54 protein-coding genes (2 of these 54 only partly in view) are annotated in these 56,871 nt (G+C 65.7%); 25 read left to right on the top strand and 29 right to left on the bottom strand.

Translation table 11 applies throughout. The features are described from left to right. Both V6N07_RS16900 and V6N07_RS16895 read right to left on the bottom strand, forming a co-directional pair. Nucleotides 1-479 carry the 5' portion of a flagellar hook capping FlgD N-terminal domain-containing protein gene (locus V6N07_RS16900; RefSeq protein WP_371157938.1) on the bottom strand. 181 nt of this gene lie to the left of the window's left edge, so the window shows 479 of its 660 coding nt (coding positions 1-479); the start codon lies at nt 477-479; its stop codon lies beyond the left edge, outside the window. A gap of 12 nt (nt 480-491) precedes the next feature. After that, nucleotides 492-2,090, bottom strand: a complete 1,599-nt coding sequence (locus V6N07_RS16895; RefSeq protein ID WP_371157936.1) for a flagellar hook-length control protein FliK — start codon at nt 2,088-2,090, stop codon at nt 492-494. 1,187 nt (nt 2,091-3,277) lie between these two features. Between V6N07_RS16895 and V6N07_RS16890 the strand changes: the two genes are divergently transcribed. Next, nucleotides 3,278-3,556 (top strand): rod-binding protein, encoded by a 279-nt coding sequence (locus V6N07_RS16890; RefSeq protein ID WP_371157934.1) that lies wholly within the window; start codon nt 3,278-3,280, stop codon nt 3,554-3,556. A 19-nt stretch (nt 3,557-3,575) separates the two neighbouring features. On the opposite strand, the gene V6N07_RS16885 is transcribed toward V6N07_RS16890, so the two are convergent. Together V6N07_RS16885 and V6N07_RS16880 are read right to left on the bottom strand one after the other, a co-directional pair. Continuing rightward, the gene (locus V6N07_RS16885; RefSeq protein WP_371157932.1) at nt 3,576-4,160 is read right to left on the bottom strand and encodes a lytic transglycosylase; all 585 of its coding nucleotides are present in this window, start codon (nt 4,158-4,160) and stop codon (nt 3,576-3,578) included. Between the two features lie 71 nt (nt 4,161-4,231). Continuing rightward, nucleotides 4,232-5,113 (bottom strand): AEC family transporter, encoded by an 882-nt coding sequence (locus V6N07_RS16880; RefSeq protein WP_371157930.1) that lies wholly within the window; start codon nt 5,111-5,113, stop codon nt 4,232-4,234. 85 nt (nt 5,114-5,198) lie between these two features. Here V6N07_RS16880 and hspQ point away from each other — a divergent pair, with 85 nt between their 5' ends. Together hspQ and V6N07_RS16870 are read left to right on the top strand one after the other, a co-directional pair. After that, nucleotides 5,199-5,525 (top strand): heat shock protein HspQ, encoded by a 327-nt coding sequence (hspQ, locus tag V6N07_RS16875; protein WP_371157928.1) that lies wholly within the window; start codon nt 5,199-5,201, stop codon nt 5,523-5,525. A 107-nt stretch (nt 5,526-5,632) separates the two neighbouring features. Further along, a complete protein-coding gene (locus V6N07_RS16870; RefSeq protein WP_371157926.1) occupies nt 5,633-7,711 on the top strand; it encodes an ATP-binding protein in 2,079 nt (692 codons plus the stop codon). Between the two features lie 8 nt (nt 7,712-7,719). Here the strand turns inward: V6N07_RS16870 and V6N07_RS16865 are convergent, their stop codons facing one another. Continuing rightward, a complete protein-coding gene (locus V6N07_RS16865) occupies nt 7,720-8,700 on the bottom strand; it encodes an asparaginase (RefSeq protein ID WP_371157924.1) in 981 nt (326 codons plus the stop codon). Between the two features lie 159 nt (nt 8,701-8,859). Here V6N07_RS16865 and V6N07_RS16860 point away from each other — a divergent pair, with 159 nt between their 5' ends. Together V6N07_RS16860 and rlmN are read left to right on the top strand one after the other, a co-directional pair. Then, complete coding sequence (locus tag V6N07_RS16860; protein WP_371157922.1) at nt 8,860-9,381, top strand: invasion associated locus B family protein; 522 nt, start codon at nt 8,860-8,862, stop codon at nt 9,379-9,381. A gap of 84 nt (nt 9,382-9,465) precedes the next feature. Then, on the top strand, nt 9,466-10,644 hold the full coding sequence (rlmN, locus tag V6N07_RS16855; protein WP_371157920.1) for a 23S rRNA (adenine(2503)-C(2))-methyltransferase RlmN: 1,179 nt from the start codon (nt 9,466-9,468) through the stop codon (nt 10,642-10,644). 239 nt (nt 10,645-10,883) lie between these two features. Here rlmN and V6N07_RS16850 read toward each other — a convergent pair whose 3' ends face one another. Both V6N07_RS16850 and serB read right to left on the bottom strand, forming a co-directional pair. Continuing rightward, a complete protein-coding gene (locus V6N07_RS16850; protein ID WP_371157968.1) occupies nt 10,884-11,606 on the bottom strand; it encodes a TSUP family transporter in 723 nt (240 codons plus the stop codon). A 26-nt stretch (nt 11,607-11,632) separates the two neighbouring features. Further along, nucleotides 11,633-12,505, bottom strand: a complete 873-nt coding sequence (serB, locus tag V6N07_RS16845; protein ID WP_371157918.1) for a phosphoserine phosphatase SerB — start codon at nt 12,503-12,505, stop codon at nt 11,633-11,635. Nucleotides 12,506-12,656: 151 nt separating this feature from the next. Here serB and V6N07_RS16840 point away from each other — a divergent pair, with 151 nt between their 5' ends. From V6N07_RS16840 to bktB, 3 genes are all read left to right on the top strand, one after another. Beyond that, entirely contained in the window at nt 12,657-13,799 is a 1,143-nt protein-coding gene (locus V6N07_RS16840; RefSeq protein WP_371157916.1) for a phosphoserine transaminase, read from the top strand. A gap of 75 nt (nt 13,800-13,874) precedes the next feature. Beyond that, nucleotides 13,875-15,467, top strand: coding sequence for a phosphoglycerate dehydrogenase (serA, locus tag V6N07_RS16835; protein ID WP_371157914.1), 1,593 nt, complete (start codon nt 13,875-13,877; stop codon nt 15,465-15,467). A 120-nt stretch (nt 15,468-15,587) separates the two neighbouring features. Then, nucleotides 15,588-16,763: a beta-ketothiolase BktB gene (gene bktB / locus V6N07_RS16830; protein ID WP_371157912.1), complete on the top strand. Its 1,176-nt coding sequence runs from the start codon at nt 15,588-15,590 to the stop codon at nt 16,761-16,763. A gap of 27 nt (nt 16,764-16,790) precedes the next feature. On the opposite strand, the gene ggt is transcribed toward bktB, so the two are convergent. From ggt to V6N07_RS16815, 3 genes are all read right to left on the bottom strand, one after another. After that, complete coding sequence (ggt, locus tag V6N07_RS16825; RefSeq protein ID WP_371157910.1) at nt 16,791-18,368, bottom strand: gamma-glutamyltransferase; 1,578 nt, start codon at nt 18,366-18,368, stop codon at nt 16,791-16,793. Between the two features lie 322 nt (nt 18,369-18,690). After that, nucleotides 18,691-19,140, bottom strand: coding sequence for an ATP-binding protein (locus V6N07_RS16820; protein WP_371157908.1), 450 nt, complete (start codon nt 19,138-19,140; stop codon nt 18,691-18,693). After that, on the bottom strand, nt 19,140-19,481 hold the full coding sequence (locus tag V6N07_RS16815; protein ID WP_371157906.1) for an STAS domain-containing protein: 342 nt from the start codon (nt 19,479-19,481) through the stop codon (nt 19,140-19,142). The genes V6N07_RS16820 and V6N07_RS16815 overlap by 1 nt, the downstream gene beginning before the upstream one ends. Nucleotides 19,482-19,583: 102 nt before the next feature. Between V6N07_RS16815 and V6N07_RS16810 the strand changes: the two genes are divergently transcribed. The 6 genes from V6N07_RS16810 (at nt 19,584) to V6N07_RS16785 (ending at nt 25,417) form a co-directional block, all read left to right on the top strand. Then, nucleotides 19,584-20,762 (top strand): acetyl-CoA C-acyltransferase, encoded by a 1,179-nt coding sequence (locus tag V6N07_RS16810; RefSeq protein WP_371157904.1) that lies wholly within the window; start codon nt 19,584-19,586, stop codon nt 20,760-20,762. A 2-nt stretch (nt 20,763-20,764) separates the two neighbouring features. Next, entirely contained in the window at nt 20,765-21,229 is a 465-nt protein-coding gene (locus V6N07_RS16805; protein WP_371157902.1) for a GAF domain-containing protein, read from the top strand. Next, nucleotides 21,226-21,690 carry an MOSC domain-containing protein gene (locus V6N07_RS16800; RefSeq protein ID WP_371157900.1) on the top strand — a complete coding sequence of 155 codons (465 nt, stop codon included), beginning with the start codon at nt 21,226-21,228 and terminating at the stop codon, nt 21,688-21,690. Before V6N07_RS16805 ends, V6N07_RS16800 begins: the two co-directional genes overlap by 4 nt. 8 nt (nt 21,691-21,698) lie before the next feature. After that, entirely contained in the window at nt 21,699-22,178 is a 480-nt protein-coding gene (locus V6N07_RS16795; protein WP_371157898.1) for an N-acetyltransferase family protein, read from the top strand. Nucleotides 22,179-22,280: 102 nt separating this feature from the next. Then, a complete protein-coding gene (pheT, locus tag V6N07_RS16790) occupies nt 22,281-24,674 on the top strand; it encodes a phenylalanine--tRNA ligase subunit beta (protein WP_371157897.1) in 2,394 nt (797 codons plus the stop codon). 83 nt (nt 24,675-24,757) lie between these two features. Further along, entirely contained in the window at nt 24,758-25,417 is a 660-nt protein-coding gene (locus V6N07_RS16785; protein WP_371157966.1) for a MarC family protein, read from the top strand. 26 nt (nt 25,418-25,443) lie between these two features. Here V6N07_RS16785 and V6N07_RS16780 read toward each other — a convergent pair whose 3' ends face one another. The 16 genes from V6N07_RS16780 to V6N07_RS16705 all read right to left on the bottom strand — a co-directional run bounded on the left by V6N07_RS16780 (nt 25,444) and on the right by V6N07_RS16705 (nt 40,433). Next, the gene (locus tag V6N07_RS16780) at nt 25,444-26,484 is read right to left on the bottom strand and encodes a succinylglutamate desuccinylase/aspartoacylase family protein (RefSeq protein ID WP_371157895.1); all 1,041 of its coding nucleotides are present in this window, start codon (nt 26,482-26,484) and stop codon (nt 25,444-25,446) included. Further along, nucleotides 26,484-27,389 (bottom strand): 30S ribosomal protein S6--L-glutamate ligase, encoded by a 906-nt coding sequence (rimK, locus tag V6N07_RS16775; RefSeq protein ID WP_371157893.1) that lies wholly within the window; start codon nt 27,387-27,389, stop codon nt 26,484-26,486. Before rimK ends, V6N07_RS16780 begins: the two co-directional genes overlap by 1 nt. Continuing rightward, complete coding sequence (locus tag V6N07_RS16770) at nt 27,386-27,859, bottom strand: ATP-dependent zinc protease (RefSeq protein ID WP_371157892.1); 474 nt, start codon at nt 27,857-27,859, stop codon at nt 27,386-27,388. Before V6N07_RS16770 ends, rimK begins: the two co-directional genes overlap by 4 nt. A gap of 119 nt (nt 27,860-27,978) precedes the next feature. Beyond that, nucleotides 27,979-29,190 (bottom strand): phenylacetate--CoA ligase family protein, encoded by a 1,212-nt coding sequence (locus V6N07_RS16765; RefSeq protein WP_371157964.1) that lies wholly within the window; start codon nt 29,188-29,190, stop codon nt 27,979-27,981. After that, nucleotides 29,184-30,179, bottom strand: coding sequence for a phosphatase domain-containing protein (locus tag V6N07_RS16760; protein ID WP_371157890.1), 996 nt, complete (start codon nt 30,177-30,179; stop codon nt 29,184-29,186). The genes V6N07_RS16765 and V6N07_RS16760 overlap by 7 nt, the downstream gene beginning before the upstream one ends. Before the next feature lie 127 nt (nt 30,180-30,306). Beyond that, the gene (gene thpR / locus V6N07_RS16755; RefSeq protein ID WP_371157888.1) at nt 30,307-30,852 is read right to left on the bottom strand and encodes an RNA 2',3'-cyclic phosphodiesterase; all 546 of its coding nucleotides are present in this window, start codon (nt 30,850-30,852) and stop codon (nt 30,307-30,309) included. Further along, the gene (locus V6N07_RS16750; RefSeq protein WP_371157886.1) at nt 30,849-31,310 is read right to left on the bottom strand and encodes a VOC family protein; all 462 of its coding nucleotides are present in this window, start codon (nt 31,308-31,310) and stop codon (nt 30,849-30,851) included. The genes thpR and V6N07_RS16750 overlap by 4 nt, the downstream gene beginning before the upstream one ends. Beyond that, nucleotides 31,307-32,158: an ABC transporter ATP-binding protein gene (locus V6N07_RS16745; RefSeq protein ID WP_371157884.1), complete on the bottom strand. Its 852-nt coding sequence runs from the start codon at nt 32,156-32,158 to the stop codon at nt 31,307-31,309. The genes V6N07_RS16750 and V6N07_RS16745 overlap by 4 nt, the downstream gene beginning before the upstream one ends. A 318-nt stretch (nt 32,159-32,476) precedes the next feature. Continuing rightward, complete coding sequence (locus V6N07_RS16740; protein ID WP_371157882.1) at nt 32,477-33,754, bottom strand: ABC transporter substrate-binding protein; 1,278 nt, start codon at nt 33,752-33,754, stop codon at nt 32,477-32,479. A gap of 76 nt (nt 33,755-33,830) precedes the next feature. Beyond that, nucleotides 33,831-34,907, bottom strand: a complete 1,077-nt coding sequence (locus tag V6N07_RS16735) for a branched-chain amino acid ABC transporter permease (RefSeq protein WP_371157881.1) — start codon at nt 34,905-34,907, stop codon at nt 33,831-33,833. A gap of 169 nt (nt 34,908-35,076) precedes the next feature. Continuing rightward, nucleotides 35,077-35,427 (bottom strand): hypothetical protein, encoded by a 351-nt coding sequence (locus V6N07_RS16730; RefSeq protein WP_371157879.1) that lies wholly within the window; start codon nt 35,425-35,427, stop codon nt 35,077-35,079. Nucleotides 35,428-35,567: 140 nt separating this feature from the next. Further along, complete coding sequence (locus tag V6N07_RS16725; RefSeq protein ID WP_371157877.1) at nt 35,568-36,566, bottom strand: branched-chain amino acid ABC transporter permease; 999 nt, start codon at nt 36,564-36,566, stop codon at nt 35,568-35,570. Between the two features lie 101 nt (nt 36,567-36,667). Further along, nucleotides 36,668-37,024, bottom strand: coding sequence for a hypothetical protein (locus V6N07_RS16720; RefSeq protein WP_371157875.1), 357 nt, complete (start codon nt 37,022-37,024; stop codon nt 36,668-36,670). 118 nt (nt 37,025-37,142) lie between these two features. Then, nucleotides 37,143-37,955 carry an ABC transporter ATP-binding protein gene (locus V6N07_RS16715; RefSeq protein ID WP_371157873.1) on the bottom strand — a complete coding sequence of 271 codons (813 nt, stop codon included), beginning with the start codon at nt 37,953-37,955 and terminating at the stop codon, nt 37,143-37,145. 43 nt (nt 37,956-37,998) lie between these two features. Then, nucleotides 37,999-38,439, bottom strand: a complete 441-nt coding sequence (locus V6N07_RS16710; protein WP_371157872.1) for a hypothetical protein — start codon at nt 38,437-38,439, stop codon at nt 37,999-38,001. Nucleotides 38,440-38,480: 41 nt separating this feature from the next. Beyond that, nucleotides 38,481-40,433: an AMP-binding protein gene (locus V6N07_RS16705; protein WP_371157870.1), complete on the bottom strand. Its 1,953-nt coding sequence runs from the start codon at nt 40,431-40,433 to the stop codon at nt 38,481-38,483. A 210-nt stretch (nt 40,434-40,643) separates the two neighbouring features. Between V6N07_RS16705 and V6N07_RS16700 the strand changes: the two genes are divergently transcribed. Both V6N07_RS16700 and V6N07_RS16695 read left to right on the top strand, forming a co-directional pair. After that, entirely contained in the window at nt 40,644-42,584 is a 1,941-nt protein-coding gene (locus V6N07_RS16700; protein WP_371157868.1) for a PAS-domain containing protein, read from the top strand. Nucleotides 42,585-42,621: 37 nt separating this feature from the next. Further along, nucleotides 42,622-43,347 carry a response regulator transcription factor gene (locus tag V6N07_RS16695; protein ID WP_371157866.1) on the top strand — a complete coding sequence of 242 codons (726 nt, stop codon included), beginning with the start codon at nt 42,622-42,624 and terminating at the stop codon, nt 43,345-43,347. Here V6N07_RS16695 and V6N07_RS16690 read toward each other — a convergent pair. Then, nucleotides 43,314-44,141: a class II glutamine amidotransferase gene (locus V6N07_RS16690; protein ID WP_371157865.1), complete on the bottom strand. Its 828-nt coding sequence runs from the start codon at nt 44,139-44,141 to the stop codon at nt 43,314-43,316. The genes V6N07_RS16695 and V6N07_RS16690 overlap by 34 nt on opposite strands. A gap of 16 nt (nt 44,142-44,157) precedes the next feature. Further along, nucleotides 44,158-44,376: a DUF6356 family protein gene (locus V6N07_RS16685; protein WP_371157864.1), complete on the bottom strand. Its 219-nt coding sequence runs from the start codon at nt 44,374-44,376 to the stop codon at nt 44,158-44,160. Between the two features lie 106 nt (nt 44,377-44,482). Here V6N07_RS16685 and V6N07_RS16680 point away from each other — a divergent pair, with 106 nt between their 5' ends. Continuing rightward, entirely contained in the window at nt 44,483-44,944 is a 462-nt protein-coding gene (locus tag V6N07_RS16680) for an Lrp/AsnC family transcriptional regulator (RefSeq protein WP_371157862.1), read from the top strand. Nucleotides 44,945-45,004: 60 nt separating this feature from the next. On the opposite strand, the gene dnaE is transcribed toward V6N07_RS16680, so the two are convergent. Further along, entirely contained in the window at nt 45,005-48,523 is a 3,519-nt protein-coding gene (gene dnaE, locus V6N07_RS16675; RefSeq protein ID WP_371157860.1) for a DNA polymerase III subunit alpha, read from the bottom strand. Nucleotides 48,524-48,700: 177 nt separating this feature from the next. Between dnaE and V6N07_RS16670 the strand changes: the two genes are divergently transcribed. From V6N07_RS16670 to V6N07_RS16635, 8 genes are all read left to right on the top strand, one after another. Continuing rightward, nucleotides 48,701-49,018: a multidrug efflux SMR transporter gene (locus tag V6N07_RS16670; protein WP_371157858.1), complete on the top strand. Its 318-nt coding sequence runs from the start codon at nt 48,701-48,703 to the stop codon at nt 49,016-49,018. Between the two features lie 110 nt (nt 49,019-49,128). Beyond that, entirely contained in the window at nt 49,129-50,547 is a 1,419-nt protein-coding gene (xdhA, locus tag V6N07_RS16665; RefSeq protein WP_371157856.1) for a xanthine dehydrogenase small subunit, read from the top strand. Further along, nucleotides 50,544-52,856: a xanthine dehydrogenase molybdopterin binding subunit gene (gene xdhB, locus V6N07_RS16660; RefSeq protein ID WP_371157854.1), complete on the top strand. Its 2,313-nt coding sequence runs from the start codon at nt 50,544-50,546 to the stop codon at nt 52,854-52,856. Before xdhA ends, xdhB begins: the two co-directional genes overlap by 4 nt. Beyond that, a complete protein-coding gene (gene xdhC, locus V6N07_RS16655) occupies nt 52,853-53,740 on the top strand; it encodes a xanthine dehydrogenase accessory protein XdhC (RefSeq protein WP_371157852.1) in 888 nt (295 codons plus the stop codon). Before xdhB ends, xdhC begins: the two co-directional genes overlap by 4 nt. Further along, a complete protein-coding gene (locus tag V6N07_RS16650) occupies nt 53,737-55,251 on the top strand; it encodes an ABC transporter ATP-binding protein (RefSeq protein WP_371157850.1) in 1,515 nt (504 codons plus the stop codon). The genes xdhC and V6N07_RS16650 overlap by 4 nt, the downstream gene beginning before the upstream one ends. Before the next feature lie 51 nt (nt 55,252-55,302). Further along, nucleotides 55,303-56,385 carry an ABC transporter permease gene (locus V6N07_RS16645; RefSeq protein ID WP_371157848.1) on the top strand — a complete coding sequence of 361 codons (1,083 nt, stop codon included), beginning with the start codon at nt 55,303-55,305 and terminating at the stop codon, nt 56,383-56,385. After that, nucleotides 56,382-56,690 (top strand): hypothetical protein, encoded by a 309-nt coding sequence (locus V6N07_RS16640; RefSeq protein WP_371157847.1) that lies wholly within the window; start codon nt 56,382-56,384, stop codon nt 56,688-56,690. The genes V6N07_RS16645 and V6N07_RS16640 overlap by 4 nt, the downstream gene beginning before the upstream one ends. Next, nucleotides 56,690-56,871: the beginning of an ABC transporter permease gene (locus V6N07_RS16635; RefSeq protein ID WP_371157845.1), read on the top strand. 748 nt of this gene lie beyond the right edge of the window; 182 of the gene's 930 nt are visible here — the first part of the coding sequence; the start codon lies at nt 56,690-56,692; its stop codon lies beyond the right edge, outside the window. The genes V6N07_RS16640 and V6N07_RS16635 overlap by 1 nt, the downstream gene beginning before the upstream one ends.

The raw sequence follows: 56,871 nt of genomic DNA, 5'->3' as shown, positions 1-56,871 counted from the left end.
TCCGGCAGGACCTGTCCCGTCCCGTCCCCTCCGGCCCAGTCGAGGCCCGTCGTCGTGGGCGCAATCGGGCGGCGCATGACTTCGGTTCCGCTGGCGTCCGTGACGACCATCTCTGCCCGGTCGGCCACGGCCGGAATATCGAATTGCAGCGGTGTGGACGTTCCGTCCACGACGACGGGACCACTGTGGCGGACATCCATCCCGATCCACGCGGCAGCGACCGCCATGTCCTGACGACCCAGCGTGGCGGTCATCTCCGCCAAAAGCTCATTGGTGCGGACGGATTGTTCTACGTTGGAAAACTGCGCAAGCTGTGCGGCATATTCAGTCCCGTCCGCAGGTTCCAACGGGTCCTGATTCTCGATCTGGGCAGTCAGCAACTTGAGAAAGGTGTCGAGGTCCGAACTGAGCGATACGCGCGCCTGCGCCTCGGTGGAGGCGGCAGGCGTGATTGCTTGCGTGGTAGAAGCGATGTCCATCGGGCAGTCTCCTTAAAAGCGAATGTCGAGGCGGGTGCCGTCCGAAACCGGTCGAATCGGCGTCTCATCAGGTTTTTCGGCATCTGTTCCGTCACTTATCAGGCCATCGGGGCGGTATTCGCCCCGCGTCTCGTGCCCGGACGGTCCCCCGTCCGATGAGATGTCGACGCTGTTCAGGGTCACACCTTCGGATTGCAAGGAACGGTGGAACCCTTCGACATGGCGCCGGATCAGGTCCAGCGTTTCCGGACGTTCGGCGGTGATCTGAACATGCAGGCCCTTGTCCCCACTTTGCAGGACCATCTTCAGGCGGCCCAGTTCCGGCGGGGACAGTTCGATTTCGGTTTTGGCCTCACCCGGTGCGCTACGCTGACCCGCAACCTGTGCATCGTTGTTGGCGATTTGTCGCGCGAGCGATTGAATGCGATCCCGAAGCACAGCCTCCAGCTCCGGCACGGGCACGGGTGATGCCGATATTGGGGGCCTGATTATGTCGCGCGATCCGCTGTCTGAAACGGTTCCGACCGCTGCTTGTACAGTGGGCTCGCCCTCGCGGTGGGTCATGGGGACATCCGGCGTAGCGGCTGGAATGTCCGTCGCTCCACTCGCAATCGACCGGCTGTTGGCCGGTGAATGTCGTGATACATCAGGCGGCACGCCGACGATCGCAGATTGGGGAGACGGATGCGACGCGGCACTATCAGCAGCAGATCCCCCCGATGCGTTCCAAGATGATGCGGCATCTGCAAACACGGATCCCGGCATCGTCGATGGCCCTGATGGCGCAGCGCTCGCCTCTATCGGATTCGCCCGGACCTTCATGGTGGTCTGGCTGTCCAAAGGCGATTGTCGCGCGGATGGCGCCGTCGGCAAAGGATTCGGCGTCCTTATGGTCGGTGCGGCGACGTCCGGACTGCCTCCTGCGGAAGCATCGAAGACGCCTTCCGGTCGGGGACGGTCAACCGTTCCCGCAACGGGTGCCTGTTCGACCATGTCTGTTGCAGGGTTGGCGGCTGTCCTTGTGGCGGAGGTGTTGAACGCTTCCGCCTCGGGGGCGGCGTGTGCACTTTTCGGCTGTTCGATTGTGAGCAGAGATCGCGACGGTATGTGCATGGATGGCTGCACGCCTGGTGATAGCGGGTGACGACCGGTTTCCGCGTGCCCAACTTGCGCGGCCTTTGTGCCTGCAATGGCTGCCGCTTCGGTCAGGCCGGGGGCTGCCCACGTCGATGTAGGGGCCGAAGACGCAACTTTGTCGGCAACATTCTCGATGCCGCGAACTGACTGCCGAGCAGCCCCTGCCGAAGCATCGACGGACGCGGTCACGGTAGGGGCCGCGCGGTCTGACGTGACAAGACTGTCCTGCGGGCTTGATGCTGACGGACTCTGTCGACGAAATGGCGGTGTCGAAGGCGTGGACGAGGCGGCTGCCGCCCCCGCGTCGATCCGGCCTTCACTGCCGTCCATCGAGAAGGCCGTCTGAGCGGAAGCAACAGCACCCATCGCGTCATGCGATGGCAGAACCAAGGTCGCGGGCGGGGAATTCGATGCGCCTGTCACGGCTTGCATTGGGATCGGGGAAGGCGGTTCGACGGTGGTGTCGCCGGCCATCGCGTGGACGACCGGCGTACCCTGGCGCGAAGCATGTGTCAGGGGAATGGGCGAAGTGTCCCGCACCTGCAACGGAACGCTTGGCCCTGAAACGGGACGCAGTGTGTCGAGTGAATGCGGCAGCGCCGGGGGCGTTGTCGGGGCCAAAGGCGGTTCCGAGGGTTTCCCGGAATAGCTAGGCGTTGGTGGCATCGCGCCCCGCTGCTCGATCGGAGGCCGCAGCGCGGCCTTCTCGGAATCGGAAGTCCTGAGCATCGGGTGGGTTTGTCCCGCAAGGGGGGGGGAGTCCGGCAAGGTCGCGGCCGACAGCGATACTTGCTGCTTGGTTCCACGGTCCGGAAGGTCGTGATTGGGCCACAGGTGTTCGGCCTGTGTTGCACGAACGGCTTTGGGGTCTGTTGCCCCTTGCGTGTCACGGGGGCTGACGACGGTTGCCCTGAAGTCGTCACCTCGGGGGGCGGCGAATATCTGTCCGCCGCCCGCTTGCGGTGCGGAATCCGCATGCCGATCCCATTCGCGGGATCTGGTTGGGGGCGCAAGGTCATCGCGCGGCATCCGAACATGACCTGCTGACACATCCTGTGCATGCGGATGTACCGCATCGTCGCGAGACTCCGGCGACGCCGAGGGGGGGAGTAATGCGGCATGCGTGTTTTCCCCCAAACGCTCCGTCCGTTTGGCCGTTGCGATCGCGACACCTCCATCATGCTCAAACGTGCCGATTGCCTGATCATCGATAGCGGTGCCTACATCCGATGTTGTCAAAGGGGGGGGATGCGTATCCTCCGCATTCGCGGTCCCGTCAGTGGGGAGGGCAACGTCCTCGTCACCGCTGACAGGTTTCGCCGAGGGCGCTGGTTTCGAGGGAGGTTGTTTGCCTGCATCGGTCGCGGGGCCATTCGCGGACGCCCCCGGTGCGCGGCCACCGGATTCGCGCATTCCTTCTGGCCGCAAGCGGGACAGGGCATTTCGAAAATCCTGCGTGGCTTCATCCAGCCCCGGTTGTGCCGTTCTGCCGCCGGGTTGGTGGCCTGCGGTGGCCTGCCCTTCTGGCAGCATGGGTAGATTGAACATCCGGTTTCCCCGACAAGGCGTGTGAGGCACCACATACGCGTCGTCCCGTTACGAAACCCTTTACCCGGCCTGCGCTATTCCCGTTTTGACACCGACCTCAGGAGGCATGACCCATGAACATATCGCAGGCATCCGCATTCAAGCCCGTCGCGCCGCCGCCCGACGACACCCCGCGCGAGGCAGCGCTGCGAGAGCAGGCCACCAAGCTTGAGGGATTGATGTTCGCGCAGCTTCTGCAGGCCGCCGACACGGGGAAATCCTCGCCCCTCGGCGGTGCACCGTCGCAGTTCGACAGCTTTCTGCGCCAGACGCAGGCCGACGCCGTGGCCGGCAGCGGACAGACGGGCTTGGCCGAGGCGATCTACCGATCGATGCGGCGCACGCTGGGCTGATGTCAGGGTGCCGCGCCGATCAGCGGCAACTTGCCAGCTGCTGCTGGTACATTGCTGCGCGGGCCTCGATCTCACCGGAAATGCGCATCAACCATGGCTTCGCCAAGTATGTGCCGCGCCTGTAACCGGTGCGCCCATCGTGATAGGCAAGATATTGGTTGCGGGCATCGGACAGGGATATCCCCAGCGACCGGTTGGTGCCGGCCATGTACCAGCCCATGAAATCAGTCGCATCGCGGATGTTGTCACGCCGCGCGCGCCGCTTGTTCTGATCGGCGAGATATTCTTTCCAGGTTCCATCCAGCGCCTGCGAATAGCCGAACGCGCTGCTCTGCCGTCCGACGGGAATGACCCCGAGGGAATACCGCAGCGGGGTGCGGGCATCCGCGATGAACTTCGATTCCTGATAGATCGTCGCCATCTGGACGTGCACGGGCACGCCCCAATTGCGTTCTGCGGCGCGGAACGCGCGCAGGTATCCCGGCCTCTGATCGAGAATGGAACAGGCGTTGTCGAGGTTGCGCGGGGCGCTGCCGGAGCCGCTACCACTGCCGCCACAGGCGGCAAGAAGCAGCAGACAGGCGATCTGCAAGAGACGTTTCATTAAGACTGCTCGGCTGTTTTTTACCGTTATCCCATCACCGTAGCCCAGTCGCGACGATTCGGCCAATCACATCAGACGAAAGCGGCAAGGATGAGCGGCAGGGCCACAACCGACATGGCGGTCGAGACGACGACGAGGCCCGCAACCGGCGAAGCCTCCGCCCCGTAGCGTACGGCCAGAAGGTAGGAGGAGACCGCCACCGGTGTAGCCAGTTGCACCACGAGAACGCCCAGCGTCGTATCGTCCAGCCCGAAGTACAGACCGACTGCAAGGCCTAGGCCCGCGCAGATCACGATTTTTGCCACCGACAGAAGCGACATCCGCGCGATCCCGGTCGGCTGCATCCGCGCGACCGCAACGCCAAGCGTCAGCAGCATGAGCGGGATTCCCATCTGTCCGACCAGCCCGAGCGCATTCATCGCCACCTCCGGCACCGTCCACCCCTGCCACAGGACCAGCGCGCCCAGAAGGGTTGCGGCAACCATCGGTTCCCGCAGCGCGCGCAAGGGATTGCCGCCTCCCGCCACGGCCCAGACGCCGATGGTAAACTGCAGAATGGCGGTGACCGAAAAAACGACGACCGCATAGCCCAGCCCCGTCTCGCCAAAGGCGAACAAGGCCAGGGGCAGGCCGAGATTGCCGGTGTTTCCGAACACCAGTGGCGCCCAGAACGTTCGCAGGTCCAGGGACATGACCCGACACAATGCCCAGAAAACCAGGAACAGGGCCGCATAGGTCGACAACGTCGCAAGTGTCAGGCGCCCGGCGGCGCCTGCGTCGATATCGCCCTGCGCAAGGGCCACGAACACGAGGCATGGCACGGCGAGGTTCATCGCAAGCCGCGAGACGAAAGCCGTGTCGTAATCGTGGCCCAACTGGACCCACGCGAAGCCGATGCTTGCCAGCAGGAACACCGGTGCCACGATCGTGAGAACTGTAAAGGCGAGAGTCACAGTATGTTTCCGCCGATTCGAAAGTGCGCCGATTTACAAGACGTCTTTCGCCGGTCTAGGAACGGACAGGGGAAAGGGCAACGATATGCTCCAGCACGAAGCGAAATACGCACTCGGTGAAGTGGTCCGTCACAAGAAACATCCGTTCAGGGGTGTCATTTTCGATGTCGACCCGGAATTTTCGAACACCGAGGAATGGTATGATGCCATTCCCAAGGACGCCCGGCCCCGGCGGGACCAGCCATTCTATCATCTGCTCGCCGAGAACGAGGAAAGCTACTATGTGGCTTACGTTTCCGAGCAGAACCTGATGCTCGACAGTTCGGGCGACCCGGTGACACATCCGGATCTGGGCGATCTGTTCGGGGCATTCGACGGGCGGTCCTATCCGCTGCAGTTCGACCTGAACTGACCCTTTTCGGCACCGTTCTGCGGTGGCGTTAACCTGACCTTCACCTCGCTCTGCGACATCGGCCCTGCCCGGGAACCGGGCACGGATGCGCCGGGGTGATGGCAGACATGGACGGATCTCCGCCCGAAAATCTATACCATCAGGAACGGCGCAGACGGCTTGCGGCTGAACGTACGCTCGAACGCACACGTCATGAGCTGAGCCGCGCGCATTCCGCCCTCGTGGCAAATGCGGACCGTCTCTCGCTCCGCTATCTGTCGGAGCGGGAGACGAACCTGCGCCTGTCGGACCGACAAAAACAGGTGCTGGAGCAGCGCAAGGAAGCCGCCGACAAGGCCGATCGCGCCCGCCGCCGCCTCTGGCATGCGTTGGAGGCGATGCGCGACGGCTTTGCCCTGTTCGACAGCTCGGCACGTCTTGTCGCGGCGAATTCTGTCTACCTGTCGCTGTTCGATGCTGCGTCCGAGATCGGGCCGGGTGCCACGGCCGAGGAATTGTTCACCGTTGCGGCGGAGGAGGGGGCCTTTGCCATCGACGACGACGATCCCGATGCCTGGGTGGCCGCGCAGCTTGCCCGCTGGTCCGTTGACACGATCGCGCCGCAGGTTCTGCAGACATTCGACGGACGCGTCATCCGGTTTCAGGATCGCCGCGCCCCGGATGGCGATATCGTCAGCCTTGTCATCGACATTTCCGAGGATCGCGCGCGCGAGGATAGCCTTGCCGCCGCGCGCGATGCGGCCGAAGAGGTCGCGCAGGCAAAACAGGCGTTCCTTGCGCGGATGAGCCATGAGATGCGGACCCCGATGAATGGGGTGCTCGGGTTGGCCGAACTGCTGTGCGCGCAGGACATCGACGCCGAATCGCACAGCTATGCCAAGACCATCCGCGATTCCGCCGAGGCGCTGCTGTTGATCGTGAACGACACGCTGGATGTATCCCGGCTGGAGGCGGATCGCGTGACCTTCCGCCATGAGGCGTTCGATCTGGAGGCACTGCTCTGCGATTGCCTGCGTCTTGCGGCGGCGGGCAAGCTGGCCGAGGGGGTCGAAGTCGCGCTGGACTATCCCCTCGATGCGCCCGTCATGGTCGTGGGCGACCCGGGCCGTGTCCGGCAGATCGTGATGAACCTTGTCGGGAACGCCCTCAAGTTCACGGAGGCTGGCCATGTCGTCGTCCGCGCCCGCTTTGCCCACCTTGGCGCCGACGCTGCGGTGACCATCGATGTCGAGGATACGGGCCCCGGCATTCCATCCGATATGCGCACGGCCATTTTCGAGGCCTTTTCCCAAGTCGACGACGGGCGCGCCCAAAAGGAGGGTACGGGCCTCGGTCTCACGATCTCCAAGGGGCTGGCGGAACGGATGGGGGGCGATATCGCGGTCGTCGATACCGATGAGGTGGGCGCCTGTTTCCGGCTGACCATGCGGTTGGGGCTGGATCAGGAATGGCCCGGACCCGCCGCGATTGGCGGCATCGTCGCCATTCCGCCCGATTCCGGCATTCAGGGTGATGTCATGGCGGCGCGATTGCAGGCGGCAGGTATCTCGGTCACCCGTTCGCTGCGCGGGGCGCTTGTCCTTCTGCCGTCAGGCACACGGCCCCTGCCGGAGTTGCCGGCAGGGGTGCCTTATGTCGTCCTCGGCGCACGATCCGACGTGCCCGAGGCAATTTTTGCGGGCGCACGGGCCTGCCTGACGCTGCCGGTGACCGGATCGGACCTGCGCGCGGCGTTGCAGCCTGCGCCGGGCGATACCCTGCAGGCACCCGCGGCGCCGTTGCCGACGGATGCGGCCAAGGGCGCCCCCCGTATTCTGATCGCAGACGACAATGCGACGAACCGTTTTCTGCTCGAAAGGATGCTCGCGCAGGAAGCCTACGTCCTCGACGTGGCGAAGGACGGAGCCGAGGCGGTCGCGGCCTATCGCAGAACGCGACCGGACCTTGTCCTCATGGATATTTCAATGCCGGTGCTGGATGGATTCGAAGCGGCCGCCGCCATCGCGGCCCTTGAAGCGGAGCGTCGCGGCACGCCGGCACCGATCATCGCCCTGACGGCGCACACGGGCGAAGAAATCGGCGCGCGCCTGACCGAGGCCGGGTTCGCCGCGCATCAGACCAAACCGGTACGAAAGGATGATCTGCTTACGGCGATGGCCCTCGCCTTGGCACCGCGCACCGATTGACGGCGGGGCTACAGGGTGACGGCCATATGACCCACCACGAGACCGCGCGCATTGCACATCGGGCCATGTGTCAGGTCCTTCACCACGGGGGCGTCGGCGGGCAGGGCGCCGACATGCACGAGCAGTGCCGCGATCAGGGCTTCGGAGGCGCGGGTGGTCCCATCACTGATCTTGAGGGCGATGCCGCGATCCAGTTCCGGCAGGATCGCGATGTAGACGCCTTCCGCGCCGGTCTTGACCACGCCCGCACCGCCCATCGCCTGCATCAGGCGGGTATCGGCCCCCCCGGCGCCCGAGACGAGGTCCGGGTGGGAAGCCATCGCCTTTACGAGGCGGGCCATGGCATCGGACCGCGTGTCGCCGCCGGCGCGTGCCCTTGCGAAGCGTCCCATCGCCCCGGCGAAGGCGTCCAGCCGCGTGGCGTGGTTCGGGGCCGAGCAGCCGTCGATACAGAAATAGGGGCTGTCGACGCCCGTCACCTCTTCCAGCGCGGCAAGCGCACCTTTCTGAACGGGATGATCGGGTTCGATATACTCCGGCCCCGCGCCCAGATGCCGCGCCACGGTCACGAAACCGCAATGCTTGCCCGAACAATTGTTGTGCAGCTGACAGGGGCTCTCGCCGGACCGGATCAGGTCGGCGGCGGCCTCGGGGCCGAATGGTGCGTGGGATCCGCACCGCAAGTCATCCTCCGAGGCGCCAAGGTCGGCCAGCCATTCGGCGGCCAGCTCGGTATGGATCGCCTGTCCGCGATGGGACGCGCAGGCAAAGGCAAGGTGCCGATCCGTCAGGCTGCGGCCAGCACCGCTTTCCAGCAAGGGCAGGGCCTGGATCATCTTGGCCGATGACCGGGGGTACAGGACGCGCTCCGCGTCGCCCCAGGCTTCGATCACTTGTCCCGATCCGTCGCAGATAACCGCCTGACCACGGTGCGCGGACTCCAGATGGTCACCGCGAATGATCTGTACCAGGTCCGTGTCTGTGGCCATGCCGTCCCCCTCTGCGCGAAATTCCGCCGCACGGGGTTTCGACCCCGACGCGGCTGCGCTATCATCGTCGTGCAGTTTTGGGAACCTCGGGGCCCGGTGCGATCCGGGGCAACCGGGCATGTCCGGCAACCCGACGACAGCAGAGGCAGTAAGTAAAAGATGATCCCCAAGGCAATCGGCTTTGTCCTTCTGTCCGCCGCGCTGGCTTTGCCCGCGGTCGCACAGGAAAGTTCCAATCGCGTAAACACCGAAACCGACTGGTCCGTGTTCGTCGAAGACAACCCGACCCAGTGCTGGATCGTGTCCGCACCGAAATCCATCCGCAACACCCGCGACGGGCGTGAAGTGGCCGCGCGTCGCGGCGATATCCGCTTGTTCGTCAGCTACTGGCCCGGCGACGGCAAGGAAGGGGAGGTGTCGGCAACCGGCGGCTACCCCTATGCTGACGGCTCGACCGTGGTGATCGAGATCGGGTCGGACCGGTTCGAGATGTTCACCGACGGCGAATTGGCCTGGGCCGCATCCCCGACCGACGATCAGCGCATCATCGCGGCGATGAAGCGTGGCGCACAGGCCGTTGTCACCGGCCGGTCGGGACGCGGCACCCAGACCGAGGATTCCTTCAGTCTTCTGGGGTTCACCGCTGCCGTCAGCGATGCCGAGGCGCGCTGCGCAGGTTGATACGCCGCCCTTTGCGTTTTGTCTCAGGCGTCCCTATATGGGGCGCCTGTTTCGTTTCCCGCCCGCAACCCTCCGGAGGCCGCCATGAAAGCGCCCGTCACCCCAGACGTTCTGACCGTGCCCCGCAAGGAGGGCCCCGGCGCGCGCCCGAACCTGATCGGGATGACACGCGACGGGCTGCGCGCCGCCCTGATCGCGGTGGGAACGCCCGAGAAACAGGCGAAGATGCGGGTCAACCAGGTGTGGCAGTGGCTGTATCACTGGGGGGTGCGTGATTTCGCGCAGATGACGAATCTCGCCAAGGATTTCCGCGCCCTGCTGGCCGACAACTTCGTTATCGAACTGCCCGAGGTCGTCACCCGGCAACTGTCGGAGGACGGCACCCGCAAATACCTCGTGCGGATCGCGGGCGGCCATGAGGTCGAGGTCGTCTACATCCCCGAAGAAGGCCGCGGCACGTTGTGCGTGTCCAGCCAGGTCGGCTGCACCTTGACCTGTTCGTTCTGTCATACCGGCACGCAGAAGCTTGTCCGCAATCTGACGCCCGCCGAAATCGTCGGGCAGGTCATGCTGGCCCGTGATGATCTGGAGGAATGGCCGGAACAGGGCACGGGCACCGGCGACAAGGGGCCTCGCCTGCTGTCGAACATCGTCCTGATGGGCATGGGCGAGCCGTTGTACAATTTCGAGAACGTCCGCGACGCGATGAAGATCGTGATGGATGGCGAGGGCATTGCGCTGGGCCGCCGGCGCATCACCCTGTCGACCAGCGGCGTGGTGCCGGAGATCGCGCGCACCGCGCAGGAGATCGGCTGCCTGCTTGCCGTCTCGTTCCACGCGACAACGGACGCGGTCCGTGATGTGCTGGTGCCGATCAACAAGCGCTGGAACATCGAGGCTCTGCTGGAGGCTCTCCGCGAGTATCCGAAGGTGTCCAATTCGGAGCGCATCACCTTCGAATATGTGATGCTGAACGGCGTGAACGACACGGACGAGGATGCGCACCGTCTGGTCGCGTTGCTGGAGGGAATCCCGGCAAAGGTGAACCTGATCCCGTTCAACGAATGGCCCGGCGCGCCTTACACGCGGTCGTCGAACAATCGCATTCGGGCCTTTGCGACCATTCTGATGGAGGCGGGCTATGCCTCGCCCATTCGGACGCCGCGTGGCGAGGACATCATGGCCGCGTGCGGTCAGTTGAAGTCCGCGACGGAACGATCGCGAAAATCGCGCGCACAGATCGCGGCCGAAGCCGGTCTCTAAGCGAAGGGGGGCGAGGGGGCCAGCCCCCTCGTGCTCCCCCGTCCAAGGGGGGCGCGCCCCCTTGGAAATCCCTCGACGCCTCTATGGCCAGAGGAGCGGGGTCGGTGATCAGCGTTTGCGCGTTTTGCCGCGAAGAACGGTCAGGACGAATTGGAATGCATCGATCTCGGCCATGGTCAAACCTCGGATGGCGTGCGTGCCGTCCCTCTAGGCCCGCCGCATTGCAGCAATGTGACAGTTCAGAGCCAGTTCCATGTCAGTCGCAGCGCCATGGCCACCGTCACGAATACGAGCACGGGTTTGATCAATACGGATCCGCGACGCGTCGCCAGTCGGGCGCCGATCTGCGCGCCTGCAAAACCGGACAGGCCCATGGCAAGCCCGGCCAGCCACCACGGCTGTGCGATGAAAGCGAAGGTCAGCAGGCCACCGGCATTCGACGCAAGGTTCAGAAGCTTCGATTGCGCGGTGGCGCGCAGGACGCCGTTGCCCGCCAGCAGGACGAACCCGAGCATGTAGAACGAGCCCGCCCCGGGCCCGAGGAGCCCGTCGTAGAACCCGACGAACGGCACAAGCGTCGCGGCGAACAGGGGCGGGGCGATCCGCCGGGGCCTGTCGCGGTCGTCGAGGCCCGGTTTGAACGCGACGAAAAGAGCGACGGCCACCAACAGGACCGGCAGGCCGAGGCGCAGCGTATCGACGGGCAACAGGGTAACGCACAGGGCCCCGCCGACGGAGGCCGCGAACGCGATCAATGCCATCGGCCATTGGGCCGCGACGTCTATCAGACCCGCCCGCGCATAAGCGAGGGCCGCGGAGGCGGGGGAAAAGATGCCCTGAACCTTGTTGGTCGCGATAGCGGTCACAGGGTCCGCGCCTGCCAGAACCAGCGCGGGGACCGTGATCAGCCCGCCGCCGCCTGCCATGCTGTCGATGAACCCCGCCAGCAGGGCGGCCATCATCAGCAGGGTGATCAGTTCGGGGTCGATCACGCGAAGTCGGTATCGGCATAGCCCTGCAGATACAGCAGGGAAGTAAGGTCGCCGTGATTGATGCGCAGCCCGGCCTCGGCCTGCACGGCGGGCTTGGCGTGCAGGGCGACCCCCATCCCTGCAAGGGTCAGCATGCCTAGGTCATTGGCGCCGTCGCCTACGGCCAGAACATCATCCGATGCGATGCCCATGGCTTGCGTGATCTGTTGCAGTGCGTCGACCTTGGCCTGCCGCCCGAGGATCGGCATCCCGGGCTCCCCGGTCAGCTTGCCGTCTTCGATCAATAGAATATTGGCGCGATGTTCATCGAATCCGAGGCGTTCGGCAATAACGGACGTGAAGGCCGTGAACCCGCCCGACACCAGTGCAGCGCGCGCGCCATGGGCCTTCATCGTAGTGACCAGCGTGCGGCCACCGGGCATCAGGGTGATGCGATCTGCAATGACGCGGTCGATCACGGAGGCATCCAGCCCTGCCAGCAGGCCAACCCGTTCGCGCAGGGCGCCATCGAAGTCGATTTCTCCGTTCATGGCGCGCGCGGTGATGGCAGCGACGCGGTCGCCCACCCCCGCCTCTGCCGCCAGTTCGTCGATGCATTCCTGCTGGATCATCGTGCTGTCCATATCGGCCAGCAGCAGGCGTTTGCGACGGCCCATGTCGGGCACGACGTTCAAATCGACGCCCATTGCGTCCAGTTCGTCCTGCGTCGTTCGCAACGTATCGGGTAGACGGTCCAGTCCGAATTCGGCCGCGACGCCGGGGGACAACCACTGCGCATCGCCGCCACCCCAGCCGTTGCGCAAAGCCTCGACCAGCGTTTGTTCGATGGTGGGGCGATCGGGCGACGCGGTCAGGACGCAGGTATACATCGGTTTCCTATCGGCAACGGGTGCCGCGCTTTCGGCGGCGTCTGGCGTGGCCTAGCGCCGTTTGCGCCCTTGCGCGACCCCCAGATGTGCAATAGCGACGGCGGCGGGACACCCCTCCCCAACGAGGGGCGCAATATCTGCAAGGATAGCCATGACCGATACGACCTCCGCTGGCGCAATGCCCGCGACGAAGCCCGTGAACCCGCGTTTTTCCTCGGGTCCCTGCGCAAAACACCCCGGATACACTGTCGCCTCTCTGGCCGATGCCCCGCTGGGCCGATCGCACCGCGCTGCCATCGGCAAGTCGAAGCTGGCCGCGGCCATCGACCGCACCCGCGCCTTGCTGGGCGTGCCGGACGATTACCGCATCGGGATCGTGCCGGCCTCCGACACCGGCGCCTACGAGATGGCGATGTGGACGATGCTGGGCGCGCGCCCGGTCACCATGCTGGCGTGGGAAAGCTTTGGTGCGGGCTGGGTCACGGACGTGGTCAAGCAGCTTAAACTGGACGCAGACGTGCGCACCGCCGACTACGGCGCGCTGCCGTCGCTGGAGATCGATGCCGACCGCGACATTTGCTTCACCTGGAACGGCACGACCTCGGGCGTGCGCGTGCCGAACGCCGACTGGATCGCGGATGACCGCGCGGGCCTGACGCTGTGCGATGCCACCTCTGCCGCCTTCGCGATGGACCTGCCGTGGGACAAGCTGGATGTGACGACCTTCTCCTGGCAGAAGGTGCTGGGCGGCGAGGGCGCGCATGGCGTCATCATCCTGTCGCCCCGTGCGGTCGAACGCCTCGAAAGCTATACCCCCGCATGGCCGCTGCCCAAGATCTTCCGCCTGACCAAGGGTGGCAAGCTGATCGAGGGGATCTTCCGGGGCGAGACGATCAACACGCCCTCCATGCTGTGCGTCGAGGATTACCTCGTGACGCTGGACTGGGCCGAAACCTTGGGTCTGTCTGGCCTGATCGACCGGGCCACCCGTTCGGCGACGCATATCTGGGACTTCTGCGAATCCCGCGACTGGATCGCGAACCTTGCCGACGATCCGGCCACCCGGTCGACCACGTCCGTCTGTCTCAAGTTCGTAGGCGACCTGCCCGAAGGGTTCGCCAAGCGCGTCGCCAAACGGCTGGAGGCGGAGGGCGTGGCCCTCGACATCGCGTCCTATCGCGACGCGCCCGCCGGTCTGCGGATCTGGTGCGGCTCGACCGTGGAGCCCGAAGATATCGCGGCGCTGATGCCATGGCTCGACTGGGCCTATCACGCGGAGCTGGCGGCGGGCTGACGGCCCGCCCCGACCTACCCCAAATTGTACAAAAGCCCCGCGGGGCTTCCCCCAGATTGTGAAAAGGAGCCTGACATGGCCCCCAAAGTCCTCATTTCCGACAGCCTGTCGGACGCCGCCGTCCAGATCTTCCGCGACCGTGGAATCGACGTCACCTTCGAGCCGAAACTCGGCAAGGACAAGGACGCCCTGCTGGCGCGGATCCACGAGTTCGACGGCCTCGCCATCCGGTCCGCCACCAAGGTGACCGAAAAGCTGCTGGAGGCGGCGACCAACCTCAAGGTGGTCGGCCGCGCGGGCATTGGCACCGACAATGTCGACAAGCCCGCAGCCAGCAAGAAGGGCGTGATCGTGATGAACACGCCCTACGGCAACATGATCACCACCGCCGAACATGCCATCGCGATGATGTTCGCCGTCGCCCGCCAGATCCCCGAGGCGAATGCCTCGACCCACGCTGGCAAATGGGAAAAGTCCCGTTTCATGGGCGTGGAACTGGCTGGCAAGACGCTGGGCGTGATCGGTGCGGGCAACATCGGTGGCATCGTCTGCGACCGGGCGCGCGGCCTCAAGATGAAGGTCGTGGCCTATGATCCATTCCTGTCGGAAGAGCGCGCGACCGAGCTGCACATCGAAAAGGTCGACCTCGACACGCTGCTGGGGCGCGCCGATTTCATCACGCTGCACGTCCCCCTGACGGATCAAACGCGCAACATCCTGTCGGGAGAGAACATCGCCAAGCTGAAGCCGGGCGTGCGCATCGTCAACTGCGCCCGCGGTGGCCTTGTGGATGAGGCCGCGCTGGCCGAGGCGTTGAAGTCCGGCCACGTTGCAGGCGCCGCATTCGACGTCTTTGCCGAAGAGCCCGCGACAGATTCGCCGCTGTTCAACCTGCCGAACGTCGTTGTCACGCCGCACCTCGGCGCGGCCACGTCCGAGGCACAGGAGAACGTCGCCCTGCAAGTGGCCGAGCAGATGTCCGACTACCTGTTGACCGGCGCCGTCAGCAACGCGCTCAACATGCCATCGGTCACCGCGGAAGAGGCGAAGGTCATGGGCCCCTGGCTCAAGCTGGCCGACCACCTCGGTGCGTTCGTGGGGCAGATGACGGATGAGCCGATCGAAGCGATCGAGATCGTCTACAACGGTTCGGTTTCGGCCATGAACCTCGACGCGCTGAACTGCTCGGCCATTGCAGGCGTGATGAAGGCGACCAATCCGGACGTGAACATGGTTTCCGCGCCCGTGATCGCCCGCGAACGCGGTGTCGAGATCAGCACGACCCGCCAGGACAAGTCCGGCGTGTTCGATGGCTATGTCAAACTGGTCGTCAAGACGGCCACCCGCGAACGGTCCGTTGCGGGCACGGTGTTCACCGATGGCAAGCCGCGCTTCATCCAGATCAAGGGCATCAACATCGATGCCGAGATCGGGGCGCACATGCTCTATACCACCAACAAGGACACGCCGGGCATCATCGGTACGCTGGGCCAGACGCTGGGCGAGAATGGCGTGAACATCGCGAACTTCACGCTTGGTCGCTCTGATCGCGGTCAGGATGCGATCGCGCTGCTGTATCTCGACGAACAGCCGCCTGCCGCCGTTCTCGAAAAGCTGCGGGTGACGAACCTGTTCCAGAACATCGCACCTTTGCGGTTCGACGTCTGACGGGGGCGGGACGCCACGTCCCGCTTTCCCTTGCCTCGTTCCTCTGGCCATAAATACCTCGGGGGTCCGGGGGCTGGCCCCCGGCGTCCCGGCCCCCGTTTCAACGCGGGGGCCTTCTTCATGTCCGATATCGTCATCCTTTCCGGCGTGCGCAGCGCCATCGGTACCTTCGGCGGCAGCCTTGCGGGGACGGCGCCCATCGATCTTGCGACCGTCGTGTCCAAAGCCGCGATCGAACGCGCCGGGGTCGCGGCCGAACGTATCGGCACGACCGTTTTCGGCCATGTCATAAACACCGAACCGCGCGACATGTATCTCAGCCGGGCTGCGGCGATCGGGGCCGGCGTGCCCGACACCGTCCCCGCGATGAACGTCAACCGGCTGTGCGGATCCGGTGTGCAGGCTGTCGTTTCGGGCGTTCAGGCCTTGATGTTGGGTGACACCGACATGGCTCTGGTCGGCGGGGCCGAATGCATGTCCCGGTCGCCCTATGCCTTGCCGGGCACGCGGTGGGGCACGCGAATGGGGGATGCGGGGGTGGTCGACATGATGCTCGGCGCGCTGACCTGTCCGTTCGGAACCGGTCATATGGGGATCACGGCGGAAAACGTCGCCGCCGCCCATGGCATCACGCGCGAGGAACAGGACGCCTTCGCCCTGCAATCACAGGAACGGGCCGCCCATGCCATTAGGGCCGGCGTCTTTGCCGAACAGATCGTGCCTGTGCCGCTGGTCAGCAAGCGACAGACCGTGATGTTCGACGCGGACGAACATCCGAAAGCCACGACCCCCGAGGCGCTCGCCTCGCTGCGTCCGGCGTTTCAGCGCGATGGGTCCGTGACGGCCGGAAATGCCTCCGGCATCAATGACGGCGCCGCGGCGCTGGTGCTTGCACGGGCCGATGCGGCCGAGACCGCGGGCCTGTCCCCGCGCGCACGCATCCTCGGGTATGCCCACGCGGGTGTCGCCCCGGACGTGATGGGATTGGGGCCGATCCCCGCCTGTCGGCGTCTGTTCGACCGGATCGGCCTTGGCGCGGACGATTTCGACGTCATCGAATCGAACGAGGCTTTTGCGGCTCAGGCCCTGGCCGTCAGCCGCGAACTGGGCTTCGACCCGGAGCGTGTCAATCCGGATGGCGGTGCCATCGCGCTGGGCCATCCGGTTGGGGCGACCGGCGCGATCCTCGTGGTCAAGGCGCTGCACGGTCTCGAGCGGTCGGGCGGACGTCGCGCCCTGATCACGATGTGTATCGGCGGCGGTCAGGGCATTGCCCTTGCGATCGAGCGGGTCTGACCCCGCCCGCCACTGCCGAGACAATCATCAATACCCGAGGGCGCAGCCATCCTTGCGAGGGTCGGACGCGCCTTCGAGGTATCCCGCCGGATCGATGCGAATAGCCTGGGCGCCACCGATGGGCGTGTCGGGCACGACAACCGTGTGCCCCATCGCATAGAGATCGGCGCGGACGCTGTCCGAATAGCCGCGCTCCACCCGCAGTTCGCCATCCTGCGTAAAGGCGCGGGGCGCGTCGATGGCCGACTGCACATCCATTCCGTAGTCCAGCATGTTCGACAGCATGCGGACATGACCCGTTGGCTGATAGGCCCCGCCCATCACGCCGAAGGGCATGGTCACGCGTCCCCCCTCGCGCAGCATGGCGGGAATGATCGTGTGCATCGGACGCTTTCCGCCCCCGAATTCGTTCGGATGCCAGCGGTCGAGGGTAAAGCCGGCGCCGCGATTCTGCATCAGGATGCCGAATCTGTCGGAGGCGATCCCGGATCCGAAGTCATGGAAGATCGAATAGATCAGCGACACCGCCATTCCATCCCCGTCCACGACGGTGATGTAAACGGTATCCTTGTGCACGGCCTCGGTCAGCGGTGCCGCGGCCGCCATGGCCCGCTTAGGGTTGATCAGATCCGCCAGTTTCGCCGCGACCGCCGGGTCGAGCATACGGTCCAGCGCGGTCATGTGGTCGGCATCGGCAAGGAAACGGTTGCGTGCATCCATGGCCAGTTTCGTGGCCTCCGCCTCCAGATGGATGCGACGCGCGCCAAGCGGATCCAGCGAGGCCAGATCGAACTGCGCCAGGATGTTGGCCATGAGGATCGCGGTGGCCCCCTGTCCGTTTGGCGGATGCTCGATCAGGTCGACACCCTTGTAGGTGCCGCTTACCGGTTCCAGCCAGTCGCAGGCGCAGGCGGCAAAATCCTCCGCCGCATGCACCCCGCCGGCCTTGCGGAGCGAGGCGATCATGTCCTCGGCCACCTCACCTGCATAGAACCCGTCGCGCCCTTCGGCTGCGATGCGGCGCAGGACCTCTGCCTGTCCCGGCAGGGCAAACCGGTCACCGAACCCATAGGGGGCGCCATTCTTCAGATAGGCGGCATGCGCGCTCTCGGTCAGGACATCGGCGGATTGGGACCAGTCGAAGGCCACGCGGGGTGCGACAGGCACGCCTGCCTCGAAATACGGAATGACCGGGCCCAGGGTGTCGGCGATGCCAAGCTTTCCGTGCCGTTCCGACAAGGCGCAGAATGCATCGACCGCGCCGGGGATCGTGACCGAGTGGATCGACCGCAAGGGAATCGAGGTCAAGCCCTGCGCCCGCAGGCTTTGGGCCCGCGCGTCCGCCGGGGCCCGCCCGGACCCATTCAGGGCGATCACGTCTTCGGACCCGGCGGGTTTGAGCAGGACGAAGCAATCCCCGCCCAATCCGGTCATCGCCGGTTCGCACAGCTCGAGCATGACCGCCCCGGCAATCGCCGCGTCGGCGGCGTTGCCGCCACGCGCCATCGTATCGACCGCAATGCGCGCGGCCAGAGGGTGCGAGGTGGCTGCCATTCCGTTGGTGGCAAGCACGGGGGATCGGCCAGGCAGGTGAAGATCGCGCATCTGAAAGCTCCGTCAATTTGGTCCGCAGGCTAGGGCGGCCAGCGTCGGTGTCTAGCGCAAAGCGGCCCAAAGGGAGCCATCTTCATATCCGCAGGCTGCACCCGCGCCGAAGGATCGAACGGCGGGGACCGATCCGCCTGATGTCGGCCCAAGCCATGTGCCGTTGGCGTGCTGCGGACCGGGGGGCATCTGCCAGAGTTGCGCAGTGATCCGTGTCGGATGATCCTCAGATCCGGCGAACGGCCGAGTCAGGCCAGCATGACGGACCAATTGTCTGCGACGTGCCGACGCCTGGAACCGGCGCCTGCCGGGATCCGTCCGCTCATGCAATCTGGAGCGAAAAGCTCAGCCGATTATGCCCGTTGGCCCGCTCATACATCATGTCATCGGTCAGGGAATGAACGATGAACCAGCCGAAGCCGCTTTCCGGCAGGTCTGCGACATCCGTCGCGATATCGGGCATGGACCCCATGCTGAGCAATCCCGGTGGCAGCGGGGTGCCATTGTCCCATGTCTCGATCGAAATGGCGCCATTCAGCCGGCTGATGCGACATTCGATCCAGCCATCCGGGACGCCGGTGAAAGCATGCTCCACGATGTTGTTGAGCACTTCGGCGAGGACGATCAGCACGTCGTCCATTCCCTCCGTCTCGGTCGGGTCCGCGCACCCCAGAGCCTCGACCGCCCGCAGCTGGCTGCGCACTTCCTCGGAGGTGCCCCGGAACCTGCGACGCAGCAACGGGCCATCCGCACAGCAAGGCGTAGCTGCCATCATGCGGCATCCTGCCCGGCGGCGGCCCAGGGCAATCTGTCGTGCATCACGAAGACGGTATCCATCCGGGTCAGTTTCAGGACCTTGGTGACGATCGCGCCGCAACGCGCCAGTTCCAGTCGCCGCCCCTGACCCAGCATTTTCATGCTGGCCACGAGGGCGCCGAGGCCGCTGCTGTCGAGAAAGCCTACCTGCTCCATGTCCAACAGGATACGGCCGTCATGGTCGGCCACCGCGCTGCGCATCTGTTCCTTGAAGGCAAGCGCACCTGCGGCATCCAACCTTTGAACCTGAAGCGTAAGGGCCAGTATATCGCCCCGTTTTTCACGCGTGATCTGCATGACTGTCCTGCCCATCATTGGTGTTCGGGCATAGCGTCGCTGGTGCTTTGCCCCGTGCTTTGGCAAGCTAGGCCCAGTTTCTTACGAAAGGGTAACCGAGGCATGGAAAAGGTTGTCATCACCGGTGCGCGCCGCACGCCGATGGGCGGGTTCCAGGGGGCGCTGGGTGCGGCCACGGCGGCCGAACTGGGCGGTGCTGCGATTGCATCTGCCCTGACGGACGCGGGGCTGGACCCGTCGCGCGTGGACGAGGTCCTGATGGGGTGCGTCCTTCCCGCGGGCCAGGGACAGGCCCCCGCGCGTCAGGCCGGTTTTGCCGCGGGATTGCCCAAGGATGTGCCCGCCACGACCCTGAACAAGATGTGCGGATCGGGCATGAAGGCCGCGATGATCGCGCATGACCAGATCGCGCTGGGACAGACCGGTGTGATCGTTGCCGGTGGCATGGAGTCGATGACCAACGCGCCCTATCTGTTGCCGGGGATGCGCGGCGGGGCCCGGCTGGGCCATGGGGCGGCGGTCGATCACATGTTCCTCGACGGGTTGGAGGATGCCTACGACAAGGGGCGCCTGATGGGGACCTTCGCCGAGGATTGCGCCGAGGCCTATCAGTTCACGCGCGAAGCACAGGATGAATATGCCTTGCGGTCCCTGTCACGCGCGCAGCAGGCCATCGCGTCCGGCGGGTTCGACGCGGAGGTTGCGGCCTTCACCGTCACCGGGCGGCGCGTGGACACCACGGTCGCACAGGACGAACAGCCGGGCACGGCCCGGCCCGACAAGATCCCGCACCTGAAACCTGCGTTCCGCAAGGATGGCACGGTGACGGCGGCCAATTCGTCCTCCATCAGCGATGGGGCGGCGGCGCTGATCCTCGCTTCGGGTTCGGTCGCCGAGGCAGAGGGACTGCCGGTGCGCGCCCATATCCTCGGCCATGCCTCCCACGCGCAGGAGCCGGGCCTGTTCACCACCGCCCCCGTGCCCGCCGCGCGCAAGTTGTTGGACCGGCTGGGCTGGTCGGTCGAAGACGTCGACCTGTGGGAAGTGAACGAGGCGTTCGCCGTCGTGCCCATGGCCTTCATGCACGAGATGGGCCTGTCCCCCGACGTGGTGAACGTCAACGGCGGGGCCTGTGCGCTGGGCCATCCGATCGGGGCGTCGGGCGCGCGGATTATGGTGACCCTGTTGCATGCGCTGGAGGCACGAGGCCTCAGGCGCGGCATCGCGGCGATCTGCATCGGCGGCGGCGAAGGCACGGCCATCGCGATCGAAAGGGCGTGATCATGACGACGAACAACCGCTTGGATTACGACGCACTATCCGGAACCGTCGCCGCCCTTACCGAAGGGGAGGACGACACGGTCTCCCTGATGGCGACTGTCGCCTGCGAGGTTCACCATGCCGACGATCGTTTCGACTGGACCGGGTTCTACCGTGTCGTGGCGCCCGAACTGCTCAAGATCGGGCCATATCAGGGCGGGCATGGATGTCTGGTAATCCCGTTCTCGCGCGGGGTCTGCGGCGCGGCGGCGCGCACAGGGCAGGTCCAGCTTGTCCCGGATGTCGAGGCCTTTCCCGGCCATATCGCCTGCGCGTCCTCCACCCGGTCCGAACTGGTCCTGCCGGTGTTCGATGCATCGGGGGCCGTGATCGCGGTGTTCGACATCGACAGCAACCAACCCGACGCCTTCACCCAAGCGGACGCCGACCATCTTTCGCGCATACTGGCTGGGGTCTTCTCCAGATGAGCTATCTGCGGGACTTGATGCAGACACATGCGCGCACCGGGCGTCTCGATTGGATCGGGCTGCGTCCTGCCCGTCGCGAGGACATGTCGGAGGTCGGGGATGCCATGGTGAGCGAGGGCGGCTTGAACGGCGACCACGGGCGACCCGGCAAGCGGGCCGTCACCCTGATCCAGGCTGAACATCTGCCGGTGATCGCCGCGCTTTGCGACGGCGAGGTCACCCCCGCCGCACTGCGCCGGAACCTGCTGGTTTCCGGCGTCAACCTTGCGGCCCTGCGGGGACGGAACATCAGGATCGGGGATGCGCGCCTGACGCTTACCGGTCCGTGCGCGCCCTGTTCGCGGATGGAGGAAACGCTTGGGACCGGCGGTTATTCCGCCGTGCGCCATCACGGCGGATGGTGCGCCAGTGTCGAAGAGCCCGGCCGCATCGCGCTTGGCGATGACGTGGTGCCCCTGTGACCGACGACATGCGCGTGGCCACATCCGCCGACCGCCCCGCCATTGTCGCGCTTCACCTTGCGTCGTGGCAATCGACCTACGGGATCGAACTGTCGGACGCGGTGCTGCGCGATGTCCTGCCGGGCTACCTGTCGGACAAATGGGCTGCCCGATCATTCGGGTCGGATCAGATCACCCTGCTTGCCTTCGATGGCGACAGGCTGGCCGGGTTCGTCTGTGCCCTGACCGATCGACCGATCCCGTTAATCGACAACCTGCATGTGGCACCGCCCCTGCGTGGTGGCGGGCTGGGCGCGCGGTTGCTCAAGGGGGTGAACGCTGCCTTGGCGGAACGGGGCTTTCGGCGCAGCGACCTGACGGTCCTTTCCCGCAACACGCGCGCCTATGCATTCTACCTTGCGCAAGGCGGCGAGGATGAGGGCGAGGAGGAGGACATGCTTGTCGGCACGCCGGTGCGGGTGCGCCGGATCGGGTTCGATCTGACCTGATCGGTGAGGTTGGATCACAGGGCAGGGTCGCGGGCGTCAAGCGGCCTTCAAACCGGGTCGCGAATGCGCTAGGCGGGCGCAAACGCACCGGGACCGGATATCATGAAATTCACGCTTTCCTGGCTGAAACGCCATCTCGACACCACAGCCACGGTCGATGCCATCGCCGAGGCGCTGACCGATCTGGGCCTTGAGGTCGAGGGGATCGAGGATCGCGCCGCGCGCCTGCACGACTTTACCCTGGGCTATGTCGAAAGCGCCGAAAAGCACCCCGACGCCGACCGCCTGCGTGTCTGTCAGGTGCAGACCGACGAGGGCCTGAAGCAGATCATCTGCGGCGCGCCCAACGCGCGCGCGGGCATCACCGTCGTCATCGCCAAACCCGGCGTCTACGTGCCCGGCATCGACACCACCATCGGTGTCGGCAAGATCCGCGGGATCGAGTCGTTCGGCATGATGGCGTCGGAGCGGGAGCTGGAGCTGTCGGAGGAACACGACGGCATCATCGAACTGCCCTCGGGCGAGGTCGGGCAGCGGTTTACCGACTGGCTGGCCGAACATGACCCGGCCAAGGTCGACCCCGTGATCGAGATCGCGATCACCCCCAACCGCCCTGACGCGCTGGGCGTGCGCGGCATCGCGCGCGATCTGGCGGCGCGGGGGCTGGGCACGTTGTTGCCGCTGGACACCCCGGTGATCGACGGAACCTTCGATTGCCCGACGGGCGTGACCATCGCGGACGACACGACCGACGGTTGCCCGGTCTTTGCCCTGCGCCTGATCCGGGGTGTCAGGAACGGCCCCAGCCCCGAGTGGTTGCAGGATCAGTTGCGCGCCATCGGCCTGCGCCCCATCAGCTTCCTCGTGGATGTGACGAACTGGTTCACCTACGACCTGAACCGGCCGCTGCACGTCTTCGATGCAGACGTGGTGCAAGGTGATCTGCGGGTCTATCGCGCCGCGGGCGGCGAGACGATCACGGCACTGGACGACAAGACCTATACCCTGCCCGAAGGTGCCATGGTGATCGGCGATACCGCCGGCCCCGAAAGCATTGCAGGCATCATGGGGGGCGCACATAGCGGCGTCACCGAAAACACGGTCAACGTTTTGGTCGAAAGCGCCTTCTGGGACAATGTCCAGATCGCGCTGACGGGGCGTGCGCTCAAGATCAACTCCGACGCGCGCTATCGGTTCGAGCGGGGGATCGACCCGGCCTTCACCCTGCCGGGGCTGGATCATGCCACGGCGATGATCCTGGAACACGCGGGCGGCGAGGCGTCGCGCCCGGTGATCGCGGGGGCCGTGCCGGACGTGTCGCGGGCCTATCGCCTCGACACCGCCCGCGTCGAAAGCCTCGTCGGCATGTCGATCCCGGCCGAGACGCAGCGCGCGACCCTGACGGCGCTCGGCTTCGTGCTGGACGGCGATATGGCGCATGTGCCGTCCTGGCGCCCCGATGTTCTGGGCCAGGCAGACCTGGTCGAGGAGGTCGCGCGGATCGCCTCGCTGACCAAGTTGGAGGGGCGGCCGATGACGCGGCCCGCGCGGGTTCTGCGCCCGGTCCTGACACCGATGCAAAAGCGGGAGCGTTCGGCCCGTCGCACGGCGGCCAGCCTCGGGTATGACGAATGCGTCACCTATTCCTTCATCGACCGCGCCGCGGCGGCCCTGTTCGGGGGCGGGACGGAGGAAACGCGTCTGGAAAACCCGATCTCGTCCGACATGTCGCACCTGCGGCCCGCGCTTCTGCCCGGTCTCATGCAGGCAGCGGCGCGCAATCAGGCGCGCGGGTTCGCCGACATGGCCTTGTTCGAGATCGGCACAGCCTTCGACGGAGGAGAGCCGGGTGAACAACACCTGCAGCTGTCCGGCCTGCTGATCGGGCATTCCGGGCCAAAGAGCGTTCACGGCGATCGGCGTGCGGTTGATGTCTTCGACGCCCGCGCCGATGCAGAGGCCGTTCTGGCCGCCATCGGGGCACCGGCAAAGGCGCAAATCATGCGCGGCGCGTCCGATTGGTGGCACCCCGGTCGGTCGGGCAGGATCTGTCTTGGTCCGAAGAAGGTGATGGCCGAATTCGGTGAGATCCATCCAAAAGTTCTCAAGGCACTGGGCGTCAAGGGGCCCGCTGTCGGTTTCACCGTCTGGCCGGCAGAGGTGCCGTTCCCGAAATCCTCGGGTGCATCCCGCGGGGCGCTGACCCTGTCCGACCTGCAGGCCGTGGAACGGGATTTCGCCTTCGTGGTCGATGCCGATGTGGAGGCGCAGAAGCTGATCCAGGCGGCGCAGGGGGCCGACAAGGCCCTGATCACCGAGGTGCGCGTGTTCGACGAATTCGTCGGCGGATCCCTTGGCGAAGGGCGCAAGTCGCTGGCGCTGACCGTGCGTCTGCAACCGACGGACAAGACCCTGACCGACAAGGATATCGAGGCGGTCGCGGCCAAGGTCGTCGACAAGGTCACCAAGGCCACGGGCGGCGAATTGCGCGGCTAAGCCCCTTGCCCGACCATCACCGCCCCGGTCGATCGGGGCGGTGGAACCGCGTGTTCCACGTCTGAGGAGAAACCCCCGTGCCCATCCTGGACTGGACCGCGCTGGCCAAGGAATTCGTAACCCTTCTGGTGGTGATCGACCCGGTCGGGTCGATCCCGGTGTTCCTGTTCGCGGTGCAGGATGTCCCCCGCGCGCTGCATCGCAAGTTCGCCCTGCGCGCCGTCGCGATCTCTGCGCTCGTCCTGCTGGCCTTCCTCGTGGGCGGGCAACTCCTGCTGGAGACGCTGGGGCTGCGGCTCGGGTCCTTCCAGATCGCGGGCGGGGTCATCCTGTTCCTGTTCGCCATGACGATGATCTTCGGCGATTCCAAACCCGCGCGGGAGATCGAGGAGGCGGAGCGGGACCACCTTGCCGGGGCGGTCTTCCCCCTCGCCATGCCGTCGATCGCATCGCCCGGCGCCATGCTGGCGATCGTGATCCTGACGGACAACCACACGGAAACCATCGGATCGCAGGCCGTGACAGCGACGCTTCTGCTTTTGGTGTTGGGCCTGACGCTGGTGTTGCTGCTGGCGGCGAGCTTCGTGCACCGGGTGATCGGCAATACCGGGGCCAGCGTCATCAGCCGCATGATGGGGATCGTCCTGGCGACCATCGCCGTCGATTCCATCCTCGGCGGGTTCGACGCGCTTGGCGTGCTGGAGGTGGAGCCAGCGGCCATCGACAGCCCGCTGGCGCAGTAAAGCCGCGCGACGGCCTTGCGCTGCCGTCAGATGATCTCATCCTCGTCGAACAGCGGATCGTCCGCCATCTGCGCGGTCAGCCCGTCGATGGTGTCTTCGGCCCGCGCGACCGAGGCGACACGCCCGAGGTGGAACACCGCGTCCCCTTCATTCACGACAGGCATGACGGCGCGTCCCACGATGATGCCGTCGAAGGGGGCGATGATGTCCCGCTCTTCCTGCCCGAAGGGGTCGGCGACGGCGGCAAGGACCGTGCCTTCGGTCACCACGTCGCCATCCGCCTTGTAGGTGCGCAACAGCCCGCCTGACGGCGCGCGCAGCCATTTCGACGAGGTGCAGATCTGCGGCGCCGTGGTCGCCGCCGCGATGCCCCGCCCCCCGATCATCCCCTTGTAGCGCAGCACCCGCAGGATGCCCGCGACACCCGCGCGGACGGAGTATTCGTCGAACCGCAGCCCCTCACCTGCCTCGTAGAGCAGGACGTCGCGCCCGATATCCTTGGCCGCGCCCCGCAAGCTGCCGTCGCGCAGGGCCGATTGCAGGATCACGGGCGCGCCGAACACCTGTGCAAGGTCCAGCGTCACCGGATCGTCGGGCGAGATGCGGATCTGCGGCAGGTTGGTGCGGTGGATCGCCGCCGAATGCAGGTCGATGCCAAGGTCCGAGCGGGCCACGATCTCGGTCAGGAACAACTGCGCAAGACGCGAGCCGAGCGATCCGCCAGCGGAGCCCGGAAAACAGCGGTTCAGGTCGCGCCGGTCGGGCAGGTAGCGCGAATGGTTCATGAACCCGAAGGCGTTGACGATCGGGATCACGATCAGGGTGCCGCGCACCGATTTCAGCGATGGCGTGCGCAGCAGGCGTCGCACGATCTCCACCCCGATGACCTCATCGCCGTGAATGCCCGCGCTGACGAACACGACGGGCCCGTCGCGCCGCCCATGGATCACGCGCACAGACATCGACACGGGCGTATGGTCCGACAGGTGGCTGACCGGCAGGTCGATGGTCTTGCGCGTGCCCGCCGTGACGGTCTTGCCGCCGATCTCGAACGGTGCGCGCGGCATCAGCCCTTGCCCTTGGTCCGGGTGGCGTTGGGCTTGGCGTTCTTTTCGAGGTATTCGATGATCTTGCCCGCGATATCGAGGCCGGTGGCCTTTTCGACGCCCTCGAGGCCGGGCGAGGAGTTCACCTCCATCACCACCGGCCCGTGGTTGGCCCGCAGCATGTCGACCCCGCAGCAGTTCAGGCCCATCGCCTTGGCCGCGCGCACGGCCGTCGAGCGTTCCTCCGGGGACAGCTTGATCACGTTCGCCGACCCGCCGCGGTGCAGGTTGGAACGGAATTCCCCCTCGGCTCCGGTGCGCTTCATCGCGGCGATGACCTTGCCGCCGACCACGATGGCACGGATGTCGGTGCCGCCCGCTTCCTTGATGAATTCCTGCACCAGGATGTTGGTGTTGGTCGCGCGGAACGCCTCGATCACCGACTTGGCGGAACGGTCGGTATCGGCCAGCACCACGCCCAGGCCCTGCGTCCCTTCCAGAAGCTTGATGACCACCGGCGTGCCGCCTGCAAGGGCGACGACTTCGTCGGCGACCTTGGGGTCATGGGCAAAGGTGGTGACGGGCAGGCCGATGCCGTCCCGCGCCAGCAGCTGCATGGAGCGCAGCTTGTCGCGCGACCGCCCGATGGCGACGCTTTCGTTCAGGGGGTAGACGCCCATCATCTCGAACTGTCGCAACACGGCGGTGCCGTAGAAGGTGACGCTGGCACCGATGCGCGGGATGACGGCATCGAACCCTTCCAGTTTTTCACCGTTGTAGAAGATCTCGGGGCGCCGCGACGCGATGTTCATGTAGCAGCGCAGGGTGTTGATGATGTGCATTTCGTGGCCGCGCGCTTCGGCGGCTTCCTTCAGGCGCTGGTGGGAATAGAGCCCGGCATTGCGGGCGAGCATGGCGATTTTCATTGGATGGCCTTTCCGCGCCGTGTCGGCGCTTGGGTCGGGTCTTTCTTCAGCCGCGTCCGCCGGGTGTGCACGGCGACGTTATGCGCGCTCAGCGCGGTGCGCCCGACGATGATCGGGCTGCGCATGTTGGTGCGGTCCGTCAGCGACAGGTCGATCCGCCAGCGGTGCCCCGCGATCAGCAGGTCGGTGCGGATGACGATCCGGTCCTCGGGCACGCCGCTGGTGTTCTTGATATCGCGCCGCTCGTGTATGGGCTGTTCATGGGTGACGCCGCTGCGGGCGCCCGGATGACGCACGCGGAAGCGGACCCACGCCGCGCCGTCGCGGGTGAAGGTCTCGATCCGCGTGGCATGCAGGGCCGAGGTGCGGGCGCCGGTGTCGATCTTGGCGGGAATGTTGTCCAGATCGAGGTCAGGCAGGCTGATCCGCTCCATCCAGCCGACGATGATGATGTCTTTGGGTTTCGACACGGTGCAGGCAATCCCCCGGCGATGTCCGGTCCGCGATCCTAGCGCCATGTGCGCGGCATTGGGAAGCGCGAACCCGCCTGCCGTCGGGGGATGCCTTGGGCGTATCTCAGCCCCGGAGGTCAGTCATAGACGCGCTGGTCGTCGATCACCTTGCCATCGTTCGGCAGGCTGTCCACCCGCGTGACGGTCCCGCGCAGCTTCAGGCAGGAGGTGACGGAGGCGGCCCAGTCCTCCGGGTCGCCGCCGTCGGCCTCGATCGCGACGGTCATGGCGTCCTGTTCGCCCTCGCGGGTGACGGTGACGCGGGCGGCGCGGATCTCGGGGTGCGCGGCGACGAGGTCCGCGACCTGTTCGGGGCGCACGAACATTCCCTTGATCTTGGCGGTCTGGTCGGCGCGGCCCATCCATCCCCTGATGCGCGTGTTGGTCCGCCCGCAGGGCGATTGCCCCGGCAGGATCGCCGACAGGTCGCCGGTGGCAAAGCGGATCAGGGGGTAGTCGGGGTTCAGCGAGGTGACGACGACCTCACCCACCTCGCCGTCGGCTACCGGATCGCCCGTGCCGGGGCGCACGATTTCGACAATGACGCCTTCGTCGAGGATCATCCCCTCCGGCGGGGTCAGGGGAGAAGAGGGATCGGGGCTTTCATAGGCGATGTTGCCCAGATCGGCGGTGGCATAGCATTGCAGGCACGCAATGCCCCGGTCGGCGTATTCGGCCCGCAGGCTGGGGAACAGCGCACCACCCCCCACCGCCGCGCGGGTGATGCCCAGCGTCACGCCCATCTCCTCTGCGCGGTCGAGAATGACCTTGAGGTAATCCGGCGTGCCCGCGTAGGCGGTTGTGCCGACATCGCGGGCGGCGCGCACCTGCAGGTCGGTCTGCCCCGTCCCGGCGGGCAACACGACGGCCCCGACGGCGCGCGCACCACTTTCGAAGATCATGCCGGCGGGGGTCAGGTGATAGCCGAAGCAGTTCTGCACGATGTCCGTGGTGCCGATGCCGCAGGCATGCAGGAACCGCCCCATGCGCCACCAGTCATGGGTGACGCCGCCGGGTTCATAGATGGGGCCGGGGCTTTGGAAGATGTGGGCGACGTTCGAGACGCGGATGCCGCCGAAGGGGCGCTGCGCGGCCTGCCACTCCGACAATTGCGATTTGCGCAGCACCGGCAGGCGGGCAAGGTCGGCCAGCGATGTCACGTCACCGGGGGCAAGGCAGTTGCCCTGATCGGCCGTCACCTGTGTCAGCTGCGCGCGCAGGGCATCCAGTTGCGCGGCTTCGCGGGCGTCTGCGCTGCGTGTTTCCAGATCGTCGTAATGGCTCATGATAGTCCCCAGTGGTGTCGGGCGCCGTCGAATGACGGTCCGTGAAAGCAGGGCACGCCCGCGGCCTCGATTTCGGCAATGCAGGCGGCATCGTCGGCGCCGACGCCGGGCGCAGGTTCGCGCAGGGCGACGCCCTTGATGCGACCGGGATGCCGGCGGATCGCATCGCGGTACACGAACGCGTCCTTCTGGCCGGAATCGCCCATCAAGTAGGCGGGCAATGTCGGATTGGCGGCCAGAATCTCGTCGATGGCCGCACCCTTGTGTGTGCCATGACTCTTGCCGACGCCCTCGGCGGTGATGCCCAGATCGCGCAGGAACATCGGCCCGCGCGGCAGGTCGTGGCGCATGAACAGCGCGTCGAGGAAATGATGCAGGTTCCAGGGTGAGGACGAGACGTAGAAGACCGGGTTCTGCCCTCCGTCCACCATCTGTGCCATCAGGGCCTTGGCGTCGCCGTGCACATCCCGCGTCAGGGCGCTTCCGGTGAAGGTCGTCCAGAGGTTGCGCGCCAGCGAATGGGCGCCGGTCTCGATCATCGTGTCGTCGATGTCCGAAATGACCATATGCGTCGCCTCCGGCCCCGGCACACGGGCCGGAAAGGGAACGGCCGAGCCATCCTGCCCGGCGATATGCACCGGCACGTCGGTCCAGCCGGGCTCGGCCTCTCGGGCGACGGTCAGGCGGATGTAGCCTTCGGGGTCGCTGACGGCGGTGGCCTCTCCGCCAGTCACCTTCACGTCCGCGACCTCGTCTGTCACGAACAGCGATACCATCTGTCGAAGGTTCGTCCATTTCGATTGCAGCGCACTGGGCGTCGATCGGCGCAGATGCGACAGGACGCGTCCGCGCAGCACGATCCCGTCCGGAGAGGCATAGCCGAAATACGCCTCGAGGACCGGTGCGCTGTCATCGCGGTTTCCGATCCGTTCCAACAGGCCTTCGATCCGGCGGGCAACGGGCAGGGCGAGGGACGTCAGACGGCTGGTCATCGAGGGCTCCTTTCGGGGGTAGGGACGACCAAACGCCCACCCCCGTTCCCCGGGTCCGACCAAACCTGCGGGACAGGGGCCGCGCGCGTCTTCGCCCGGCCCGAAATGCATCCTGTGATCCGTCCCGTCATGCGGCCCCCAACGGATAGGACGCCAGCGTGTCGTATTGCGGTCCCTGCGGCGTCAGGACGGACGACCACAGGATCGCCGCGCCAGCGGGCGCCGCGGCAACTTCGGGTGGCCCGAGCCGGGCCAGCGCACCGGGCAGGCGGGTCATGTCCGCGGGCGCGGTCGCGCCGAAACGCGCGAGCGTCACATGCGGTCGGAACCGGTCACGGGGCAGGTCGATGCCCGCCCGCCGCGCCGCGCCGCGCACCTGATCGCGCAGGGCCACCAGCCCGGCATCTGCCGACAGGTCCAGCCCGGCGGCGCGCGGCCTGTCCGCGCCGAGCAGCGCCCAGGTCATCGGAATCAGCGTTGCGCGGGGCAGGGGGCGGCTGTCCAATTCCTCGTGCAGGGCCTCCAGACGCGCCTCCGGCTGATCGTCGAGGAAGGCCAGCGTGACATGCAGATCGTCGGCCTCCACCGTGCGTCCGCCGGGCAGGCGGGCCTGCGCACGCATCATGGGGCCGATCCAGCCCTCCGGCACGGGCAGGCCGACGAAGGCCCTCATGCGCGTCCCTCGAACGCCGCGCGCACTCCCGCGATGTCGATCTTGATCATCCCAAGCATCGCGTCGAATGCCCGTTTGGCGGCGGCGCGGTCCGGGTCGCAGGTCATCGCCCAAAGGTCCGCAGGCGCGATCTGCCAGCGCACGCCGAACCGGTCGATCAGCCATCCGCAGGCCTGCGGCGCGCCCCCATCGCACAGAGCAGCCCACAAGCGGTCTGTCTCGGCCTGATCATCGGTCTGCACGACGATCGACGTCTCTTCGCCCAGCCGGTTGCGCGGCCCGCCGTTCAGCGCCTGATAGGGCGTGCCCATCAATTCGAACGCGACGGCTGCGGGCGCGTCGCCCTCGCCCGGCATGGTCATCGTGATCCGGCTGTCGGGGAGCAGGTCACACCAGAAAGCGGCGGCCTCGTGCCCGTTGTTGTCAGCGAACCAGAGGCATGTGGCAACGCGGCTCACGACAGCCACCGCTTGCGGCGGCGGTAGCTGCGGACATCGCGGAACGATTTGCGCCCCTCGTCCCCCATCCCGAGGTAGAATTCCTTGACGTCCGGGTTTTCCCGCAATTCCTTGGCGGGACCATCCATCACCACGCGGCCCGACTCCAGGATGTAGCCGTAGTGGGCAAAGCGAAGGGCGACGTTGGTGTTCTGCTCCGCCAACAGGAAGGACACGCCCTGTTCCTCGTTGAGGGATTTGACGATGCCGAAGATCTCCTCGACCAACTGCGGCGCCAGACCCATCGACGGCTCATCGAGAAGGATCATCTCGGGGCGGGCCATCATTGCCCGACCGATGGCGCACATCTGCTGCTCTCCGCCCGAGGTATAGCCCGCCTGGCTGCCGCGCCGTTCGCGCAGGCGCGGGAAATAGTTGTAGACCATCTCCAGATCGTCCTTGATCGCCCGGCTGCCGTCGCGCCGGGTGTAGGACCCGGTCAACAGGTTCTCCTCCACTGTCAGATGCTCGAAACAATGGCGTCCTTCCATCACCTGGATGACGCCCCTGTTCACCAGTTCGGCAGGCGTCAATTCCTGAATGCGCTCACCCTTGTAGAGGATGCTGCCCTTGGTGACGTCCCCCCGTTCGGACCGCAGAAGGTTGGAGATCGACTTCAGGGTCGTCGACTTGCCCGCCCCGTTGCCGCCAAGCAGGGCCGTGATGCCGCCTTTGGGAACGGCAAGGGACACCCCCTTCAGCACAAGGATGACGTGATTGTAGATCACCTCGATATTGTTGACCTCGAGCAGGGTCTCGCCCTGGGGTTCGGTCGCCTTGGCGTCGGGCGCGGGGGCTGTGTCGAGCATCGGATCCTCCTCAGGACGTCAGAGTGCGTGCGCCAGCGACAGCAGGTCTGCGTCGCTGGGCCAGTTGATGGGACCGGCCTGACCGGCGCTGCGGCCGTGGTCGAACAGGGTGGCGGTCAGACAGGTGTCGAAGCCGCCGCTGTCGGTTCGACCATCGCGCGGACAGGTGCCACGGCATCCGGGACGCCGGGCGCGGGACGTCGCAGGCGGATTTCAGCGGGGTCTGACCCGGAATGAGAAGCGCTTGCAGCATCGGAAAGCTCGGCTCACGGAAGTGCCTGCCCCCCATGGGGGGCTGGGGGGCAGGCGGGTGTCACATCAACCGCAGGCGGGCGTGATGTTGTTCTCGGATGCGTAGGCGCCGCTGTCCTCGGCGATCAGCGGATCGATCACGGCACGGTCACTTTCGATCCAGTCGGTGATGATGTTCCACTCGCCGGCGGCGGCATCCCACTGCTGGACCTTGGCCTGGCCGGACCCGCCGTGGTTCTCGCACGACACGCTGAAGGCCGGACCGAAGTTCGGCATGCCGAGGCTTTCCATCAGCGCCTCGTCGATGACCAGTGCCTCCATCCCGTCGCGCATCATCGCGGGGGTGATGTCCATCTCGCCGTGGATTTCCTGCGCCTTCTTGGTCGCCTCGGCGGCGAGCATGGCGGCATAGAAGCCACGGTTGTAGAGGACGCTGCCGACCTGATCGCCGTTGCCGGCGGCAAGGCCCGCGTCGATCACGTGTTCGGTCAGGTCCGCGTAGATCGGGAAATCGGTGCCGACGTTGTGCATGGCCAACGACTTGTAGCCATCGGCGGCGTCGCCGACCGGCAGCACGTCATTCTCGGACCCGGCCCACCAGTTCCCGATGAAGTTCTCCATCGGGAACCGGATGTTCGCGGCTTCCTGGATGGCGACCTGGTTCATCACGCCCCAGCCCCACATCACGACGTAATCGGGACGTTCGCGGCGGATCTGCAGCCATTGGGATTTCTGCTCCTGCCCCGGATGGTCGACCGCCAGAAGGCTCAGATCGAAGCCGTGCTTTGCCGACAGCTCCTCCAACGTGCGGATCGGTTCCTTGCCGTAGGCCGAGTTGTGGTAGACCAGCGCGATGGTCTTGCCCGACAGGTCACCGCCGTTTTCTTCCAGCAGGTGATTCACCGCGATGGATGCCCCATCCCAGTAGTTCGCCGGATAGTTGAAGACGTTGTTGAAGACCGAACCATCCGCGGCCGAGGTCCGGCCATAGCCCATCGTGTGCAGCGGAATGCCGTCGGCAGCGGTCTTGGGGATCAGCTGATAGGTGATGCCGGTGGACAGCGGCTGATACACGAGGGCGCCTTCGCCCTTGGTGCTTTCGTAGCATTCCACGCCCTTTTCGGTGTTGTATCCCGTCTCGCATTCCAGAACGCGCGTCATGACACCGTTGATGCCGCCATCGCGTTCGTTCAGCAGCGTGAAATAATCCGCATAGCCATCCGCAAACGGAATGCCGCCCGCGGCATAGGGGCCGGTGCGATAGGACAGGCTGGGGTAGACAAGGTCAGCCATGGCCGGGGCCGCGGCACAGATCGCCGCGATCGTCAGAGTTCCAAGTTTCATCGGTAGTTCCTCCCTAGGGTATTCCGATCTTTTCGTCTGGCAGGGCATTGCCCCGCCGCCTCCCATGGCCCCGCCATCAATGGGGGAAGGGCCACAATCTCAGCTTTTCCTTGGTCAGGCGCCACAATTGCGCGAGGCCATGAGGCTCGACCACGAGGAAGAAGATGATCAGCGCACCGACGATCACGAGGTTCAGATGCGCGACGATGTCCGTGGGCCAGCCCAGCAGGTCGACGCCCACCAGCTTCAGGACGACCGGTAGCAGGACAAGGAACGCCGCACCCGCGAAGCTGCCGAAGATGGAGCCGAGGCCCCCGATGATGATCATGAACAGCACGAGGAACGACTTCTGGATGCCGAAGACCTCGCCCACCTCGACGGCACCGAGGTAGACCGTGAAGAACAGCGCCCCCGAGATGCCGACGAAAAAGGACGATACGGCAAAGGCGGTCAACTTGGCGCGCAGCGGGTTCACCCCGATGATCTCGGCCGCGATGTCCATGTCGCGGATCGCCATCCATTGCCGCCCCACCGTGCCGCGCGTCAGGTTGCGGGCCACCCAGGCCAGGACCACGACGAAGATCAGGCAGAACATGTATTGTGCCCAGGCCTGCGTGTTCGGGCCGGTCACGATGATGCCGAAGACCTCGCGCTCGGGCGCGTTGATCTGACCCGAGGCGGAGTAGTTGTAGAACCAGCCGACCTTGTTGAAGAGCCACACGAGGAAGAACTGCGCGGCCAGTGTCGCGACCGCGAGGTAGAACCCCTTGATCCGCAGGCTGGGCAATCCGAAGGCCGCGCCGACGATGGCCGTCACCATCCCCGACAGGATCGTGACCGTGAACATATCCATCCACGGGAAGGCCGTCATCAACTTGTAGGACGCATAGGCCCCGACGGCCATGAACCCGCCCGTGCCAAGGCTGACCTGACCACAATAGCCGGTCAGGATGTTCAGGCCGAGCGCCGCGATGGCATAGATCAGGAACGGCACGAGGAAAGAGGACGCCCAGTAGTCGCTGATGAGAAAGGGAATCACCAGCGCCCCGATGCCAAGGATGACATAGTATCCCCAGCGGTCGAACCTGATCGGAAATGTCTGGTTGTCCTTGGCATAGGACGTCTTGAAGTCGCCTGCCTCGCGATAGAGCATTATCCGGCCCTCCCATCAGAATGGACCGCGGGGGCGAAAGGGCCCTGCCGCGTCTTGCGTGTGTGTATTGTTGGTTCGTGGATCGGCGCAGGGCCGTGGGAACGGCGATCCGTCCGTGCGTCCTGACGGGGGTGTCGTTCGTGGCGATCGTTCCCGGAAGGATCGCGCGTCAGAGACGCCGCAGGACCGATGCCGCTGCCGTATTGATCCGCGCCAGGCGGTCCACACCGATGGCGGAATAAAGCGATCGAAGCGAGATGATCAACGCCAGCAGGGCAAGGATCGTCCAGTCGGGGCGCCCGGTGGCCACGACGACGGCGTGCAGGTCCGTCAGAACCTCGGGCGACGCCGTGGGGGCGATCGACCGCGCCAGTGCGGTTACGGCCTGTTCCAGTTGATCCTGTCGGGAAAATTCCTTCCAGCCAAAGAACAGCGCCACAGCGGCCCAAGCCGCGCAGACGGCCAGATGGCCGACGGCGGGTTCCGTCTTCTTGCATTGGTTTCCGGACGTCTGGAACATCGTGCCACCTGTGCGATACGGACACAGTGTTGCACGCAATTCTGACGTTGGCCGGGCGATTGCGGGGCGACATCTTGTTCGGTCCGCCCGGAATCGTCCGGCGGCCCCGAACGACGCGGGTCGCCGGCACCCCGGTCCGGTCAGACCCGTTCAATGATCTTCTCCCCGAACAGGCCCTGCGGGCGGAACACGAGGAAGATCAGGGCCAGGACATAGGCGAACCAGTTCTCCGTCGCGCCGCCAAGATAGGGGGCCCCAATGGCGAATTCGAACAGCTTCTCACCGACCCCGATGATCAGCCCGCCCACGATGGCGCCCGGGATCGACGTGAAGCCGCCGAGCATCAGCACCGGCAGGGCCTTGAGTGCGATCAGCGAGAGCGAGAACTGAACCCCCGACTTTGCGCCCCACATGATACCCGCGACAAGGGCGACGAAACCCGCGATCGACCAGACCAGCACCCAGATGAAGTTCAGCGAGATGCCGACCGACAGGGCGGCCTGGTGATCGTCTGCCACGGCGCGCAGGGCGCGGCCCTGCTTGGTATATTGCGAAAAGGCCACCAGTCCCACGACCAGCAAGGCCGCGATGACCGTTGCCACGATATCGAGCCGGTCGATGAAGAAACCGTAGAACCCGTCGCCGCCAAGGAAGGCCGTGTTGTCCTCGATCCAGATTGAGGCACCCTGCGGCAGGCCCACATCCAGTTTCTTGATCTCGGCCCCCCACATCAAGTCCGCGACACCTTCGAGGAAATACGCAAGCCCGATGGTCGCCATGAACAGGATGATCGGCTCCTGGTTGACGAGGTGACGAAAGATGTAGCGGTTCACCAGCCACGCGAAGACCGCCATCACCACCACGGTCAGCAGGATCGCGGCAAGGGCCGGAACCTCCCAGCCGAAGTGGTGGACGTTGGTTCCGAAAGTCGCGTTGATCAGATGCGCAAAGGGCACCTGTCCGTTCTGAATGCCGACCAGCGTCATCGCCGCGAACAGCGCCATGACCCCTTGGGCATAGTTGAAGATGCCGGACGCCTTGAAGATCAGGACGAAGCCAAGCGCCACCAGCGCATACATCACCCCGGCCATCAGCCCGTTGAGCGAGACTTCGATCGCGAAGAGAAGTTGATCAGGCATGTCTCGGTCTCCGTGGTATGACGTGTGTGCGCGGGAACGGCATCAGGGCCGCCCCAGCCAAGGCGCCTGGCCGTATGGCGCCTGCCGTTTGCAATGCGGGTTCAGCTTTCAAGGTCTGTTTCCCGTGCGGTCAGTCCGCTGTCGTCCAGGACAACTTCCATCCGCGGCTCGCGCCAGAGATGCGATTGCCAGACGCCCGCAGAGATCTCGACGTAGGCCTGCCGCGCGGCCAATCGCGTGGCCAGATCGGCGGTGGCGCCGCGTGCGGTGCAACTGGATGGTGTCGTGATCAGAACCACCTCGCCCCCGCGCGCCCAGCCACCGTCTGTCCGCACCAGCCCCCGCACATCCGCAGGCGCGATATGTTCATAGGGGACAAGGCACCGCGCTTCGAACAGGGCCCAACCGCTGTCGGCCATTGCCGTGCCGGAGCAGAGAAGGCCCAGGACTACGGGCACGATCTTCTTCTGGCCGAAAATACCTCGGGGTCCGGGGCGGGGCCCCGGTGCGGCCCTTCGGCCTGCCCCACCGCGACGGGACAGCCCGCCGCCGCGCCACCTTCGGTTGCGGGACAGGTCAGTCATGGGCCACGCCCAGATAGGCATCGATCACGTCCTGGTTCTGGATCACCTCGGCGGGCGTGCCGTCACCGATCTTGCGGCCGTAATCCATCACGACGACCCGGTCGGAGATGTCCATGACCACGCCCATGTCATGTTCGATCAGGGCGATGGTGGTGCCGAACTCGTCGTTCACATCGAGAATGAAGCGGGACATGTCCTCCTTCTCCTCGACGTTCATGCCCGCCATCGGCTCATCGAGCAGCAGCAGCTTCGGCTCGGCGGCCAGTGCACGGGCCAGCTCCACGCGTTTCTTCAACCCGTAGGGCAGGCGGCCGACCGGCGTCTTGCGGATCGCCTGGATTTCCAGAAAGTCGATGACCCGCTCCACGGCGGCGCGGTTCTCGACCTCCTCGCGCTGTGCGCGGCCCCACCACATCGCTTGTGTCACGAGGTTCGAGGACATGTAGGCAAGCCGTCCGGTCATCACGTTGTCCAGAACGCTCATCCCCTCGAACAGGGCGATGTTCTGAAAGGTGCGTGCGATGCCCTGCTGGGCCACCTGGTAGGGCTTCATCGGCGGGCGCGGGGCGCCGCGAAACCAGACCTCGCCTTCCTGCGGGACGTAGAAGCCCGAGATGACGTTCAGCATCGACGACTTGCCTGCGCCGTTCGGCCCGATGATCGCCCGGATCTCGCCCTCGCGGATGTCGAAGGAGATGTTCTTGATCGCCTCGACCCCGCCGAAGCGCAGGGTGATGTTGCGCAGATCCAGAACGGTATCGCCGATGGTGCGGCCGTCGGGGGTGGTGAAGCTCTGGTCTAGCATTTTGCGCTCCTTCGCGGGGAAGCGATCCCGCAACAATAGTCTCTCATTGAATACGCCGAAGTAAACTACAGCTTCGCTCTTCGTATTGCCGTTTTGCAGCGATCGATCGACGATTTAAAAAATCGTCTGCGTTTCCACCCATCTGTAGTGGCCGGACATGTTTGAGTAAATAGTTCGCCCGAGAGAGCATCACTGATGCAACTTGTCCTAAGGTAAAATCTTTCGAAACAAACGGATAGCTTGATGAACGGAGAATTATAAACGGTTGTGTCACGCCAATAGACTGAGATCTGGAACTCATATGTAGAGCTAATGGTCTTCCAGCGACGACACCCGCTATTGTGTGGTCTTGCTCGGCGGAATGATCGAAGAAGTAGCCTGCTAGATGCGCGCAAACAAAACTATTCTCGACAAACTGCCACTCCTCTTCATTTAGCTCAAATTGCGCCGTCGCTTTTCCGGGAACACTCAGAGAGACTGCCATGAAAGGAGCAATGATAGCTAATTTAAACTGGCAAAAGCCGATCACTCCGCCGCCTCCAGCACCTTGGCCTTCACCGGCACGACCGTCGCGTCGCACATCTTGACCGTTGCCTTGATCTTCCCCTTGCGGCCGTCCTCGTAGGTGACTTCGGTCTCGGTATAGACCTCGTCCGCGCCGCCATAGAGGCCCTCGATCAGGTCGGCGTATTTCTCTTCGATCAGTCGGCGCTTCACCTTCTGGGTGCGCGTCATCTCCTCGTCGTCGGCGTCCAGCTGCTTGTGCAGCACGAGGAAGCGGTGGATCTGGCAGCCCGCCAGCATGTCATCCTCGGCGACCGACTTGTTCACGGTGTTCACGTGTTCGGTGATCGTGGCCAGTACGCGGGGGTGCTGCGCCAGTTCCTGATAGGACGCATAGGCGATGTTGTTGCGTTCGGCCCAGTTGCCCACGGCCGTCAGGTCGATGTTGATGAAGGCGACACAGCGGTCGCGGCCGTTGCCGAAGACCACCGCCTCGTAGATGTCGGGATAGAACTTGAGCTTGTTCTCCACGAACTTGGGCGCAAACAGCGCGCCGTCGGCCATCTTGCCGACGTCCTTGGCGCGGTCGATGATGCGCAGGTGGCCGGTGCCTTCCTCGATGAAGCCCGCGTCGCCGGTGGCGACCCAGCCCTCCGCATCCTTGGTGGAGGCGGTGGATTCGGGGTTCTTGAAGTATTCCTGGAACGTGCCGGGCGAGCGGTAGAACACCTCGCCCGATTCCGCGATGCGCAGTTCCACCCCCGGCGTGGGCGTGCCCACGGTGTCGGAGCGGACCTCGTTGTCGCGCTGCTGGGTGATGAAGACGGACGCCTCCGTCTGGCCATAGAGCTGTTTGAGGTTGATCCCGATGGAGCGGTAGAAATCGAACAGTTCAGGGCCGATCGCCTCGCCCGCCGTATAGCCGACGCGCACGCGGGACAGGCCGAGCGTGTTCTTCAACGGGCCGAACACCAGCAGTTCGTTGATGCGGTATTTCAGCCGGTCCATGAAGCCGACCTCCTCGCCATCCAGCAGGCGCGGGCCGACGGTCTTGGCGTGGGCCATGGCGCGGTCGAACAGGCCCTTCTTGAAGGCGCCCGCGTCCTCCATCCGGATCATGACGTTGGTCAGCTGTGTTTCGAACACGCGGGGCGGCGCGAAGTAGTAGGTCGGCCCGATCTCGCGCAGGTCGTGCATGATGGTGTGTTCGGATTCGGGGCAATTGACGCAGAAGCCGGTGACCATCGCCTGGCCGATCGAAAAGATGAAATCCCCGACCCAGGCCATCGGCAGATAGGCCAGAACCTCATCCGTCTGGCGCAGCCCGTCAAAGCCCGAGGACGCCTTCGATGTCTCGACGATGTTGTCGTGCGACAGGACCACGCCCTTGGGCTTGCCCGTGGTGCCGGAGGTATAGAGCATCACGCAGGTGGTCGCGCCCGTCTGCTGTGCGCGGCGGCGGTCCAACTCCGACCGGTCCGCCCCGCGGCCCTTCTCGCGCAGCGTTTCCATCGAACACATGGCGGAATGGTCGTATTTGCGCAGGCCACGGCCATCCAGATAGATGATATGACGCAACCCCTCGATCCGGTCGCGCACCTCCTCCACCTTGTCGACCTGTTCCTGATCGGCGGCGATCACGAACTTGGCGCTGCAATGGCCGAGGACGTAGGCGATCTCCTCCCCCACGGCATCGGCATAGAGCGGGACGGGGATGGCACCCGCGCATTGGGCGGCAACCATCGACATGTAAAGCTGCGGGCGGTTGCGGCCGATGACGGCCACGTGCTCTCCGATCTCGATGCCCTGGGCGATCAGGCCCAGCGCCATCTCCTCGATCTCGCGCCGGGCATCCGTCCAGGTCCATTCCTGCCAGATGCCGAACTCTTTTTCTCGGTAGGCAGGGGCCTGTCCGAAATCGCGGGCATTGCGCTCCAGAAACTCCGGAATGGTCCGTGCGGCGGTCTCGCTCATGTCGTGCTCCCTCGGCCCATCCCTCCCCGGATGGGCCGCTCCGTGCACGACGTTGAACAGCAAATGCTGCATGGATGTTTCCCAATTCTAACGAATTGCAACAAGGCGCGGATGCGCCTCGCGCGGCGGCCTTGCCCTCGGGTCTGCGCACCGTTCCGACGCTTGCCGCTGCCCCTCCGGCTGGCTAGGCTCGGGCGCAACGGGGGGAACATGGCCAACAGCGCGACCACCACGGCACGCATGACGCAGGCCGGGCTGAACCTGATCGGTCAGGCCCTGTCGATCTACGACGCCGACCTGCGGCTGGCGGTCTGCAACCGCATGTATGCGACCATGTTCGACCTGCCGGACCATCTGACCCGTCCGGGGGTGTCCTTTGCCGAAACCATTCGCCACCTGATCGAACGGGGCGAATACGGTCCCGCCACGGATGTCGATCGCATGGTCGCGGACCGTGTCGCGCAGGCCCGCACCTTCGAACCCCATTACCTGGAACGGACACGCCCCAACGGACAGGTCATTGCCGTCGAGGGGTCCCCCCTGCCGGAGGGGGGCTGGGTCACCGTCTATACTGACATCACGGCGATCAAGACGCAGGAGCGTCTGTTGCGGGCCCGGTCCGAGGTGCTGTCCGACCAGTTGCTCGCCCGTCATGAGGAACTCGGGCAGGCCAACCGAAAGCTTGCGGCGGCGAATACCGCGCTGGAGGAGGCGGGCCGCGAGGCGACCGAGATGGCCGCGCGTATCCGGCTGACGACCGAAATGTTGCCTGCCCATATCGCGCGGCTGGATCGGGACCGGCGGTATACGTTTTCCAACCGTCGCCTTGGGTCCGTGATGCCCGGCACCCGGTCCGACATCATCGGTCTGCGCATGGACGAGGCGCTGTGCCCGATCACCTATCGCACCATCGAACCGCATCTGACCCGGGCGCTCGGCGGAGAGGCATCGCTGTTCGAAGTGACGCATGAGCCGTCCGCCCGTCGCATCCGCATCAGCTTCACCCCCGAACTGAACGACGCGGGCGAGGTCCTGGGTATCTATGCGCTGTCGGTCGACGTGACCGAGGAAAGCCAGGCCCGCGCCGCCCTGTCGCAAGCCGCCGGCAGACAGGTCGCGGCCCAGCTGACGTCGGGAATGGCGCATGATTTCGCCAACCTGCTTACGGTGATCCTCGGCCTTGGCGACAGGCTGCGCGGAATGGACCTTGCGCCCGAGGCGCGCGCCGCGGTCGATGCGATCGCCCTTGCGGCCACGCGGGGCGGGGCGCTGATCGACCAGATCTCGAACCTGTCGGGGCCGCGCGACCTGCGTCCACGGGCCGTGGACCTGCGTGCGCTATGGTCCGAACTGGCCACGCTTGGGGGGGCATCCCTGCCGGGTCACATCGCGCTGGACACGCGGGTGCACGGGCTGGACGACCCCGTGCTGCTGGATCCGGATGCCCTGCGCGATGCCATTCTCAACCTCATCCTGAACGCACGCGATGCCATCGGTCCGACACCGGGCACGATCACCCTGATCGCACGGCCCCATCGCGACAGCTGGCTGGAAATCGAGGTCCGCGATACCGGTCCCGGCTTTTCGCCCCAGGCCCTTGCCCGTGGGGCGGAGCCTTTCTTTACCGAAAAGGGCGAGGACGGAACCGGCCTTGGCCTGTCCATGGTCTACGACGTGGTCAAGCTGACGGGGGGGCGGACACGTCTGTCCAACGTGCCGGGGCTGCCACCGAGGGGTGGGGTCACCGCCTGCACCGCGGGGGCCCGCGTGGTGTTGCGATTGCCCCTGCGCCGCCCGCCGCCGGGGCTGGACCCGACGCTGATCCTGCTGGTCGAGGATGCCGAACATATTCGAGAGGCGGTCCGTGACCGCCTGCTTGCCGCAGGTCATACCGTGTTGGAGGCCGGCAGTGTGGCCGAGGCGCGCGCCATGCTGGATATCGACGGGATCGGGCTGGTCCTTTCGGACATCATGCTGCGCAGTCGCGAAACCGGTCTCGACCTCGCGCAGGAAGCCCGGACCCTCGGATTGCCGGTGGCCCTGATGACATCGCTGCCGACCGATGCCCCCCTCTACCGCGAAGCGACCGCGCTGTGGCCCGTGCTGCGCAAGCCGTTCTCGGTCGAGAAGCTGTCGGCGGTCCTGCAATGACCCTGCTGTCATCGTGTGCCCCGACGCACGGACCGGAATGCAGGCCAAGATGTTCTTCTGGAAAGGCCTCACGATGACGGCGACCGTGGCCATCCTAGATGACGACCCGGATATCCGGGCCATCCTGTCCGGCGCGCTGACGCAAGCGGGCATGCGGGTGACGGCCCATGCCCGCGCCGACGACTTCGAACGGGAGGTCCGGCGTGCCATGCCGGACGTCTGCCTTGTGGATCTCGGCCTGCCGGATCGTGACGGGCTTGCGATCGTGTCCCGTCTCGCGCTCGAAGGGGGATCGGCCATCATCATCATTTCCGGGCGGGGTCAGGTGCAGGATCGGATCACGGGGCTGGAACTGGGCGCCGACGACTACGTCGTCAAACCCTTCGCCCCCGAGGAAATCGTCGCCCGCGTACGCGCGCGCCTGCGAAAGGCCGCGCCTCCGTCGCGCAGCCGGGCGACCTTCGCCGGATGGACCGCGGATTTCGACCGCTACACCCTGAGCGGACCGGAAGGCGAGGCGACGTTCAGCCAGGCGGAAGGCGAGGTGCTGCGCCTGTTCCTAGACCGTCCGCGCCGCCTGATCACCCGTGCGGAAATGCAGGAGGTGCTGGGCGGCGCCGCCTCTGCCGCCTTCGATCGGGCAATGGACGTGCGCATTTCCCGGTTGCGCGCCAAGTTGGGGGAAAACCCGCGCAACCCCGCCCTGATCAAGACGATCTATGGCGCGGGCTACATATTCCTTGCGGATGTCGCCTGGGCCTGAAACGTCGTCGGGGCCGGCATCTCGTCCATCCCCATGTCCAGTGGCGAAAGCACCGGCGCGCCACCGTCGAGCACGATCATGGTATCTGCTGGGACCGCGATCCAGTTTGCCGCCACGCCGTCCAGCGGCTCCGAGGCCAGCGCCCGGCCCCCGTGATCCAGCGGCCCGCGCGACACATAGAGCGTCGGGGCCCGGCCATCGCTGGCATGGCGAAAGCCCATCAGGCGGTGACCATCGGACATCACGCAGGTGATGCGATCCGGCTGTCGCAACGCGTCGCAAAGGGCCCTGATGTCCGCGATGGTTCTGGCGACGGCACGGGATGCATTCTGAAACAGACCATTGCGGATCATCGTCAGGAACAGCAGTTCACTGTCCGTCCCGCCTTGCCGGCAGGCATAGAGGTCATCCGGCAAACGCGCTTCCAGCGGACGGCGCAGCCGCGCAAAATCACCCAGCTGCCCGTTGTGCGCAAAGGACCACGCACCATGGGTGAAAGGATGGCAATTCGTTCGATTGGTCCCGCCGGTGGTGCCGGCCCGCACATGCGCAAGGAACAGGCCGGATCTGATGACCCGACACAGGCTGCTCAGGTTGCCATCCGACCATGCCGGCAGAACATCGCGGTAGAGGCCGGGGGCCTCCTCTCCCTCCACGTACCACGCCATGCCGAACCCGTCGCCGTTGACGGCAAGCTTGGCTTCGTCGGCATGCTGCGCCTGGCGCAGCAGGGAATGATGCGGCCGCGTCACGATCCGCTCCAACGGGATGGACGGCCCGCGATAGCCCAACATGCGGCACATATCGGGATCAGTGCCGGTTGTGGATGCGTGCGTAGAGCGTCTTGACCTTGCGGCTGGCCGTCGTCTCGCAGAGCGGGGGGATGAACGCGTGGATCAGGGCGGCGCCACCCGCAACGAACAGGGCCCCGGCAAACCCGAGCGCGAACCGCATGTGGCCAAGATAGGTCTCGTCGACCGAGGCGGGATGATCGTGGAAGGCGCGAAAGAATGAGTCGATCTGGGACATGGCAGGCTCCTGTCGTGTAGCTTTTGCCCAGCCTATGGCCTGCGAGGTGTGATCAGGTCCCAGATATCCCTCGAATATCGTTGATCAGCGGGATAGTGTTCGAAGAATGAGAGTGGAACTGGACGAACATGATCGCCGTATCCTGCGATCGCTGCAAAAAGACACCACGGTCAGCCTTGATGCGCTGGCGGAGCGTGTCACCCTGTCGCGCAATGCCTGCTGGCGCCGGATCAAACGCCTGGAGGAGGCGGGCGTCATCCGGTCGCGCGTCGCCCATCTGAACCCCGATGCGCTGGGCCTCGGCCTGTCGGTCTTCGTGTTGATCCGCGTCGGCAGCCACGAGCCCGGATGGCTCGATCAATTCAAGGCGGCCATCGCGGCCATGCCGGAGGTGCAGGGCGCCCATCGCATGACCGGGGATCTGGATTATGTTCTGCGCGTGCGCGTGGCGGACGTGGCCGGGTATGACCAATTCTACAAACGCCTGATCGCGCGGGTGCCGATCGCCGATGTCTCTGCCAGTTTCGTTATGGAAGACCTCAAGGACACGACCGAACTGCCGGTGTGAACATGGTGCCGACATGTGTCCTTTGAAATGTGGGTGCAGGTGGGGGACGATGCAGCCGTCTCACACCTCCTCCACCATGGCCACACCCGGCAGTGATCGCAGGGCGCCCTTGATCTGCGGGTTGACCGGGTATTCGCCGGGCAGCAGCATCTCGACCTCGCCGGGCAGATCCTCGCCCAGCAGGCACAGGTGCACGGGGCCGCGGCCCCGGACGCTGCTTTCGGAGGATACACGCGACAACAGGCCCGACAGGGCGGACAGGCCGTCGGCCCCTTCAAGGAAGACACGCAGGCCGATCTGAGGCGCGGCATCGACCGCGTCGTCCATCAAGGTCACGCCGCGACAGAGCAGCTTGAGCTGATCCGCCTCCTGCGTGGCCTCGACCTGAAGGATCACGCGGGACCCGGCCTCGAGGTGGTGCCGCGACGCGTCGAGCGTGTCGGAAAAGACCATTGCCTCGTAGCCGCCGCTCGGGTCGCTGGCCTGAAGGAAGGCGAACCGGTTGCCGCGGGCCGATTTCCGCTCCTGCCGAGAGGATACGATCCCGGCCATCTTGACCAGCTTCGGGCCCGCGACCGTCATCACCTGCACCTCGGCCAGGGTCTTCACATCCTGCCGTTTCAGGGCGGGCATGTAATCGTCCAGTGGATGGCCGGACAGGTAGAAGCCGATGGCCTTGAACTCCTCGCCCAGACGCTCGGCCGGCAGCCAGTCGTCGCGCATCGGCAGGCGCGGCTCGGGCAGATCCTCGCCCGCCTCGCCGAACAGGGATACCTGATTCGACGCGCGCTGTTCATGGATTGCGGCCGAATAGCCGACCAGCGCGTCGAGACAGCCAAGCACACGCGCCCGGTTTCCATCCAGCTGGTCGAAGGCGCCGGCACGGGCCAACATTTCGAGGGGCCGTTTTCCGACCCGCTTCAGGTCGACCCGGCGTGCGAAATCGAACAGCGTGGCGAACGGCGTCCCGTCGCGACCGGCAACGACAAGGCGCATCGCCTCGACACCGACATTCTTGAGCGCCCCAAGACCGTAGACAAGGGCCCCATTCGCCACCCCGAACGTCGCCCCCGAGCGGTTGACGCAGGGGGGCACGATTTCCAGCCCCAGACCGCCGCGATCCGCCGACTTGCGGACCTCCTCGGCATAGACGGCCAGTTTGTCGGTCAGGTGGATGTCGGAGTTCATGATCCCGGCCATGAATTCGACCGGGTGGTTCGCCTTGAGCCAGGCCGTCTGGTAGCTGACGACGGCATAGGCGGCGGCGTGGGACTTGTTGAAGCCGTAGTTCGCGAACTTGTCCAGCAGGTTCCAGACCTCGATGGCCTTTTCCTTGCCGACGCCGTTCTTGGCCGCGCCCTCAAGAAACAGGGGCCTTTGCGCGTCCATCTCGGCCTGGATCTTCTTGCCCATGGCGCGGCGCAGCAGGTCGGCACCGCCCAAGCTGTAGCCCGCCATTTCCTGCGCGATCTGCATCACCTGTTCCTGATAGACGATGATGCCCTGTGTCTCATCGAGGATGTGATCGATCGAGGGGTGCAGCAGGTCCCGCTCCGACAGGCCGTTCTTGACCTCGCAATACTTCGGGATGTTCTCCATCGGGCCGGGACGGTAGAGGGCGACGAGCGCGACGATATCCTCGATGCAGGTCGGCTTCATCCGGCGCAGGGCGTCCATCATCCCCGTTGATTCCACCTGGAACACGGCGACGGCGCGCGCGGCGGAATAGAGTGCATAGGACGCGTCATCATCCAGCGGGATCAGGTTGATGTCGTTTTCCGTCCCCGGCGCCGGGTCATACAGCCGCCGCCCATCCGCCGAGACATGCAGATCACGCCCCTGACCGCGGATCAATTCGACCGCGTTCTGCACCTGCGTCAGGGTCTTGAGGCCGAGGAAGTCGAATTTGACGAGGCCCGCCTTTTCCACCCATTTCATGTTGAACTGGGTCGCCGGCATGTCGGAGCGCGGGTCCTTGTACAGCGGCACCAACTCGTCGAGCGGACGGTCGCCGATCACGACACCGGCGGCGTGGGTAGAGGCGTTGCGCAGCAGGCCTTCGACCTGCTCGGCATAATCCAGCAGGCGCTTGACGGGGTTGGTGCGTCCTTCGCGGCGGTCCTGCTCGCTCTCGCGGGCCTCCTCGCGCAGGCGTGGCTCCTCGGCCAGGGCCTTGGTGATGCTGACGGGCTTGACGCCCTCGACGGGGATCATCTTCGACAGCATGTCGCACTGACCATAGGGCATGCCCAGCACGCGCCCGATGTCGCGCACGGCGGCCTTGGACAGCAGCGCACCGAAGGTGATGATCTGGCCCACCCGGTCGCGGCCGTATTTTTCCTGAACGTAGCGGATGACCTCCTCGCGGCGATCCATGCAGAAGTCGATGTCGAAGTCGGGCATCGACACACGTTCGGGGTTCAGGAACCGCTCGAACAGCAGGCCGTATCGCAGGGGGTCGAGATCGGTGATGGTCAGGGCATAGGCCACGAGCGAGCCCGCGCCCGACCCGCGGCCCGGGCCGACGGGGATGTCGTGATCCTTGGCCCACTTGATGAAGTCGGCCACGATCAGGAAGTAGCCGGGAAAACCCATCCCCTCGATGATGCCCAACTCGTAGTCGAGGCGTTTCTCGTATTCCTCGACCGGGGCGGCATGCGGAATGACGGCGAGACGCGCCTTCAGGCCTTCGATCGATTGACGACGCAGTTCGACCACCTCGTCCTCGGCGAACTTGGGCAGGATCGGGTCGCGGCCATAGGTGCGGAAGGCACAGCGCTGCGCGATCTCCAGCGTGTTTTCCAGCGCCTCGGGCAGATCGGCAAACAGGGCGGCCATTTCGCGCGCGGACTTGAAGCGATGCTCCGGCGTGACGCGGCGGCGGGGCGCCTGCTGATCGACATAGGCGCCGTCGGCGATGCACAGCAGGGCGTCATGCGCCTCGTGCATCCGGGCCTCGGGGAAATAGACGTCGTTGGTGGCGACCAGCGGCAGGTCGCGTGCATAGGCGGCTTCGACGTGGAACCGCTCCGTCGGCTCGGGCTGAATGTGGCGTTGCAACTCGACATACAATCGGTCGCCATAGATCGCGGTCAGACGATCCAGCAGTGCCTCGGCCTTCGGTTCCTGTCCGGCCTTGACCAAGCGGCCCAGCGGCCCGTCAGGCCCGCCGGTCAGGCAGATGATCCCCTCCGAATGGGTCTCCAACTCTTCCACGGTGACCTGCGGGACCATGTCGGGGCGCGACAGGTAGAGGCAGGAGTTGAGCTTCATCAGGCCTTCGTAGCCCCGTTCATCCTTGGCCAGCAGGACGATGGGGGCCGGGGCGCGGGGCTTTTCGCCGGGGGCGGCCGGATCGTACATCAGGTCGACCTGACAGCCCATGATCGCCTGAATGCCCTTACCGGCAAGGCCGGTTGCGGCCTCGAGCGCGGCGAACATGTTGTTGGTATCGGTGATCGCGACCGCAGGCATCCCCGCCGCCGACACGAGGTCGGGCAGCTTCTTGAGGCGAACGGCCCCCTCCAGAAGGGAGTATTCGGTATGCAGGCGCAGGTGGACGAAGCGAGACTCGGACATCCCGTCAATCTAGCCCCGCGGATGGGCGGGCGTAAGGGCGAAAGCCCCCCGAAGCGGTGCACTTGCCTTCGCGTCGGGCGCGCAGGGCGGCCGCCAAGTCGACGGGGGTTGCCCCGGCGGTGCAAGTTGCAGACAGGGGACGGAGTCCCCGGTTTCATCTGCAAAGGCCGATCTGCCATGCTTCCCTGGTTCTATCTCCTCATCGCGGGCCTGCTCGAAATCGTCTGGGCCGCCGCGCTCAAGGCATCGGACGGATTCACGCACCTCGGCTACAGCACGCTGACCGCGGTGTCCGCGGCGGCAAGCTTCGCGTTGCTGGGGCTGGCGATGCGCGACCTGCCTTTGGGCACGGCCTATACCGTCTGGGTGGGCATCGGCGCGGCGGGGGCGGTCGTGTTCGGCATCGTCTGGTTCGGTGACACGGCGTCACCCATGCGCCTCGGGGCCGTGGCGATGATCCTCGGCGGTGTTGCGCTTCTGAAGGTCGCGGGCTGACCCCTTGCAATCCGGTGGGCGGCTCGTCTCTATGGGCGGACGCCTGCCCCTCCTACGCCGCATCGGAGGGGGTTTGAGGCCAAACCTGTATTGCGGCGGGCCAGAGCCATATGGAGATCCCTTTCCGCCTGAACGGGCAGGACGCGACCGCGCACTGCGACGACCCGACCACCACGTTTCTCGACTGGCTGCGCGAGACGCGCCGCCTGACCGGCACCAAGGAAGGCTGCAACGAGGGCGATTGCGGTGCCTGTTCCGTGATCGTCACCGGACCGGACGGGGTGCCACGGGCGCTGAATGCGTGCATCCTGTTCCTGCCGCAGCTGACGGGCAAGGCCGTGCGCACGGTCGAAGGGCTGGCCGCCCCGGATGGCACGCTGCACCCGGTGCAACAGGCCATGGTCGAGGAACACGGCAGCCAGTGCGGTTTCTGCACGCCGGGTTTCGTGACGACGATGGCGGCGGCCCATGCCCGTGGGGACACGGATCACGCAGATCAGATCGCGGGCAACCTCTGCCGATGCACGGGCTATGCGCCGATCCTGCGCGCCGCCCGCGCCGCACAGGCCGTCCCGGTTCCCGCGCATATGGTCGAGGCCCTTCCTCTGGCGGAAAATACCTCGGCGGGGGCCGCAGGCCCGCGGGCAGAGCCCCCCTTCGCCCCCACCACCGGCGATGCCCTTGCCGCGCTCTACATCGAGAACCCGAATGCCACGCTGGTTGCCGGCGCCACCGATGTCGGTCTCTGGGTCACCAAGCAGTTTCGCGATCTGGGACAGGTGATCTTCCTGAACCGTTGCGATGACCTGCGCGGCATTGCGGTATCGGGCGACAGCATCCGCATCGGTGCCATGACCGACATGGAAACCGTGCGGCACGCGATTGCCCCGTACCATCCGTCCTTTGCCGAACTGCTGCGGCGATACGGGTCCGTTCAGGTCCGCAATGCGGCGACCATCGGGGGCAACATTGCCAACGGGTCCCCCATCGGGGACAGTCCGCCCGCCCTGATCGCACTTGGCGCGACGCTGCACTTGCGGCAGGGGGATGCGCGGCGCGATCTGCCGCTCGAAGATTTCTTCATCGCCTATGGCCAGCAGGATCGCAGGCCCGGCGAATTCGTCGAGGCGGTATCGATTTTGCGTCAGTCCGACAGCCTCTATTGCCACAAGATTTCCAAACGGTTCGATCAGGACATTTCCGCCGTCTGCGCGGCCTACAACCTGCCGGTGACGGATGGCCGTATCTCCGCGCCGCGCATTGCCTTTGGCGGTATGGCCGGAACGCCCAAGCGCGCGTCCCATGCCGAAGCCGTACTGAACGGGCAGGCGGTGTCGGAGACGGTCTTCGCGAACGCCGCCGAGGCCCTGAAGGAGGATTTCGAGCCGCTGTCCGACATGCGGGCCAGCGCCGGCTATCGGTTGGAGGCGGCGCGCGGCACCTTGATGGGGGTCTATCACCAACTGACCGCAGGCCACCTTGGGGACGGCACGGCCCCGCCTGCATCGGTGCTGGAGGTGCGGGCATGAGCGTTGCGCGTCCCCTGCCGCACGAATCCGCCCGTCTGCATGTGACCGGCGCGGCGCGGTACACCGATGATATTCCAGCACCGGCCGGGTGTCTTCACCTTGCCTTCGGCCTGTCCGATATCGCCAGTGGACGGCTGGAGGCGCTGGACCTGTCGGCCGTGCGCGCCGCGCCGGGGGTCGTGGCGGTGCTGACCGCCGACGATTTCCCGACGATGCCCGATTGCTCTCCCAGCAATCATGATGAGCCGCTGCTATGCACCGGCGATATCCACTACGCGGGGCAGGCGCTCTATATCGTCGTCGCGGAAAGCCATCTGCAGGCCCGCCGCGCCGCGCGCCTACATGTCGCCACGGTCACCGAGACACCGCCCCTGTTGACCGTCGAAGACGCGATGGCCGCCGAGGCATGGTTCGACGGGGGCCCCCGTGTCTGGTCCGACGGCGATGTCGATGCGGCCCTCGACGGGGCGCCCAATCGGTTGGAAGGCCTGTTCGAGATCGGCGGGCAGGAACATTTCTACCTCGAAGGACAAGCGGCCCTGGCCCTGCCCGGCGAGGGCGGAGAGATGCATGTCCTGACCTCGACGCAGCATCCCACGGAGATACAGCACAAGGTGGCCGATGCGCTTGGCCTGCCCATGCATGCCGTGCGGTCCGAAGTGCGACGCATGGGCGGCGGTTTCGGCGGCAAGGAAAGCCAGGGCAATGCGCTGGCCATCGCCAGTGCCTGCGCCGCGGCCAGAACCGGCCGGGCCTGTCGGATGCGGTATGACCGCGACGATGATTTCCTCGTCACCGGCAAGCGCCATGATTTCCGTATCGGCTATGATGTCGGCTTTGACGATGACGGACGTCTTCTGGGTGTCCGGTTCCGCCACTGGGTGCGTTGTGGCTGGTCGCAGGACCTGTCCCTGCCGGTAGCGGATCGCGCGATGCTGCACGCGGACAACGCCTATGACATTCCCGCCATGGAGGTGACGTCATGGCGGTTGCGGACCAATACCCAGTCGGCGACCGCCTTTCGCGGGTTCGGCGGCCCGCAGGGCATGATCGGCATCGAGCGTGTGCTGGATCATGTCGCCCATGCCGTCGGCCGCGATCCGCTGGAGGTGCGGCAGCTCAATTTCTACGATGATGCCGGCGGTGATGGTCCGGTTGCCCGCGGGGCTGCCGAAACACGGAACGGACGGACCCACTACGGGCAGGAGGTGTCGGATTTCTGCCTCAACGCGATGGTGGACGACCTGGCGCAGCGCTGTGACTACGTCGCCCGACGGGCCCGCGTGGCCGAGTGGAACGCCGCCAATCCGGTGTTCAAGCGTGGTATCGCCCTGACGCCGGTCAAGTTCGGCATTTCCTTCACGCTGACCCACCTGAACCAGGCGGGCGCCCTCGTGCATGTTTACGCGGATGGGTCGATCCACCTGAACCACGGCGGCACCGAGATGGGTCAGGGGCTGCATTCGAAGGTGGCGCAGGTGGCGGCGTCGCGCTTTGGCTGCGACCCGGCGCGTGTGCGGATCACGGCGACGGATACGGGGAAGGTGCCCAATACCTCCGCCACCGCGGCGTCATCTGGCGCGGATCTGAACGGGATGGCGGTGCAGGCCGCCTGCGATACGATCCGCGACCGGATCGCCGCCTTCCTTGCCGCCGAACATCAGGCGGACGTGTCGCAGGTCGTCTTTGCCGATGACCGCGTTCAGGTCGCCGGTGCGGATTACCCCTTCGAGGAGGCCGCGCAGCGCGCCTACATGGCCCGCGTGTCCCTGTCGTCGACCGGGTTCTATGCCACGCCGGACATCAGCTGGGACCGCGAGGCAGGCAGGGGGCGCCCGTTCTACTATTTTGCCTACGGGGCCAGTTGTTCCGAGGTCGTGATCGATACCCTGACCGGCGAGAACCGTATCCTGCGGACCGATATCCTGCATGATGCAGGGGCGTCGCTGAACCCCGCGCTGGACATCGGACAGGTCGAGGGGGGCTTCGTGCAGGGCGCGGGATGGCTGACCACCGAGGAATTGGTCTGGGACGCCGTCGGCCGCCTGCGGACCCATGCGCCCGCGACCTACAAGATACCCTGCGCGTCGGATGCGCCCGAGGTGTTCAATGTGCATCTGTACGACAATGCCAACCGCGAGGAGACGGTCTATCGCTCCAAGGCGGTGGGCGAGCCGCCGTTCATGCACGGGATCAGCGTCTTTCTGGCCCTGTCGGATGCTCTGTCCTCGCTCGGCGACGGCTATCCGATGCTGGACGCCCCCGCGACGGCCGAACGTGTCCTGATGGCGGCACGCGCCCGGCGATGAGCATCGACACCGCGCGGTTGCAGGCGGGCCTGGCCCGCCATGGCGTGTTGGCGCGTGTCGTGGTGGCTGAGGCGCGCGGCTCCGTCCCGCGCGCGGCAGGCACGGAGATGCTGGTGTGGGAGGACGGGTTTTCGGGAACCATCGGGGGGGGCGCGCTGGAATGGCATGCCCTGTCCCTGGCCCGTTCCGTCCTGCAGGACGGCCGAACGCGGGTGGAGCGGATGGCCCTGGGCCCCGCGCTGGGCCAATGCTGCGGTGGTGCGGTCACCCTCGTGGTGGAACGGATCCCGGAAATGCCGGTTCTGCCGTGGTTGCGACGCGTCGAGGGGACGGCACCCGCGCCGACGGGGCGGGACGCGGCGGATCTGTTGCGTGACGGCTGGATGCTGGAAGGGTCTGCAGGGTCCACCCGGCCGATCTGGGTCTGGGGGGCAGGGCATGTCGGTCAGGCGATTTGCGCGATCCTCGCCCCGATCCCGGACATGTCCGTCACCTGCATCGACGAACCGGACCGCATGCCCGACCTGCCGCCGGGTGTGGCGCCCCTAGCCGCCGCCGACATGCCGCGCGCGATGGCCCATGCCCCGCCCGCGGCCGAGCATCTGATCCTGACCTACAGTCACGACATCGATCTTGCGCTGTGCCATGCGGCATTGACGCATGGGTTCCGCACCTGCGGCGTGATCGGGTCGGCGACGAAATGGGCGCGGTTTCGCACGCGGCTGGTCGCGCTGGGCCATGCGCGTGACCAAATGGACCGGATTGCCTGTCCGATCGGGGATCCGACGCTGGGCAAGCACCCGCAGGCCATTGCCGTCGGCGTGGCCGCGCGGTTACTGTCGCAACAGCCGTCTGATACGACGGTCGAAGGGACGTTCCGGTGACGACATTGCTGACACTTGACGGGCTGACCAAGGCCTATCCCGGCGTGGTCGCCAACGAGGATGTCTCTTTCGCCATCGAGCGGGGGGGCGTGCATGCCCTTCTGGGCGAAAACGGTGCCGGCAAGTCGACTTTGGTCAAGACGATCTACGGATTGGTCAAACCCGACCGGGGCACCATGACGCTGAACGGGGCCGCCTATGCCCCGGCAGAGCCGAAGGCCGCACGGGCGGCGGGCGTTGCCATGGTGTTTCAGCATTTCAGCCTGTTCGAAGCGCTGAGCGTCGCGGAAAACGTCGGTCTGGGGATGGAAAATGCGCCGCCCCTGCGCGATCTGGCGGCGCGCATTCGCAAGGTGTCATCGGATTATGGCCTGCCGCTGGACCCGGATCGCCGCGTTGGTGATTTGTCCGCGGGCGAACGTCAGCGTGTCGAGATCGTCCGTTGCCTGCTGCAGGATCCCCGCCTGCTCATCATGGATGAGCCGACTTCGGTCCTGACCCCGCAGGAGGTGGAGATCCTGTTCGCCACGCTTCGCAAGCTGTCGTCCGAAGGAACGGCGATCCTGTATATCTCGCACAAGCTCGAAGAAATTCGCAGCCTGTGCGACGCGGCGACCATTCTGCGCGCAGGCAAGGTCGTGGGTGACTGCGATCCCGCGGCCACCTCTGCCGCTGAAATGGCCGAGATGATGGTGGGCACCAAGCTTGTCGCGCCGAAGGCGCGCGGGACGACGGCAGGCGAGACGCTGCTGTCGGTTTCCGGCCTGTCCCTGCCACCGGTGTCGCAGTTCGGAACGCCCTTGCGCGATGTCTCGATGACCCTGCGCGCGGGTGAGGTGCTGGGCATCGGCGGTGTCGCGGGCAATGGGCAGGATGAACTGTTGGGCGCCCTGTCCGGAGAGCGGTTGTCCGCGAAGGGGGCCGTGGTTCTGCAAGGACGGGACGTGTCGCGCCTTGGCCCGACCGCGCGTCGCGCCGCCGGTCTGCTGACCTGCCCCGAGGAACGTCTCGGCCATGCCGCCGCCCCTGACATGACCCTGACGGAGAATGCCGCGATGACGGGATCCGCGCGGATGGGCCTGTTGTCGCGCGGATTTCTGGATTGGGGTGCGGCCCGCCGGTTTGCGCAGGATGTGATCGCACAGTTCGACGTGCGCACGCCCGGCCCCGGCGTCGCCGCGCGCAGCCTGTCGGGGGGCAACCTGCAGAAGTTCGTGATCGGACGCGAAGTGTTGCAGGGGCCGCGCGTCCTCGTGGTCAATCAACCGACCTGGGGCGTGGACGCGGCCGCCGCGTCGGCGATCCGGCAGGCCCTTCTGGATCTTGCCGCCGCGGGGGCCGGTGTGGTCGTCATCAGTCAGGACCTCGACGAGCTGCTGGAGGTATCGGACCGGTTCGCGGCATTGAACGAGGGGCGCCTCGGCGCCTCGGTCCCGACGGCCGACCTGACGATCGAGCGGATCGGCCTGATGCTGGGCGGTGCCCATGACCTGGAGATGGCCGATGCATAGGCAGGACACCCCTGGCGGAATGGCGCGTATCACTGTCAAGGGCCAGCCGTCGTGATCCGGTTGGAGCGTCGCCCGACGCCATCGCGTACCTGGGCCGCGGCCTCGCCCATTGTGGCCGTGGCCCTGACGATGGTTGCCGGGGGCCTGATGTTCGCGGCCCTTGGCAAGGATCCCTTCCTCGCCATCCGGACCATCTTCTGGGATCCCGTCTTCGGCGAGTTCGCGTGGTATTTCCGCGGACAATTGCTGGTCAAGGCAGGACCCCTGATCCTGATCGCGGTCGGGCTTGCCATGGGGTTTCGTGCGGGCATCTGGAACATCGGTGCCGAAGGACAATACATCATCGGTGCCCTGTGCGGTGCGGCGGCGGGCCTTGCATTCTATCCCAGCGAGTCGGTCCTGATCTTTCCGCTCATGATCCTGTGCGGCGCGCTCGGCGGATTTGCATGGGCCATGATCCCTGCGTTTCTGCGCATACGGTTCGGCACCAACGAGATCCTCGTGTCGCTGATGCTGGTCTACGTGGCCGAGAACGTCCTCGCCTCGGCGGCGGTGTCGTGGTTGCGCAACCCCGAGGCCGTCGGCTTTCCCGGGTCACGCAACCTTGCCCGCTGGGACGCGGCCGCCAACCCGGAGCTGATCGCGGGCACGGGGATGCACTGGGGCGTGGTGCTGGCCTTCATCGCCGTCATCGGCGCGCAGATCATGCTGGCACGGCACCTGATGGGGTTTCAGATCAAGCTGACCGGGTCGGCCCCCCGCGCCGCCGCCTTCGCCGGGGTTCGGCCCGCGCGGTTGGTGGTGTTCTGCCTCGGCATCGCCGGTGTCCTGGCGGGAATGGCAGGCCTGTTCGAGGTGACGGGACCGGCGGGCCAGATCAGCATCGATTTCGCGTCGGGCTATGGCTTTACCGCGATCATCGTGGCGTTCCTCGGGCGGTTGAACCCCGTGGGCATCCTCGCGGCGGGTCTGTTGATGGCGCTGACCTACGTAGGCGGCGACAACGCGGCCACGAACCTTGGCCTGCCCATCGCGGCGATCAGCGCGTTTCAGGGGATGCTGCTGTTCTTCCTGCTGGGCATCGATGTCTTTTCCAACTTCCGCCTTCGCATCGCCCAGGGGCAGCCAACATGACCGCCTTTGCACGACGCAGTGTCGTCTGTCTGGCCGGCGTTGCAATCGGCGGGGCCATGACGGCCGGCCTCTTGGCCCTTGCCGCGGCCTTCGGGGGCGGCGAGGTCATGCCCGACATCATCGCAATGGCGCTGGCCTATGTCGGTTTCCGCTATCTGACATCGGACGGCTTTCTTGCATGGATCGGCCGTAGCGGGATCGACGTGGCGCACCGCAGGCTGTGGCGCAACGCGGTGGCCGTTGGCCTGCTTGGTGCCGTGCTCGCCACGCTGCTTTTGCGCAACTCTGCCCATGGGGTGACCTGATGGACCTGTCCTCGATCTCACCCACCCTGCTGATCGCCTCCCTGATGGTCGCGGCCACCCCGATCCTGCTGGCCGCGCTGGGCGAGATGGTGGTCGAGAAATCCGGCGTCCTGAACCTCGGGGTCGAGGGGATGATGATCATGGGCGCGGCCTGCGGCTTCATCGCGGCAATCGAAACGGA

The sequence above is a fragment of the Jannaschia sp. 2305UL9-9 genome, assembly GCF_041403465.1.
GTDB lineage: Bacteria > Pseudomonadota > Alphaproteobacteria > Rhodobacterales > Rhodobacteraceae > Jannaschia.
The sequence above is the reverse complement of the archived record's forward strand: the minus strand, read 5'-3'. Positions and strand labels throughout refer to the sequence as shown.

Excerpts from the sequence above, each read along its gene's own strand:
- V6N07_RS16895 (WP_371157936.1), bottom strand. The coding sequence starts at position 2,090 with ATGGCCGGCGACACCACCGTCGAACCGCCTTCCCCGATCCCAATGCAA.
- V6N07_RS16890 (WP_371157934.1), top strand. The coding sequence starts at position 3,278 with ATGAACATATCGCAGGCATCCGCATTCAAGCCCGTCGCGCCGCCGCCC.
- V6N07_RS16885 (WP_371157932.1), bottom strand. The coding sequence starts at position 4,160 with ATGAAACGTCTCTTGCAGATCGCCTGTCTGCTGCTTCTTGCCGCCTGT.
- hspQ (WP_371157928.1), top strand. The coding sequence starts at position 5,199 with ATGCTCCAGCACGAAGCGAAATACGCACTCGGTGAAGTGGTCCGTCAC.
- V6N07_RS16870 (WP_371157926.1), top strand. The coding sequence starts at position 5,633 with ATGGACGGATCTCCGCCCGAAAATCTATACCATCAGGAACGGCGCAGA.
- V6N07_RS16865 (WP_371157924.1), bottom strand. The coding sequence starts at position 8,700 with ATGGCCACAGACACGGACCTGGTACAGATCATTCGCGGTGACCATCTG.
- V6N07_RS16860 (WP_371157922.1), top strand. The coding sequence starts at position 8,860 with ATGATCCCCAAGGCAATCGGCTTTGTCCTTCTGTCCGCCGCGCTGGCT.
- rlmN (WP_371157920.1), top strand. The coding sequence starts at position 9,466 with ATGAAAGCGCCCGTCACCCCAGACGTTCTGACCGTGCCCCGCAAGGAG.
- V6N07_RS16850 (WP_371157968.1), bottom strand. The coding sequence starts at position 11,606 with ATGATGGCCGCCCTGCTGGCGGGGTTCATCGACAGCATGGCAGGCGGC.
- serB (WP_371157918.1), bottom strand. The coding sequence starts at position 12,505 with ATGTATACCTGCGTCCTGACCGCGTCGCCCGATCGCCCCACCATCGAA.
- V6N07_RS16840 (WP_371157916.1), top strand. The coding sequence starts at position 12,657 with ATGACCGATACGACCTCCGCTGGCGCAATGCCCGCGACGAAGCCCGTG.
- serA (WP_371157914.1), top strand. The coding sequence starts at position 13,875 with ATGGCCCCCAAAGTCCTCATTTCCGACAGCCTGTCGGACGCCGCCGTC.
- bktB (WP_371157912.1), top strand. The coding sequence starts at position 15,588 with ATGTCCGATATCGTCATCCTTTCCGGCGTGCGCAGCGCCATCGGTACC.
- ggt (WP_371157910.1), bottom strand. The coding sequence starts at position 18,368 with ATGCGCGATCTTCACCTGCCTGGCCGATCCCCCGTGCTTGCCACCAAC.
- V6N07_RS16820 (WP_371157908.1), bottom strand. The coding sequence starts at position 19,140 with ATGGCAGCTACGCCTTGCTGTGCGGATGGCCCGTTGCTGCGTCGCAGG.
- V6N07_RS16815 (WP_371157906.1), bottom strand. The coding sequence starts at position 19,481 with ATGCAGATCACGCGTGAAAAACGGGGCGATATACTGGCCCTTACGCTT.
- V6N07_RS16810 (WP_371157904.1), top strand. The coding sequence starts at position 19,584 with ATGGAAAAGGTTGTCATCACCGGTGCGCGCCGCACGCCGATGGGCGGG.
- V6N07_RS16805 (WP_371157902.1), top strand. The coding sequence starts at position 20,765 with ATGACGACGAACAACCGCTTGGATTACGACGCACTATCCGGAACCGTC.
- V6N07_RS16800 (WP_371157900.1), top strand. The coding sequence starts at position 21,226 with ATGAGCTATCTGCGGGACTTGATGCAGACACATGCGCGCACCGGGCGT.
- V6N07_RS16795 (WP_371157898.1), top strand. The coding sequence starts at position 21,699 with ATGCGCGTGGCCACATCCGCCGACCGCCCCGCCATTGTCGCGCTTCAC.
- pheT (WP_371157897.1), top strand. The coding sequence starts at position 22,281 with ATGAAATTCACGCTTTCCTGGCTGAAACGCCATCTCGACACCACAGCC.
- V6N07_RS16780 (WP_371157895.1), bottom strand. The coding sequence starts at position 26,484 with ATGCCGCGCGCACCGTTCGAGATCGGCGGCAAGACCGTCACGGCGGGC.
- rimK (WP_371157893.1), bottom strand. The coding sequence starts at position 27,389 with ATGAAAATCGCCATGCTCGCCCGCAATGCCGGGCTCTATTCCCACCAG.
- V6N07_RS16760 (WP_371157890.1), bottom strand. The coding sequence starts at position 30,179 with ATGACCAGCCGTCTGACGTCCCTCGCCCTGCCCGTTGCCCGCCGGATC.
- thpR (WP_371157888.1), bottom strand. The coding sequence starts at position 30,852 with ATGAGGGCCTTCGTCGGCCTGCCCGTGCCGGAGGGCTGGATCGGCCCC.
- V6N07_RS16745 (WP_371157884.1), bottom strand. The coding sequence starts at position 32,158 with ATGCTCGACACAGCCCCCGCGCCCGACGCCAAGGCGACCGAACCCCAG.
- V6N07_RS16740 (WP_371157882.1), bottom strand. The coding sequence starts at position 33,754 with ATGAAACTTGGAACTCTGACGATCGCGGCGATCTGTGCCGCGGCCCCG.
- V6N07_RS16735 (WP_371157881.1), bottom strand. The coding sequence starts at position 34,907 with ATGCTCTATCGCGAGGCAGGCGACTTCAAGACGTCCTATGCCAAGGAC.
- V6N07_RS16730 (WP_371157879.1), bottom strand. The coding sequence starts at position 35,427 with ATGTTCCAGACGTCCGGAAACCAATGCAAGAAGACGGAACCCGCCGTC.
- V6N07_RS16725 (WP_371157877.1), bottom strand. The coding sequence starts at position 36,566 with ATGCCTGATCAACTTCTCTTCGCGATCGAAGTCTCGCTCAACGGGCTG.
- V6N07_RS16715 (WP_371157873.1), bottom strand. The coding sequence starts at position 37,955 with ATGCTAGACCAGAGCTTCACCACCCCCGACGGCCGCACCATCGGCGAT.
- V6N07_RS16710 (WP_371157872.1), bottom strand. The coding sequence starts at position 38,439 with ATGGCAGTCTCTCTGAGTGTTCCCGGAAAAGCGACGGCGCAATTTGAG.
- V6N07_RS16705 (WP_371157870.1), bottom strand. The coding sequence starts at position 40,433 with ATGAGCGAGACCGCCGCACGGACCATTCCGGAGTTTCTGGAGCGCAAT.
- V6N07_RS16700 (WP_371157868.1), top strand. The coding sequence starts at position 40,644 with ATGGCCAACAGCGCGACCACCACGGCACGCATGACGCAGGCCGGGCTG.
- V6N07_RS16695 (WP_371157866.1), top strand. The coding sequence starts at position 42,622 with ATGCAGGCCAAGATGTTCTTCTGGAAAGGCCTCACGATGACGGCGACC.
- V6N07_RS16690 (WP_371157865.1), bottom strand. The coding sequence starts at position 44,141 with ATGTTGGGCTATCGCGGGCCGTCCATCCCGTTGGAGCGGATCGTGACG.
- V6N07_RS16685 (WP_371157864.1), bottom strand. The coding sequence starts at position 44,376 with ATGTCCCAGATCGACTCATTCTTTCGCGCCTTCCACGATCATCCCGCC.
- V6N07_RS16680 (WP_371157862.1), top strand. The coding sequence starts at position 44,483 with ATGAGAGTGGAACTGGACGAACATGATCGCCGTATCCTGCGATCGCTG.
- dnaE (WP_371157860.1), bottom strand. The coding sequence starts at position 48,523 with ATGTCCGAGTCTCGCTTCGTCCACCTGCGCCTGCATACCGAATACTCC.
- V6N07_RS16670 (WP_371157858.1), top strand. The coding sequence starts at position 48,701 with ATGCTTCCCTGGTTCTATCTCCTCATCGCGGGCCTGCTCGAAATCGTC.
- xdhA (WP_371157856.1), top strand. The coding sequence starts at position 49,129 with ATGGAGATCCCTTTCCGCCTGAACGGGCAGGACGCGACCGCGCACTGC.
- xdhB (WP_371157854.1), top strand. The coding sequence starts at position 50,544 with ATGAGCGTTGCGCGTCCCCTGCCGCACGAATCCGCCCGTCTGCATGTG.
- xdhC (WP_371157852.1), top strand. The coding sequence starts at position 52,853 with ATGAGCATCGACACCGCGCGGTTGCAGGCGGGCCTGGCCCGCCATGGC.
- V6N07_RS16640 (WP_371157847.1), top strand. The coding sequence starts at position 56,382 with ATGACCGCCTTTGCACGACGCAGTGTCGTCTGTCTGGCCGGCGTTGCA.